54 protein-coding genes, 1 other RNA gene, 1 pseudogene and 1 riboswitch (2 of these 57 cut by a window edge) are annotated in these 54,995 nt (G+C 65.0%); of the genes and pseudogenes, 41 read left to right on the top strand and 15 right to left on the bottom strand.

The features are described 5' to 3' along the window. Both HZS63_RS07660 and dut read left to right on the top strand, forming a co-directional pair. Positions 1–1,229, top strand: partial view of a TRAP transporter large permease gene (locus tag HZS63_RS07660; protein ID WP_180683459.1) — the 3' portion only. Its footprint begins 481 nt before the window's first position; 1,229 of the gene's 1,710 nt are visible here — the last part of the coding sequence; the start codon falls outside the window, past its left edge; its stop codon occupies positions 1,227–1,229. 2 nt (positions 1,230–1,231) lie between these two features. Beyond that, positions 1,232–1,681 carry a dUTP diphosphatase gene (dut, locus tag HZS63_RS07655; protein WP_180683458.1) on the top strand — a complete coding sequence of 150 codons (450 nt, stop codon included), beginning with the start codon at positions 1,232–1,234 and terminating at the stop codon, positions 1,679–1,681. A gap of 24 nt (positions 1,682–1,705) precedes the next feature. On the opposite strand, the gene HZS63_RS07650 is transcribed toward dut, so the two are convergent. Beyond that, positions 1,706–2,197 (bottom strand): FKBP-type peptidyl-prolyl cis-trans isomerase, encoded by a 492-nt coding sequence (locus HZS63_RS07650; RefSeq protein ID WP_180683517.1) that lies wholly within the window; start codon positions 2,195–2,197, stop codon positions 1,706–1,708. Positions 2,198–2,333: 136 nt separating this feature from the next. Here HZS63_RS07650 and HZS63_RS07645 point away from each other — a divergent pair, with 136 nt between their 5' ends. From HZS63_RS07645 to HZS63_RS07635, 3 genes are all read left to right on the top strand, one after another. Further along, positions 2,334–3,497 carry a cupin domain-containing protein gene (locus tag HZS63_RS07645; RefSeq protein WP_180683457.1) on the top strand — a complete coding sequence of 388 codons (1,164 nt, stop codon included), beginning with the start codon at positions 2,334–2,336 and terminating at the stop codon, positions 3,495–3,497. Then, positions 3,490–3,984 (top strand): hypothetical protein, encoded by a 495-nt coding sequence (locus HZS63_RS07640; RefSeq protein ID WP_180683456.1) that lies wholly within the window; start codon positions 3,490–3,492, stop codon positions 3,982–3,984. Before HZS63_RS07645 ends, HZS63_RS07640 begins: the two co-directional genes overlap by 8 nt. A gap of 208 nt (positions 3,985–4,192) precedes the next feature. Next, positions 4,193–4,417, top strand: coding sequence for a hypothetical protein (locus HZS63_RS07635; RefSeq protein WP_180683455.1), 225 nt, complete (start codon positions 4,193–4,195; stop codon positions 4,415–4,417). Positions 4,418–4,714: 297 nt separating this feature from the next. Here HZS63_RS07635 and argA read toward each other — a convergent pair whose 3' ends face one another. Further along, the gene (gene argA / locus HZS63_RS07630) at positions 4,715–6,064 is read right to left on the bottom strand and encodes an amino-acid N-acetyltransferase (protein ID WP_180683454.1); all 1,350 of its coding nucleotides are present in this window, start codon (positions 6,062–6,064) and stop codon (positions 4,715–4,717) included. A gap of 86 nt (positions 6,065–6,150) precedes the next feature. On the opposite strand from argA, the gene hrpA reads away from it, so the two are divergent. Then, positions 6,151–10,128, top strand: a complete 3,978-nt coding sequence (hrpA, locus tag HZS63_RS07625) for an ATP-dependent RNA helicase HrpA (protein WP_180683453.1) — start codon at positions 6,151–6,153, stop codon at positions 10,126–10,128. 15 nt (positions 10,129–10,143) lie between these two features. Here hrpA and HZS63_RS07620 read toward each other — a convergent pair whose 3' ends face one another. The 5 genes from HZS63_RS07620 to lptF are packed head-to-tail and all read right to left on the bottom strand — an operon-like array spanning position 10,144 to position 14,887. Next, the gene (locus HZS63_RS07620; RefSeq protein WP_180683452.1) at positions 10,144–11,334 is read right to left on the bottom strand and encodes a pyridoxal phosphate-dependent aminotransferase; all 1,191 of its coding nucleotides are present in this window, start codon (positions 11,332–11,334) and stop codon (positions 10,144–10,146) included. Positions 11,335–11,350: 16 nt separating this feature from the next. Beyond that, positions 11,351–12,295 carry a CysB family HTH-type transcriptional regulator gene (locus HZS63_RS07615; protein ID WP_180683451.1) on the bottom strand — a complete coding sequence of 315 codons (945 nt, stop codon included), beginning with the start codon at positions 12,293–12,295 and terminating at the stop codon, positions 11,351–11,353. Continuing rightward, on the bottom strand, positions 12,292–12,660 hold the full coding sequence (locus tag HZS63_RS07610; RefSeq protein ID WP_180683450.1) for a sirohydrochlorin chelatase: 369 nt from the start codon (positions 12,658–12,660) through the stop codon (positions 12,292–12,294). The genes HZS63_RS07615 and HZS63_RS07610 overlap by 4 nt, the downstream gene beginning before the upstream one ends. An 8-nt stretch (positions 12,661–12,668) precedes the next feature. Next, a complete protein-coding gene (gene lptG / locus HZS63_RS07605; protein ID WP_180683449.1) occupies positions 12,669–13,787 on the bottom strand; it encodes an LPS export ABC transporter permease LptG in 1,119 nt (372 codons plus the stop codon). Then, positions 13,784–14,887, bottom strand: coding sequence for an LPS export ABC transporter permease LptF (lptF, locus tag HZS63_RS07600; protein WP_180683448.1), 1,104 nt, complete (start codon positions 14,885–14,887; stop codon positions 13,784–13,786). The genes lptG and lptF overlap by 4 nt, the downstream gene beginning before the upstream one ends. 27 nt (positions 14,888–14,914) lie before the next feature. Here lptF and HZS63_RS07595 point away from each other — a divergent pair, with 27 nt between their 5' ends. Then, positions 14,915–16,426, top strand: coding sequence for a leucyl aminopeptidase (locus HZS63_RS07595; RefSeq protein WP_180683447.1), 1,512 nt, complete (start codon positions 14,915–14,917; stop codon positions 16,424–16,426). A gap of 5 nt (positions 16,427–16,431) precedes the next feature. Next, a complete protein-coding gene (locus HZS63_RS07590) occupies positions 16,432–16,890 on the top strand; it encodes a DNA polymerase III subunit chi (RefSeq protein WP_180683446.1) in 459 nt (152 codons plus the stop codon). A 64-nt stretch (positions 16,891–16,954) separates the two neighbouring features. Here the strand turns inward: HZS63_RS07590 and HZS63_RS07585 are convergent, their stop codons facing one another. Further along, positions 16,955–17,284: an SWIB/MDM2 domain-containing protein gene (locus HZS63_RS07585; protein WP_425505938.1), complete on the bottom strand. Its 330-nt coding sequence runs from the start codon at positions 17,282–17,284 to the stop codon at positions 16,955–16,957. A 235-nt stretch (positions 17,285–17,519) separates the two neighbouring features. Here HZS63_RS07585 and rraA point away from each other — a divergent pair, with 235 nt between their 5' ends. Beyond that, positions 17,520–18,014: a ribonuclease E activity regulator RraA gene (rraA, locus tag HZS63_RS07580; protein ID WP_246316238.1), complete on the top strand. Its 495-nt coding sequence runs from the start codon at positions 17,520–17,522 to the stop codon at positions 18,012–18,014. Positions 18,015–18,044: 30 nt separating this feature from the next. Here the strand turns inward: rraA and HZS63_RS07575 are convergent, their stop codons facing one another. From HZS63_RS07575 to HZS63_RS07565, 4 genes are all read right to left on the bottom strand, one after another. After that, entirely contained in the window at positions 18,045–18,857 is an 813-nt protein-coding gene (locus HZS63_RS07575; RefSeq protein ID WP_180683444.1) for a sulfite exporter TauE/SafE family protein, read from the bottom strand. Between the two features lie 20 nt (positions 18,858–18,877). Further along, a non-coding RNA gene (ssrS, locus tag HZS63_RS14240) (6S RNA) lies at positions 18,878–19,057 on the bottom strand. 34 nt (positions 19,058–19,091) lie between these two features. After that, the gene (locus HZS63_RS07570) at positions 19,092–19,439 is read right to left on the bottom strand and encodes a cell division protein ZapA (protein ID WP_180683515.1); all 348 of its coding nucleotides are present in this window, start codon (positions 19,437–19,439) and stop codon (positions 19,092–19,094) included. Between the two features lie 11 nt (positions 19,440–19,450). Beyond that, a complete protein-coding gene (locus tag HZS63_RS07565) occupies positions 19,451–19,669 on the bottom strand; it encodes a DUF904 domain-containing protein (protein ID WP_180683443.1) in 219 nt (72 codons plus the stop codon). Between the two features lie 42 nt (positions 19,670–19,711). Continuing rightward, positions 19,712–19,954: riboswitch (cobalamin riboswitch) on the top strand. 71 nt (positions 19,955–20,025) lie between these two features. Between HZS63_RS07565 and HZS63_RS07560 the strand changes: the two genes are divergently transcribed. The 16 genes from HZS63_RS07560 to HZS63_RS07485 all read left to right on the top strand — a co-directional run bounded on the left by HZS63_RS07560 (position 20,026) and on the right by HZS63_RS07485 (position 36,246). Then, positions 20,026–21,891 (top strand): TonB-dependent receptor plug domain-containing protein, encoded by a 1,866-nt coding sequence (locus tag HZS63_RS07560; protein ID WP_180683442.1) that lies wholly within the window; start codon positions 20,026–20,028, stop codon positions 21,889–21,891. Positions 21,892–21,899: 8 nt separating this feature from the next. Further along, positions 21,900–23,252: a cobyrinic acid a,c-diamide synthase CobB gene (locus HZS63_RS07555; RefSeq protein WP_343039967.1), complete on the top strand. Its 1,353-nt coding sequence runs from the start codon at positions 21,900–21,902 to the stop codon at positions 23,250–23,252. Then, the gene (locus HZS63_RS07550) at positions 23,249–24,064 is read left to right on the top strand and encodes an ABC transporter substrate-binding protein (protein WP_343039966.1); all 816 of its coding nucleotides are present in this window, start codon (positions 23,249–23,251) and stop codon (positions 24,062–24,064) included. Before HZS63_RS07555 ends, HZS63_RS07550 begins: the two co-directional genes overlap by 4 nt. Further along, entirely contained in the window at positions 24,057–24,629 is a 573-nt protein-coding gene (locus HZS63_RS07545; RefSeq protein ID WP_180683441.1) for a bifunctional adenosylcobinamide kinase/adenosylcobinamide-phosphate guanylyltransferase, read from the top strand. The genes HZS63_RS07550 and HZS63_RS07545 overlap by 8 nt, the downstream gene beginning before the upstream one ends. Continuing rightward, positions 24,626–25,522 carry an ABC transporter substrate-binding protein gene (locus tag HZS63_RS07540; RefSeq protein WP_180683440.1) on the top strand — a complete coding sequence of 299 codons (897 nt, stop codon included), beginning with the start codon at positions 24,626–24,628 and terminating at the stop codon, positions 25,520–25,522. The genes HZS63_RS07545 and HZS63_RS07540 overlap by 4 nt, the downstream gene beginning before the upstream one ends. Before the next feature lie 50 nt (positions 25,523–25,572). Beyond that, positions 25,573–26,556 carry a FecCD family ABC transporter permease gene (locus HZS63_RS07535; protein ID WP_180683512.1) on the top strand — a complete coding sequence of 328 codons (984 nt, stop codon included), beginning with the start codon at positions 25,573–25,575 and terminating at the stop codon, positions 26,554–26,556. Next, positions 26,553–27,347: an ABC transporter ATP-binding protein gene (locus HZS63_RS07530; RefSeq protein ID WP_180683439.1), complete on the top strand. Its 795-nt coding sequence runs from the start codon at positions 26,553–26,555 to the stop codon at positions 27,345–27,347. The genes HZS63_RS07535 and HZS63_RS07530 overlap by 4 nt, the downstream gene beginning before the upstream one ends. 13 nt (positions 27,348–27,360) lie before the next feature. Beyond that, entirely contained in the window at positions 27,361–27,942 is a 582-nt protein-coding gene (gene cobO / locus HZS63_RS07525) for a cob(I)yrinic acid a,c-diamide adenosyltransferase (RefSeq protein WP_180683438.1), read from the top strand. A gap of 13 nt (positions 27,943–27,955) precedes the next feature. After that, positions 27,956–28,951, top strand: coding sequence for an adenosylcobinamide-phosphate synthase CbiB (gene cbiB, locus HZS63_RS07520; protein WP_246316236.1), 996 nt, complete (start codon positions 27,956–27,958; stop codon positions 28,949–28,951). Continuing rightward, the gene (locus HZS63_RS07515) at positions 28,948–29,955 is read left to right on the top strand and encodes an aminotransferase class I/II-fold pyridoxal phosphate-dependent enzyme (RefSeq protein WP_180683437.1); all 1,008 of its coding nucleotides are present in this window, start codon (positions 28,948–28,950) and stop codon (positions 29,953–29,955) included. Before cbiB ends, HZS63_RS07515 begins: the two co-directional genes overlap by 4 nt. Further along, positions 29,952–31,436: a cobyric acid synthase gene (locus tag HZS63_RS07510; RefSeq protein ID WP_180683436.1), complete on the top strand. Its 1,485-nt coding sequence runs from the start codon at positions 29,952–29,954 to the stop codon at positions 31,434–31,436. The genes HZS63_RS07515 and HZS63_RS07510 overlap by 4 nt, the downstream gene beginning before the upstream one ends. 11 nt (positions 31,437–31,447) lie before the next feature. After that, a complete protein-coding gene (gene cobT / locus HZS63_RS07505; protein WP_180683435.1) occupies positions 31,448–32,509 on the top strand; it encodes a nicotinate-nucleotide--dimethylbenzimidazole phosphoribosyltransferase in 1,062 nt (353 codons plus the stop codon). 159 nt (positions 32,510–32,668) lie between these two features. Beyond that, positions 32,669–32,932, top strand: a complete 264-nt coding sequence (locus HZS63_RS07500; protein WP_180683434.1) for a DUF4212 domain-containing protein — start codon at positions 32,669–32,671, stop codon at positions 32,930–32,932. A 16-nt stretch (positions 32,933–32,948) separates the two neighbouring features. Beyond that, complete coding sequence (locus HZS63_RS07495; RefSeq protein ID WP_180683433.1) at positions 32,949–34,802, top strand: sodium:solute symporter family protein; 1,854 nt, start codon at positions 32,949–32,951, stop codon at positions 34,800–34,802. Positions 34,803–34,981: 179 nt separating this feature from the next. Continuing rightward, complete coding sequence (locus tag HZS63_RS07490; RefSeq protein ID WP_180683432.1) at positions 34,982–35,356, top strand: hypothetical protein; 375 nt, start codon at positions 34,982–34,984, stop codon at positions 35,354–35,356. Next, positions 35,353–36,246, top strand: a complete 894-nt coding sequence (locus HZS63_RS07485) for a lytic transglycosylase domain-containing protein (RefSeq protein WP_246316234.1) — start codon at positions 35,353–35,355, stop codon at positions 36,244–36,246. Before HZS63_RS07490 ends, HZS63_RS07485 begins: the two co-directional genes overlap by 4 nt. Positions 36,247–36,264: 18 nt before the next feature. On the opposite strand, the gene ppsR is transcribed toward HZS63_RS07485, so the two are convergent. Continuing rightward, positions 36,265–37,074, bottom strand: a complete 810-nt coding sequence (ppsR, locus tag HZS63_RS07480) for a posphoenolpyruvate synthetase regulatory kinase/phosphorylase PpsR (RefSeq protein WP_180683431.1) — start codon at positions 37,072–37,074, stop codon at positions 36,265–36,267. A gap of 158 nt (positions 37,075–37,232) precedes the next feature. Here ppsR and ppsA point away from each other — a divergent pair, with 158 nt between their 5' ends. From ppsA to HZS63_RS07455, 5 genes are all read left to right on the top strand, one after another. Continuing rightward, entirely contained in the window at positions 37,233–39,626 is a 2,394-nt protein-coding gene (gene ppsA / locus HZS63_RS07475; protein WP_180683430.1) for a phosphoenolpyruvate synthase, read from the top strand. Positions 39,627–39,796: 170 nt separating this feature from the next. Then, positions 39,797–39,994, top strand: a complete 198-nt coding sequence (locus tag HZS63_RS07470) for a hypothetical protein (protein ID WP_180683429.1) — start codon at positions 39,797–39,799, stop codon at positions 39,992–39,994. A 24-nt stretch (positions 39,995–40,018) separates the two neighbouring features. Continuing rightward, the gene (locus HZS63_RS07465; protein WP_180683428.1) at positions 40,019–42,781 is read left to right on the top strand and encodes a sensor histidine kinase; all 2,763 of its coding nucleotides are present in this window, start codon (positions 40,019–40,021) and stop codon (positions 42,779–42,781) included. Continuing rightward, positions 42,778–43,146, top strand: coding sequence for a response regulator transcription factor (locus HZS63_RS07460; protein ID WP_180683427.1), 369 nt, complete (start codon positions 42,778–42,780; stop codon positions 43,144–43,146). Before HZS63_RS07465 ends, HZS63_RS07460 begins: the two co-directional genes overlap by 4 nt. A gap of 1 nt (position 43,147) precedes the next feature. Then, positions 43,148–45,343 carry a 3'-5' exonuclease gene (locus tag HZS63_RS07455; protein ID WP_180683426.1) on the top strand — a complete coding sequence of 732 codons (2,196 nt, stop codon included), beginning with the start codon at positions 43,148–43,150 and terminating at the stop codon, positions 45,341–45,343. Between the two features lie 17 nt (positions 45,344–45,360). Here HZS63_RS07455 and HZS63_RS07450 read toward each other — a convergent pair whose 3' ends face one another. Continuing rightward, complete coding sequence (locus HZS63_RS07450) at positions 45,361–46,848, bottom strand: putative nucleotidyltransferase substrate binding domain-containing protein (protein ID WP_246316232.1); 1,488 nt, start codon at positions 46,846–46,848, stop codon at positions 45,361–45,363. Positions 46,849–46,905: 57 nt separating this feature from the next. On the opposite strand from HZS63_RS07450, the gene HZS63_RS07445 reads away from it, so the two are divergent. The 8 genes from HZS63_RS07445 (at position 46,906) to rplI (ending at position 51,741) form a co-directional block, all read left to right on the top strand. Continuing rightward, positions 46,906–47,214 (top strand): hypothetical protein, encoded by a 309-nt coding sequence (locus HZS63_RS07445; RefSeq protein WP_180683424.1) that lies wholly within the window; start codon positions 46,906–46,908, stop codon positions 47,212–47,214. After that, entirely contained in the window at positions 47,211–47,804 is a 594-nt protein-coding gene (locus tag HZS63_RS07440) for a tetratricopeptide repeat protein (protein WP_180683423.1), read from the top strand. The genes HZS63_RS07445 and HZS63_RS07440 overlap by 4 nt, the downstream gene beginning before the upstream one ends. Continuing rightward, positions 47,801–48,076, top strand: a complete 276-nt coding sequence (locus HZS63_RS07435) for a DUF4212 domain-containing protein (protein WP_180683422.1) — start codon at positions 47,801–47,803, stop codon at positions 48,074–48,076. The genes HZS63_RS07440 and HZS63_RS07435 overlap by 4 nt, the downstream gene beginning before the upstream one ends. Further along, complete coding sequence (locus tag HZS63_RS07430) at positions 48,066–50,204, top strand: sodium:solute symporter family protein (RefSeq protein ID WP_219339126.1); 2,139 nt, start codon at positions 48,066–48,068, stop codon at positions 50,202–50,204. Before HZS63_RS07435 ends, HZS63_RS07430 begins: the two co-directional genes overlap by 11 nt. Before the next feature lie 90 nt (positions 50,205–50,294). After that, complete coding sequence (rpsF, locus tag HZS63_RS07425; RefSeq protein WP_180683421.1) at positions 50,295–50,660, top strand: 30S ribosomal protein S6; 366 nt, start codon at positions 50,295–50,297, stop codon at positions 50,658–50,660. A gap of 8 nt (positions 50,661–50,668) precedes the next feature. Continuing rightward, entirely contained in the window at positions 50,669–50,977 is a 309-nt protein-coding gene (priB, locus tag HZS63_RS07420; protein ID WP_343039965.1) for a primosomal replication protein N, read from the top strand. 12 nt (positions 50,978–50,989) lie between these two features. Further along, positions 50,990–51,271: a 30S ribosomal protein S18 gene (rpsR, locus tag HZS63_RS07415; protein ID WP_180683420.1), complete on the top strand. Its 282-nt coding sequence runs from the start codon at positions 50,990–50,992 to the stop codon at positions 51,269–51,271. Positions 51,272–51,288: 17 nt separating this feature from the next. Continuing rightward, complete coding sequence (rplI, locus tag HZS63_RS07410) at positions 51,289–51,741, top strand: 50S ribosomal protein L9 (protein WP_180683419.1); 453 nt, start codon at positions 51,289–51,291, stop codon at positions 51,739–51,741. Positions 51,742–51,857: 116 nt separating this feature from the next. Here the strand turns inward: rplI and HZS63_RS07405 are convergent, their stop codons facing one another. Then, positions 51,858–52,679 (bottom strand): outer membrane protein assembly factor BamD, encoded by an 822-nt coding sequence (locus HZS63_RS07405; protein ID WP_180683418.1) that lies wholly within the window; start codon positions 52,677–52,679, stop codon positions 51,858–51,860. Positions 52,680–52,740: 61 nt separating this feature from the next. Between HZS63_RS07405 and HZS63_RS07400 the strand changes: the two genes are divergently transcribed. From HZS63_RS07400 to HZS63_RS07390, 3 genes and pseudogenes are all read left to right on the top strand, one after another. After that, complete coding sequence (locus tag HZS63_RS07400) at positions 52,741–53,802, top strand: RluA family pseudouridine synthase (protein WP_425505937.1); 1,062 nt, start codon at positions 52,741–52,743, stop codon at positions 53,800–53,802. 87 nt (positions 53,803–53,889) lie between these two features. Next, positions 53,890–54,453: pseudogene (gene scpB, locus HZS63_RS07395) on the top strand (SMC-Scp complex subunit ScpB); the annotation flags it as partial. A 32-nt stretch (positions 54,454–54,485) separates the two neighbouring features. Continuing rightward, positions 54,486–54,995 carry the 5' portion of a pseudouridine synthase gene (locus tag HZS63_RS07390; protein ID WP_180683416.1) on the top strand. It continues 684 nt past the right edge of the window, so only the first 510 of its 1,194 coding nucleotides appear in the window; it begins with the start codon at positions 54,486–54,488; its stop codon lies beyond the right edge, outside the window.

Here is a 54,995-nt window from a genome sequence, read left to right as displayed (position 1 = left end):
AGGCGTTGCCACCCTCCCTGGTGCTGATCGTTTTGGCTGACCAGTTGGGCCGTTCCGTGGGCGACATGTACGCTGGGGCGCTGATTCCCGGCCTGATGCTGGTGGCCCTATACCTGCTGTTCATTTTCGGCGTCGCCATCATCAAGCCCCATTGGGTGCCCGCGTTGCCGCCCGAGGCCCGCATTTACAACGAGCCCAACGGGGCCAGTGGTCACAAGTCGCTGATCGTCCTGATGGGTTTGTCTGCGGTGGTCGGGTATCTCTGGTCGCTGGTGCACAACGACCTCATGAAGCAGTGGCTGGGGCGTACCCTGGACGCGCCTCGTGACGAGACGTTCATCCTCTCGCTGATGGTGGCCGCGCTCTTTGCTCTGGTCCTGTCGCTGGCCAACAAGCTGCTCCGGCTGAACCTGCTTTCCCGCCTGGCGCAACAGGTCACGTTCGTGCTGATCCCGCCGCTGTTGCTGATCTTTCTGGTGCTGGGCACGATTTTTCTTGGCATCGCCACGCCCACCGAGGGCGGTGCGATGGGGGCAGTCGGCGCGCTGGTCATGGCCTTCGTGCGTCGCCGTTTGACCCTGCAAGTGCTCAAGCAGGCGCTGGAAAACAGCACCAAGCTCTCGATCTTCGTGATGTTCATTCTGATCGGCTCGACGGTGTTCAGCTTCACCTTCAATGCCGCCGACGGCCACATCTGGGTGGAGCACCTGTTCGACCAGTTGCCCGGAGGTCAGATCGGCTTCCTGATCTTCGTGAACCTGTTGGTGTTCGCGCTCGGCTTCTTCATCGACTTCTTCGAGATCGCGTTCATCGTGGTGCCGCTGCTGGCCCCTGTGGCCGAGAAGCTCGACATCAACCTGATCTGGTTCGGCATCATCATCGCCATGAACCTGCAGACGTCGTTCCTCACGCCGCCGTTCGGCTTTGCGCTGTTCTATCTGCGCAGCGTGGCGGCCCGCAACGACTATGTCGATCAGGTCACGAAGCAGCCCATCAAGCGCGTGACTACCGAGCAGATTTACAAGGGGTCGATCGCTTTCATCATCCTCCAAGTGATGATGGTGGCGTTGCTGATTTGGCAGCCTACCTTGGTCACGGGGCAACTGGAGCCGCCGGTTGAGGTCGATGTGGATGCGGTGCGTGAGCAACTGCTCAACATGCCGGGTCTGGATTCCGGTTGGGGTGAGTCCAGCGATCCCTGGGGCGATCCGCCAGAGGAGCAGGAGTGAGGATGCGGGTGGAATGCCGTATCCTCGACCAGCGTCTGCGTGACGCCATGCCGGCTTATGCCACGGCCGGCAGTGCGGGCCTGGACCTGCGGGCCTGCCTGGACGAACCGTTGACGTTGGCGCCCAACGCCTGGCAGCTGGTGCCGACGGGCATGGCCATCCATCTGGCCGATCCGGGCTATGCGGCGCTGATCCTGCCGCGCTCGGGCCTGGGGCACAAGCATGGCATCGTCTTGGGCAACCTGGTGGGCCTGATCGACAGCGACTACCAGGGTCAGCTCATGGTGAGCGCCTGGAACCGCAGTGGCGTGGCCTTCACCATCGAACCCATGGAGCGGATCGCGCAACTCGTGATCGTTCCGGTGGTGCGGGCACAGTTCCAGCTGGTGGACGAGTTTGCCGCCTGCACCGAGCGCGGTGCCGGTGGTTACGGTTCCACCGGACGCGGCTGACCGCTCCCGCGCCAGCCGTTCTGCTCATGTGGCGAGCCGGAAAAAGCCGGTGCCCAGTGTTCCTTGTCCCACCTCGTCCACCGTGGCTTCGCGCACACGGTGGATTTTCAGGTGTAGCCGCAGCGCCATGCCAGCCAGGGGATGGTTGGCATCGAGCACGACATGCTCGGGATAGATCTCGCTGACAAAGAAGATCTTGTCTGATGGGGCCTGTGGGCTGCAACCCTCCGGGAGTCCTTCGAAGGCCATGCCTTCTTCCAGGTCTTGAGGAAAGGCCGAACGGGGCTCCAGAAACAGCAGCTGATCGTCGTAGTCGCCGAAGGCGTGTTCGGGTTCGAGATGGAGCTCCATCTCGTCACCAGCGACATGGCCCTGCAGGGCCTCATCGATCTTGTCGAGCAGGTCGTGTCCACCCACCAGAAATTCGACCGGCTCGTCGAGCTGGTCCAGGATGTCGCCGAGGGTGTCCTTGAGTGTCCATGTGAGGGCAACCACGCATTGGGGGGTGACACGCATCGGCTCGGAAGTCGGGGTGCATGTCTTGGTCACAGACGAAGAGGTTTCCATTGTTGTGCTTTCCTGGGGCGAAACCGGTCGCCCGATGGCTGGCGGATGGCCAAGGCCGTGGCGGCTTTTGCACGACAATTGTCCCATGACTTCTTCCTTGCCTGGGGTCGTCTTGGCTCCACCCATCGATGAACCCTCCACGTTACTGGGAGGCCTCACGCCCCGTCAGTTCATGCGCCGTCACTGGCAACGCAAGCCGTTGCTGATACGCCAGGCCATACCGGGTTTTCAGCCGTTGCTCAGCCGAGCCGAATTGTTTGCGCTGGCCGCTCGTGAGGAAGTGGAGTCCAGGCTCATCGTTCATGAGCCGGAGGGTGGATGGCGTTTGCGCCACGGGCCCTTCGGTCGCACTGCCTTGCCCGCATTGAAGCGTCCGGGTTGGACCCTGCTGGTGCAAGGGGTGGACTTGCATGTGGACGCCATACACCGATTGATGCAGCGCTTTCGCTTCGTGCCCGATGCACGGCTCGACGATCTCATGATCTCCTGGGCGAGTGAAGGTGGCGGGGTGGGGCCGCATGTGGACAGTTATGACGTTTTTCTGCTGCAGGCACATGGGCGGCGGCGCTGGCGCATTGGACGCCAGAAAGACTTGCGGCTTCAGGAGGGCGTGCCGCTGAAAATCCTGCAACGGTTCGAGCCTCAAGAGGAGTGGGTGCTGGACCCCGGAGACATGCTGTACCTGCCGCCTTTGTGGTGCCATGACGGCATTGCCGAAGCGGGCGAGTGCATGACCTACTCGATCGGCTTTCGCGTGCCACAGCGCGGAGGCCTGGCGGCCGAGCTGGTGCAGCGGCTCGCCGACGAGCATGAGGATGAGACTCTCTACCGCGACCCGTCGCAAGCGGCCACCGATACCCCCGCACGCCTACCGGAAGCGATGGTCGAATTCGCCCATACCAGTCTGGCGCGTCTCGTGGCCGACGAGGAGGGGGTGCGAATTGCCTTAGGGGAAATCATGACGGAGCCCAAGCCCCGCGTCTGGTTCGAGGCGCCCGCGCAGCCGTGGCAGCCTGCCGCGGTGGTGCTGGACCGCCGTACCCGCATGCTCTACGATGACCGCCATGTGTTCATCAACGGGGAGGCGCTGCACGCCGGTGGTCGCGACGCTCGCTTGATGCGGCAATTGGCCGACCAGCGCTACCTGCCAGCACAGGCCGTGCGATGCGCCAGTGCCGATGCTCAGGCCGTGCTTGCTCAGTGGCATGAGGCGGGCTGGCTGCATCTGAAAGGAGATACTCTTGAATGAGGACCATCCCTTGCCCCAAGGCCGTTTCACTGGGCCGGCTGATTTTCAGCGCCTCGTGCGGCAGGCTTTCGAACTGGCGCCGATGCGGGGTTGGCCCGAGATGCGGCTGGCCGACCCCGACTTCCTCCACTGGCCTCTGGGCGAGCGGGAGGTGATAGACAGCCTGACCCGATGGATGCAGTTCGGCGGGACCCTGCACATGATGGCGGCCGATTTCAAGGGACTGGCGGCGTACGCGCCGCGTTTCGTGCCCCGGCGCCAGGTTTTCGATCACCGATTCGAGGCACGAACTTGGCCGCCCACAGGGCTGGGTGAGGCGGCGCTGCTGCTTTGGACGCCGGAGTGGGTGCTCGTAGGGTTGGATGCAGCCTCTTGCACCGTGGTGGCCACGGCGGACCCTGCGCGCCGTGCGCAGTTGCGTCAGGCCTGGGATTCCGTTTGGCAGGCTGCCACCGTGGCCTTTCCCGCAACGGTTCTCGGGTTGTGAGTGTTGCGTTTTGACAACGAATGAGGGGGTGTACAAAAATTTTTTCTTGGGGTTAACCCGGAATTTCGAGATAGATTATCATTGTTGCTGTGTTGGTGCAGACGCGGTCATGCCGGATGCATCGATGCCGCGTGTTTCCGACCGATTGAGAAGGCGGAAACAGCGAGGAATGACGTCCCTAAACCCTACCTTAACCCAATTCACCCATATGAACAAGTCCGTTGTGCTGGCCGCGTTGTTGGCCGCTGTTGCTCTGGCTGCCTGTGGCAAAAAAGAAGAAGCCCCTGCGCCCGCCCCCGCTCCCGTAGTCGAGCAGGCTGCTCCTGCTGCTGAGCCAGCCCAGGAAGCGGCTGCCGAAGAAAAAGCCGAAGGCGAGGCCGCTGCTGAAGGCCAAGCCCAGGAAGAGCAGAAGACCGAAGAGAAAGCCCAGTAAGCTTCTCGTCAGTTGTATGTGTGCGCCTATCCTGGTCGGATAGGCGTTTTCGTTTCAGCGGGGCCTTGCATTCAGGTGTGCCCGGCAACGCGGTCAGCAGCCGTGGCTTTCGCCCATGAGCCTTTGGCCGTTGGGTGGCTGCGCTGCTGACTGAGCGTCTGGGCGGGCACGGGTAGGCCCATGCAAGTCAAGTCGGCTTGCAACGCCACTTGGCCGCGCAGGCCAGCGCCGGGCTGCGTTGACCTGCTCCCGACCGGGAAGGGTCCATGAGTGAACGGCGTGTCATGGTGGCCGAACTCAAACCAGTTTCTTGACCAGCACTTTGCTGCGGCGGTCCCAGTTGTATTTGCGCTTGCGGGCCTCCGGCAGCCAGTCTGCATCAACCGGCACGAAGCCTCGTTTGATGAACCAGTGCATGGTGCGGGTGGTGAGCACGAAGATGCTCTCCAGCCCCATGTAGCGGGCACGTTGCTCGATGCGTTTCAGGATTTTTTCACCGTCGCCTTGGCCCTGGGCCTGAGGCGAGACCGTGAGGGCGGCCATCTCGGCCGTCTTGGCCTCAGGGTAGGGGTAGAGCGCCGCACAGGCAAAGATGACGCCGTCGTGTTCGATGATGGTGTAGTTGGCGATGTCGCGCTCGATTTCGGTGCGGCTGCGTTTGACCAGCGTGCCGTCCTTCTCGAACGGTTCGATCAGCTGCAGGATGCCGCCGACGTCGTCCGGGGTGGCTTCGCGCAGGCTCTCGAGTTTTTCGTCCACCACCATGGTGCCGATGCCATCGTGCACATACACCTCTAGCAGCAGCGAGCCGTCCACAGCGAACGGAATGATGTGGCTGCGCTCGACGCCCCCTTTGCAGGCTTTGACACAGTGTTGCAGGTAAAAGCCCACGTCGGTGGGTTGGTGGCTGGGCGGGTTGCCGGCCAGAATGCGTTCGGCTTCGGCCAGGGGCAGCTCGGTGTCGATGGGGTTGTCGTCTCCGGCGGGCTCGCCAGGCCGTACCCGGATGCCGGGAATTTCGGTGAGGAACAGCAGTTTGTCCGCCTGCAAGGCAATGGCGACGCTGGTGGCGACCTCCTCCATGGTGAGATTGAAAGCCTCACCGGTCGGGGAGAAACCAAACGGTGAGAGCAGGACCATGGCGCCCATGTCGAGCGTGCGCATGAGGCCGGCCACATCGACCTTGCGCACCAGGCCCGAGTGCTGGAAGTCGATCCCGTCGACGATACCGACCGGCCGCGCGGTCAGGAAGTTGCCCGAAATGACACGCACCGTGGCCCCGGCCATGGGGGTGTTGGGCAGGCCCTGGCTGAAGGCGGCTTCGATCTCGTAGCGGAGTTGCCCGGCAGCTTCCTGCGCACAATCCAGCGCCACGCTGTCGGTGATGCGGATGCCGTTGTGGTAGCGTGCTTCGTGCCCCTTGGCGCGCAGCTGATCGTTCACCTGGGGGCGAAAGCCGTGCACCAGCACAATGCGCACGCCCATGCTCTGAATGAGTGCAAGGTCTTGCGCCAGGTTGGGCAGTTTGCCGGCCGCAATGGCCTCGCCCGGCAGGCCCACGACGAAGGTCTGGTTGCGGAATTTGTGGATGTACGGAGCCACAGACCGGAACCAGGGAACGAAGGTGAAGTTGAAAACCGTGGACATGGGGCGTGAACGTGAAGGTTGGCCATCGGGTGACCAGACCCCAAGGATAATCGGAAGTTTGCCCCCCGCTGTGTTTTCGCCTGTTCATGGCCGCACCTTTGAAGATCGAATTCCCCGAATCCCTGCCCGTTAGCGGCAAGCGCCACGAGATCGAGGCCGCCTTGCGCGAGCATCAGGTCATCATCGTCTGCGGTGAAACCGGCTCCGGCAAAACCACCCAGTTGCCCAAGATTGCGCTGGCCATGGGCCGGGGGCGTCTGAACGCCCAGCCGGGGGAGCGTGGCCGGCTCATTGGGCATACCCAGCCGCGCCGCATCGCCGCCAGTTCCGTGGCCAGCCGCATTGCCGAGGAACTGCACACCCCGCTGGGCGAGGTGGTGGGCTACAAGGTGCGCTTTCACGACCGGCTGAGCCAGAGCGCCTCGATCAAGCTGATGACCGACGGCATTCTCCTGGCCGAGACGCAAACCGACCCGCTGCTGCAGGCCTACGACACGCTGATCATCGACGAGGCGCACGAGCGCAGCCTCAACATCGACTTTCTGCTGGGCTACATCAAGCAAATCCTGCCGCGGCGGCCGGACTTGAAGGTCATCGTCACCTCGGCCACCATCGACGCCGATCGCTTCGCGCAGCACTTTGCTTCACGCCAGGGAGCAGCCCCGGTGGTGATGGTCTCGGGCCGTACCTACCCGGTGGAGGTGCGCTATCGGCCGTTCGAGGAAAGCCGCGAATACGATCTGAACGACGCCATCGCCGACGCCGTGGATGAGTTGTGGCGGGGTGGGGCACACAGTGGTGATATTTTGGTGTTCCTTCCCGGCGAGCGTGAAATCCGCGAGGCGGCCGATCGCCTGCGCAAGCACTTGAGCCATCAGCCCGTGTTGCGTAACACCGAGGTGCTGCCGCTGTTTGCGCGTTTGAGCCAGGCCGAGCAGGACCGCATCTTCCACCCCGGGGGCGAGAGGCGCATCGTGCTGGCCACCAACGTGGCCGAGACGTCGCTCACGGTGCCTGGTATTCGTTACGTGATTGACGCCGGCACGGCGCGCGTCAAGCGCTACAGCCTGCGCAGCAAGGTGGAACAGTTGCTGGTGGAGCCCATCAGCCAGGCGGCGGCCAACCAGCGTGCCGGCCGTTGCGGTCGCGTGGCCGACGGTATCTGCATCCGCCTGTATGACGAGGCCGACTTCCATGCGCGCCCTCGTTTCACCGACCCCGAAATCCTGCGCTCATCGCTCGCGGCGGTGATTCTGCGCATGAAGGCGCTGCGCCTGGGAGCGGTGGAAGACTTTCCTTTCCTGCAAGCCCCGAGCCGCCGCGCCATCACCGACGGCTACCAGTTGCTGCAGGAACTGGGCGCCATGGACGAGGCCAACGAGCTCACGAAGCTCGGCGCCGAGCTGGCCAAACTGCCGCTTGACCCCCGTGTGGGCCGCATGATTCTGGAGGCGCGCGAGCGCCAGGCGCTGCACGAGGTGCTTATCATCGCCAGCGCCCTGAGCGTGCAGGACGTGCGCGAGCGCCCCCTGGAGGCCCAAGCCCAGGCCGACCAGGCGCACGCCAAGTTCGACGACGAGAAAAGCGAGTTCACCAGCACGCTCAAGCTGTGGAAGTGGCTGGACGAGGCCCGTGGCGGCAAGGCACCCAAAAGCCACACCGCCCAAGCCGCTGTGCACGCCGCAGATGCCACGCCGACGCACAAACTGTCCAACCGCCAGTACGAGGCTTTGCTGCGGCAGCACTTCATCAGCGCGCGCCGGGTGCGTGAATGGCGCGATATTCACAGCCAGTTGCACACCGTGGTGGCCGAACACGGCTGGAAGCTCAACACCACACCAGCCAGTTATGAGCAGTTGCACCTCTGCATGCTGGCGGGGCTGCTGGGCAATATCGGCTGCAAGCACGACACCGAAGACGTGTATCTGGGTGCGCGCGGTATCAAATTCCACCGTCACCCGGGTGCGCACCTCAGCAAGCGTCCGGGGCGCTGGATCGTGTGTGCAGAGCTGGTGGAAACCACACGCTTGTTCGGGCGTGGCATCGCTGCCATCGAGCCGCAGTGGCTGGAGCAGGTGGGTGCACACCTGTTGAAAAAACAGCTGCTGGACCCGCACTGGGAGAAAAAGGCGGCCGAAGTCGTGGCCTACGAGCGAGCCACCCTGTATGGGCTCGTGGTGTATAGCCAACGCCGGGTGCACTACGGCCGGGTGGACCCGAGCGGTGCGCGCGAGATCTTCATTCGAGAGGCCTTGGTGGGGGCCTTGTATGAAGACACTTGGCCTGCGGAATGGCTGCGGCGGTTGCCGTTCCTGGCGGCGAATCGCAAGCTCATCGAGAAGGTGCAGGAGCTGGAGCACAAGTCGCGCCGGCAAGACGTGTTGGTGGACGACGAACTGATCTTCGCTTTTTACGACGCCCAACTGCCCGAGACGGTCAGCAGCGGGCGTGAGCTGGAGCGCTGGTGGCGAGAGGCGTCCCGGTCGCAGCCCAAGTTGCTGCACCTCACCCGAGAGGAGCTGATGCGCCACGAGGCGGCGGGGGTGACGAGTCATGCCTTCCCCAAAACCGTGAAGCTGGGTGGCGTGGATTGCAGCGCCACCTACCTGCATGAACCTGGCGACCCGAAAGACGGCCTGACCGTGACCTTACCGCTGTTCGTGCTCAACCAGGTGAGCGACGAACGTTGCGAATGGCTGGTGCCGGGCATGCTGAAGGACAAAATCCTCGCCTTGCTCAAGAGCCTGCCCCAGAAGCCCCGTGCCCGACTCGTACCGCTGCCTGAAAGTGCCGAGCAACTCGCCGCCAAGCTGGGCGCACCGGACCGTTACGCCCAGGGCAGCCTGATCGATGCCCTGCTGCTGGAAGTGCGGCAAATCACCGGGTTGGACGTGAAGCGCACCGACTTCAAGCTCGACATGCTGCAGCCCCACCACTTCATGAACCTGCGGGTGGTGGACGAGCATGGCCGGCAATTGGGGCAAAGCCGGCAGCTGTCGGCGCTGAAAGCCGAGTGGGGGGCCAAGGCGCGTGGGGCGTTCCAGGCCCTCGCGCAGCTCAAACTGGCCGACCAGGTGGGCCCAAGTGATGGCGTGCAGGTGCCCGCCGCGAAAGCGGCTGCATCGGCCCAGGCGGCCGCCGTGGATAACGTGGCCCGTGTTGCCAAGGCGCCAGCGGGCGCCACTCAGGTGTCCAACTCGGTCCCCGCCGATGGGGCCCAGCTCCACACCACCTGGGCCTTCGGCGACTGGCCGGAGATCATGGAAATCCGCAAGGGCGGGCAGACGCTGCTGGGCTTCCCTGCGCTCATCGACGCAGGCGATGCCGTCACGGTCGAGGTGTTCGATGAGCCCGAGGCGGCGGCCCGCAAGCACCATGCCGGGCTGCGCCGCCTGTTCGCCCTGCAGATGCGCGACGCGCTCAAGTACCTGGAAAAAAACATTCCAGACCTGCAGAAAATGGCCGTGGCCTACATGGCCCTGGGCACGCAGGAGGAATTGCGTGACCAGATCATTGCCGTGGCCATGGACCGGGCGTTCATGCAGGAGCCGTTGCCCGCGAACGAGGCCGATTTCAAGCGCCGGCTGGAAGAAGGCCGCGGCCGGCTGACCCTGATCTGCCACGAGGTGGCTCGCCTCTGCGGCGCCGTGCTGGCGGAGTACGCCGTTGCCCAGCGCAAGCTCAAGGACACCAAGGGCGCGACCGAGGCCGTGGCCGACGCGACCCAGCAGTTGCAGCGGCTGGTGGGCAAGCGGTTTCTGTTGGAAACACCCTGGTCGGCGTTGCAGCATGTGCCGCGCTATCTCAAAGCCATCGTCATGCGGCTCGACAAGCTGCGGGCCGATCCGGCACGCGATGCCGCCCGTATGGCCGATGTGAAGCTGCAGGAGCAGCGCTATTGGCGCCTCGTGGCCGAGCGCAAGGGTGTGACCGATGAACGTATGAACGAGTTGCGCTGGCTGTTGGAGGAGCTGCGCGTGAGCCTCTTCGCCCAGGAGCTGCGCACGCCGCAGCCCGTGAGCGTGAAACGGCTGGACAAGGTGTGGGCCCAACTGGCTCAGTGAGGCCTGTTGCCCGATCTAGAGTCTTGCCAGCCGGGCCAATGCCGCCCTCAGCGTCTCGTCCCGCTTGGCGTAGCAGAAGCGGATCACCTGTTGCTCGAAGCCGTTGCCGTAGAAGGCCGACAGCGGGATGGCGGCCACGCCCACCTCGCGCGTGAGCCACTGGCAGAAATCGCCTTCGGGAAGGTCTTTTTCCGGCACGGCCAGCCCCGAGATGTCCACACACTGGAAGTAGGTGCCTTCGCTGGGCAGCAGGCGGAAGCGGGTCTGCGCCAGGCCCTGGCGGAACAGGTCGCGCTTGGCCGCGTAGAAGGTTGGCAGTTCCAGGTAGGGGGTCGGGTCTGCCATGTAGGCGGCGAGCCCGTGCTGCATGGGTGTGTTCACGGTGAACACGTTGAACTGATGCACCTTGCGGAATTCGGCCATCAGTGGGGCCGGCGCCACCACATAACCCACTTTCCAGCCGGTCACGTGGTAGGTCTTGCCGAAGCTGCTGACGATGAAGGCCCGTGCGGCCAGGCCGGGATAGCGGGCCGCGCTTTCGTGCGGCTGGCCGTCGTAGACCATGTGTTCGTACACCTCGTCGCTGATCAGCAGCACGTCGGTGGGTGCCAGCAGTTCCTGCAGGCGCAGCATGTCCTCGCGCGTCCACACGCGGCCGCTCGGGTTGTGCGGGCTGTTGATGATGAGGGCGCGGGTGCGCGGGGTGAGCGCCGCGGCGATGCGGTCGAAGTCCGGCCGGAAGGTACCGGGGGTGAGCGGCACCCGTACCACCACGCCGCCGGCCAGCTCGATGTTGGGCACGTAGCTGTCGTAGCAGGGCTCCAGCACGATCACCTCGTCGCCGGGGTGGACGACGGCCAGCACGGCCGTGAGGATGGCTTGCGTGGCGCCGGCCGTGACGGTCACTTCGGCCTGGGCGTCGCAGGTGTGGCCATACAGCGCTTGCACCTTGGCCGCAATCGCTTGGCGCAGCGCTGGGACGCCAGTCATGGGGGGGTACTGGTTGTGGCCGGCCCGCATGGCGGCATACACGGCGTCGATCAGTTGGGGGTCGCAGTCGAAGTCCGGAAAGCCCTGCCCGAGGTTGACCGCGCCGGTTTCGGCGGCCAGGGCCGACATGACCGTGAAGATGGTGGTGCCCACCTGGGGCAGGCGGCTGTGTACAACCGGTGTATGGGGTTCAATGGCAGGCGTGGCGGCGTTCATGGTCGGTGTGGATGGCTTACATATCGTAATCGTGGCCCTGGCCCTGCATGGCCTTCATGATGAGCTCACGCGAAAGCCGGTCGCCCAGCAGCTCGGCAAAGCGCAGCACGAACTGGCGCAGATAAACCCCACGCTTGAAGGCGACGCGGGCCACGTTCTGGCCAAATAGGTGGCCGGCGGGCCGGGCCACCAGATCGGGGTGACGCTCCTCGCCCTGCATGGCCATTTCGGCCACGATGCCCACGCCCATGCCCAGTTTCACGTAGGTCTTGATCACGTCGGAGTCGATGGCCTCGAGCACGATATGCGGTTTGAGCTGGCGCAAGCCAAAGGCCTGGTCGATGCGGGTGCGGCCGGTGAACGAGGGGTGGTAGGTGATGAGCGGCACCTGGGCCAGGTCTTCCAGGCTGATCCGCTCTTTGTCCAAGAGGGGGTGGGCAAACGGCAGCACCAGCACGTGTTGCCAGTCGTAGCAGGGCAGGGTGACCAATTCCTCGTATTGCGTCAGCGCTTCGGTGGCCATGCCGATGTCGGCGACCTCATCGAGCAGCATCTGCGCCACCTGGGCGGGGGAGCCCTGGTGCAGGCTCACGGACACCTTGGGGTAGATCTGTCGCAGCCGAGCCACCGGGCCAGGCAGCACGTAGCGCGCCTGGGTGTGGGTGGTGGCTATGCTCAGGTTGCCACTGTCCTGGGCCGAGAACTGTTCGCCGATGCGCTTGAGGTTGTTGACCTCGCGCATGATGATCTCGATGCTCTTGAGTACATGCTGGCCCGGTTCGGTGATGCGTTTGATGCGTTTGCCGTGGCGGGTGAAGATGTCCACCCCGAGCTCGTCCTCCAGTTCGAGGATGGCTTTGGAGACACCGGGTTGGGAGGTGTGCAGCGCCTTGGCGGCTTCGGTGAGGTTGAGGTTGCGGCGTACCGCTTCCTGAACGAAGCGGAACTGGTGCAGGTTCATGCGGGACGGTCCTCCAGGGCGATTTCGGCGAGCAGGCCGATCAGGCGCGGATGCTCGCCGGCCGGGGGCAGCAGATGCAAGCGCACCGTGGGGTATTGTTGCTGCAAGGCTGCCATGAGTGAGGGCAGGTCCTCGCGAGCGTGTTTGCCCATTCCGAAGAACAGGGGCAGCACGCGGATGTCGCTGGCGCCTGTGGCCACGAGCTCGGCCACGGCTGCTGGCAGGGATGGCTCGCACAGCTCCAGGTAGGCGCAACCCACGCGGCTGGAGGGGTCGAGGGCGGCGATGGCATCGGCCACGGCCTCGACCGGCCGGCGCCACAGCGGATCGCGGGAACCGTGGGCAAAGACGACGACGGCGCGCATGTGGTGTCCTATCGTTTAAGCACCAGCCAGCCAAACGCCCCGAGCGAGGCGAGCGAGTACAGCAGCGATGGCGCTGCCGAGGTGATCCAGGGCTCCCAGTCGCGCAGGTTGCCGATGTAGCCGAACACATTGTTCAGCAAGAAGAAGCTGATCCCGATCATGACGCCGGCGAATACGTAGGCAGCCAGCCCTTTCGAGCGGAAGTGGAGATAGGCGAAAGGCAGGGCCAGAACCACCATCACCAGGCAGCTCAGGGGGTAGAACACCTTGCGCCAGAACTCGATTTCATAGCGCTGCGCGGTTTGGTTGTTGGCCTGCAGGTGGCGGATGTAGCTGAACAGGTCGGCGGTGCGCATACGCTCCGGCTTGAGCAAGGCGACCGCGATCATGTCGGTGGTCAGCGTGGTCGGCCAGTCCAGCGCGTCGGATTCGACATGACGGATGTGCCCCGCCTCGGCGCCCAGATCGAACTCGCGCAGCCGGACTTCACGCAATCGCCACAACCCACTGGCGTTGTCCACGGTGGCGGCGCTGGCCCGCAGCGTCTGGCGCAATCGTCCGGCGTCGTCGAAAGTGAAGATGCGCACATCCTGCAATTCGCCGTGGGCGTCCATGGCCCGCACGTTCACCGAGGTCTGGGTGTCCTCGCCACGCTCTTTCAGCCAGGCCCCGGTTTGCCCGATGCTGATGCGGCCCTGGTAAGCGGCTTTTAGCAGTTGTCCTTGCCGATCGGTCCAAGGGGCCAGGTAGTCGCCGATCACGACCGTCAGCACCACGAAGCCAGCCCCGAGCCACAGCATGTTCTGCAAGGCCCTCCAGGGGCCCAGCCCGCTGGTGCGCAGGATGGTGAATTCCGAGCCTTGCGCCAGTCTCACGAGGCCATAGACCGATCCGATGAGCACCGCGATCGGCAACAGCTCATACAGGCGGCTGGGCATCAGCAGGGCCACGAACAACAGGGCTTGCGGCATGTCGTACCGCAGGGAAGCGTCCAGAGGCGACACCCTTCCCAGGGCGGGGAGTTCGTCCAGCAGGTCGAAGAACAAAAACAGCGACAAAAAAGCCAGTGTGACGAAGCCGATGGCGGCCAACAACTCGCCGAAGATGAGTTTGCGCACCGTCCTCATGCCGCCGCCCTCGGTATCCGGGGTATGGGCAGGCGCCAGTCCCAGTGGCGTTTGGCCAGCCACAGCAGGCTCAGCATGAACACGCTGCCGTGCAGGCCCAGCATCAGGGCTGGCGATGACACCAAGCCACGCGCCACCCAACCTTGGCCCAGATTGAGCAGGTTGTAATACACCACGAAGGCGAACAGCATGAACATCAGATTACCGCTTTTGCCCGCCCGCGGATTGTTGGCCGCTACCGCGACGCCCATCAGCGTGAAATTGAACGCGGTCAACGCCAAGCCCACGCGCCACGACAGCTCACCGGCATGAGCCGGGTGCGGTTGACCGATGAGTTCCCAGGTGGGGAGGGCCTTGAGGCCCGTACCTATACCCTCTGGCTCGGTGGCCTGGCCGATCTGAATGCCATAGGTGGCGAATTCGCTGATTCTGATCGGCCCAGGTGTGGCGGGAGCGGGCTGGTCCAGCTGCTGCCCTTGTTCCAGCAGCAGCATCTGCTGATCGCCGAGCCACTGCACCCGCCCGGTGCGTGCCGAGGTGATGGTCTCCCTGCCGTCATCGCTGGTATTCGAGATGAAGACGTTGCGGCCCTCGGTCCCATCGACGGTGTCTTTGTCAATGAAAAATACCCTTCTGCCGCCTGACGACTCCTGGAACTGGCCCGGCGCGACCCGCTCCAGATCGCCCCGCTGCTCGTAGCGGCCACGCAGTTCATCGATCTGCTGGTTGGTCCAGGGCCAAGCCAGTATCACCAGCAGAAAGATGGCGAGCAGGATCGGCCACGCGAAACGGAACACCGGTGGCAGGAACGAAGCGATGCCGCGCCCGCTGGTGAACCAGATCACCATTTCGCTGTCGCGGTACATGCGTGAGAGGGTGGAAACGACCGCGATGAACAGTGCCAGCGTCAGCACGGTGGGCAGACGACCGATGACGGTGTAGGTCAGCACCAGCAGGATTTCTTCCGGGTTGACGCTGCCTTTGTTGGCCAGACCCAGTGTGCGGATGAGCAGCATCGTGATCACGATGGTGAGCAATACCAGCAACGAAGCACCGAAGCTTCGCGCCATTTCACGGCGCAGAGAGGAATGGAATAACATCGTCTGAAACCAACAACAGCCGACATTATGGACTTCGAGCTCAAAACCCTTACCCTTCATCAGGCCGCCGGCCTGGCGGCCGACGCGCTGATCCTGTTGTGGTCCGACCGCGCCGGCCAGACTTCCGCTGGCCCGGGGGACCCGCTGACCCTGTGGGCCCGTGGCGCCGTCGCCGACAAAGACATCGAGTCTGCCGTGGGCAGTTGCCTGCTGGCCCATCGGTTGCCGGGTGTGCAGCCGCGGCGTCTGGCTCTGGTCCGCACCGGTGAAGGCTCTGGTGCCTCCATCCGCAAAGCCGTCACAGCCGCGATGAAAGCGCTCGCGGGGGATGCCGTGAAGCGGCTGGTGCTGGTGGCCGGCGATGCCGAGGCGGCGGCCGTCTCGGCGGCGGTGCAGGCGGTCGCCGAGACGAGTTACCGCTACGTTGCCACCAAGTCCCAGGCCAAGCCCCGCGTTCTGCAGAAGGTGGTCGTGGGCGTCGCGGATGCGGCTGCCGTGCGTCAGGCCTTTGACCAGGGGGTGGCGGTGGCGCACGGCGTGGAGCTGGCGCGGGAGTGGGCCAACCGGCCCGGCAATCACGCCACGCCCACGATGTTGGCGCAAGCCGCCCGCCAGCTCGGCAAGTTGCCCGGGATGTCGGTGGAGGTGCTGGGGCCGAAGGAGGTGGCCAAGCTCGGCATGGGGGCGTTCATGGCCGTGGCGCAGGGCTCCAGCGAGCCGTTGCGCTTCATCGTGCTGAAGTACCAGGGCGCGGCCAAGTCCAGTGCCCCGGTGGTGCTGGTGGGCAAGGGCATCACCTTCGACACCGGGGGCATCTCCCTCAAGCCGGCCCCCGAGATGGACGAGATGAAGTTCGACATGGGCGGGGCAGCCAGTGTGCTGGGGACTTTTGCCGCATTGGCCAAGCTCAGGCCCGCGCTCAACGTGGTGGGCCTCATCCCCACTTGCGAGAACATGCCGGATGGGCGTGCCGTCAAGCCTGGCGATGTGGTCACCAGCATGAGTGGACAGACGATTGAAGTCCTCAACACCGATGCCGAAGGGCGCCTGATTCTGTGTGACGCGCTGACCTACGCGCAGCGTTTCAAGCCGCGTGCGCTGATCGATGTGGCCACGCTCACCGGTGCCTGCGTGATCGCCCTGGGTGGCGTGCGCGCCGGCCTGTTCGCCAACCGGGATGACCTGGCCCAGCACCTGTTCGAGGCGGGTGAGGCGGCACTCGATCCCTGCTGGCGCATGCCGCTCGACGACGAATACGCCGAAGGCCTGAAGTCCCATTTCGCCGATATGGGGAATGTCGCCGGGCGTCAGGCTGGCGCGGTGACGGCGGCCAAGTTTCTGGAGAAATTCGTCGGTGACCATGCCTGGGCGCATCTCGACATCGCGGGCGTGGCATGGAAAGGCGGGGCGTCCAAGGGGGCCACCGGCAGGCCTGTGCCCTTGCTGCTGCGCTACTTGCTCGACGAGGCCGACCGGCTGGCCCTCCAGCTGCGCCCAACCCCGAAAGCCGTTGGCGCCAAACCCGTCCGGAAGCGCTGAGGCATATGGCCACGGCCATCGCGTTCCACTTCCATGTAGGTGCCCTGCAGGCGTACCTGTGCCGTTTGTTGCGCAAGGTCACGCTGGCGGGCCATCGTTCCTGGGTGCTGTTGCCTGAGGAGTACCTGCGCGCGACCGACGACGCGCTCTGGACGTTTTCCGCGCAGGAATTCGTCGCTCATGCCGTCTGGGGCCATGCGCCGGAGTCGGTGTTGCGCCGCTCGGCCGTGGTGCTGTCGAGCGCAGAATTGCCCGAGCCGTCGCTAGGCATCGGGGTATTGGTGAACCTGTTGCCTGCCGTTCCGGTGGGGTTCGAGCGGTTCGAGCGGCTGTTGGAAATCGTGCCTGAAGACGATGCGCTCAAAGCGGCGGCGCGTGAGCGCTGGCGCTACTATGTGGCTCAGGGCCTGAACATCGAGCGCCATGACGTGGCTCAGCTTGTCGGGCGCCGCCAGGGCCCATGAAAGCTGCGCCTGCAAACGACATGGCCCCATCGAGGGGCCATGTAAGCGGTGTCCGAGCGGCGGATCAGGACAGGTGAGCGCTGATCAGCTTGGTCATCTCGAACATCGAAACCTGCGGTTTCTTGAAGATTTCCTTGAGCTTGGCGTCGGCGTTGATCATGCGCTTGTTGGTGGCGTCCTGCAGCTTGTTCTTCTTGATGTATTCCCAGACCTTCTTAGTCACTTCTGTGCGCGGCATGGGCTTGCTGCCGATCACGGCCGCCAGGGTGGCGCTTGGGGTCATCGGTTTCATGAACGCGGCATTGGGTGTGCGCTTGGCTGGCGCAGCTTTAGCAGCAGGAGCTTTTTTCGCAGTTGCCATGGTCGAATCCTTGTGATGGTTGAGGCATGTCATGGAGGTGAAAACACCGGCCACGAACGGTGGTCATCCTAAACGCAAAGTTCCGGGTTTCATAGAGAGAAGGTGCGTTTTTTTCGGGTGGGATGGGTTTTTCCTAGGTTGGAGTGGCTTGCATGTGACAGTGTCTGTATGAGCTGTCAGCATGATGCAAGGTCCAGGGTGATTGCCTGGGTATCATCGCTGTGGGCTCCGGGTCTGGGGCCAGGGTGTTTCAGGAGTGAGAATGCGCATGAGATTTGCCACTTGTGACCTGTGCGACGCGCACAAAAACGACCTCAGTGGAGACTTTCGGGTGTTGCCGCCCGTGTTTCGGGATTTCGGCGGGCGCCCCGCGTTTGCAGGCCCAGTGGCCGTGGTCAAGTGCCATGAAGACAACTCCCTGGTGAAAGACGCCGTGGACTCGCCGGGGCAGGGGCGGGTGCTGGTGGTCGATGGCGGAGGCTCGCTGCGCCGGGCTTTGGTGGGCGGCAATCTGGCAGCTGCGGCCGCGCGCAATGGTTGGGCCGGTCTGGTCGTGGATGGCTGCGTTCGCGACGTGGCCGAACTGCGGGCTTGCGACGTGGGCATCCGAGCCCTGGCCGCCATGCCGCTGCCCACCGAGAAGCGCCAGCAAGGGCAGCGCGACGTACCCGTGTGGATACAGGGTGTGCTGGTCCAGCCCGGCGACTGGCTGTATGCGGATGAAGACGGCATCGTGCTCAGCCGTCGTCCCCTCCACGGTTGAAAGGGTGTGCTCAACCCGTGACGGCGCGGCTCAGGCCGTCAGGCCCTTGTAGAGCATGAAGCCGGCCAGCACGTACAGGATGAGCGCGAACACCCGCTTCAACGGCTTGACCGGCAGGGCGTGCGCAGCCCGTACGCCCAATGGAGCGGTGAGCACACTGGCCGTGGAGATCACCAGCAGGGCCGGCAGGTAGATGTAGCCGAGGGAGGCCGGGGGTAAACCCTCCACGCCGCTGCCCGAAACGATGTAGCCCACGGCATTGGCCAGCGCGATCGGAAAGCCCAGGGCGGCGCTGGTCGCCACCGCATGGTGGATGGTGACGTTGCACCATGTCAGGAACGGGACGCTGACGAAACCGCCTCCGGCGCCGACCAGTCCCGACAAGAATCCGATCACCCCGCCTGCTGCGAACTGGCCCGAGGTGCCGGGCAGGGTGCGGTTGGGTTGAGGTTTTTTGTCGAGCAACATCTGGGTGCCGGAAAAGGCCACGAAAGCGGCGAACACGAAGGCCAGCCACCGGCCGCCAAGCCACGCGAACACCCCGAGGCTGGCCAGGGCAGCGCCGGCCACGATGCCTGGGGCGAGTCGAGAGACGATGTCCCACCGGACGGCCCCGCGTCGATGGTGGGCGCGCACGCTGGAGAGCGAGGTGAAGATGATGGTGGCCATGGACGTGGCGATCGCCACCTTGACGGCCAGATCGGCCGATACCCCCTGAGCCGTCACGATGACGGTGATGAACGGCACCATCAGCATGCCGCCACCAATGCCCAGCAGCCCGGCGAGAAAGCCCGTGAACACACCCAGGGCCAGCAACTGGGCCACCAGCAGAAGATCAAACATGCAACAGGGAGAAAAATGAAGGGTGTCTGCCGTGGTGCCGGACCGTCATCCTGAACGTGGGGGTTCAGGTGGGCGAGGGCAGCGCAGCTTCGGGTTCATCTGACGCGAGACGCTCACACCCACTGCGCAATGTACCAAGCCCGGGCTCGAAGAGCATTGGTTCAAGGAAATATAAAGCCCAACGCCCACGGCAGACACCCCGATTGTAGTACGGGCCAGGGGTGCCGAGTCGGCTCAGAACAGCCGTCCGTCTGGTGCCAGAGCGGCGTCGAGGCGCTCCAGCAAGGCCTGGAGTTGCGCTTCCTGCGCAGACAGGTGGGCCGGGTCCTCGAGATCACCCGATTCCGGGCTGCCGAAGGAGGAGTTGCGAAACCCGCTGCCATCTTTCTGAAACAGCTCGAAAGCGATGTTCAGGGCCGCCAGCACTGCGATGCGATCCCGCGCCTTGACCTTGCCGGCGTCGCGGATGCGGCACATGGCGCCGTCTACCTTGGCCACCGCTTCGCGCAAGGCCTCCTCGCCATCGACGGGGCAGGCCAGCATGTAGCTCTGGCTCATGATCTGGACTTCGACCTGCTTGATGCCTGGCTTGTTCATGCCTCGGGTTCCTGAGGTTCGGTGGGCAGTTGCGCAATCAGTGCATCCAGCCGCTGGCGCGCGACGAGGCACTGTTGGCGCAGCTGGTCGCGTTCCTGGCGTAAGGACTCCAGTTGCTGTTGCAGCAGCTCGTTGACGCGCTGCAGTTCCTCATGGCGAAGCAGCAGCCGATCCACACGCTCGGATATCTGGTCGATGTAAGGCTGGAGAGGCATTTGTTCGCCATTGTAGGGCCGTGGGGCTCCAGGCGTGGACGAGCTAGAATGTGAGATGTTGGTGCTCGCTGCCCGGTTCCTGGGCAGCGGTTAAACGGGAAGCTGGAGGTGCGTGGTTGTGACCAGACACGCGCTAACCAGCGCTGCCCCCGCAACGGTAAGTGGACGGGTCGCTTGTGCGGCCCCGCTTTCGTCCCCCACGCCACTGGCGGCCTTCGGGCCTCCGGGAAGGCGACGAAGGTTGTTTCCACCAGCCCGGATACCGGCCAGCGAGGTGGCCTTGCGCGTCGCGCACGGCTGTGATGCCCATGCACTGTCGGGGAAGGCGGTGAGGGCGATCTGCTTTTGTTTCTGCCATGTGTGTTTCTTTGAATCGCGCCCGAGTGGCGTGCGTGCCTGCGGCCATCACGGTCTTCTTGGGGGGGGTGTCCGTGGACGCTTCGGCTCAAGCGGGGGAGTTGGAGCCGGTGGTGGTGACCGCCACGCGCACCCCCGTGCCTTTGACCGATTCGCTGGCCGATGTGACGATCATTGGCCGCGACCAGCTCGACCAGGCGGGCCTACAGTCCTTGATCGATGTGTTGGCGTTGGTGCCCGGTGTCCAGATCACGACGAATGGCAGCTACCGCTCCAATTCAGGGGTGTTGCTGCGCGGCGCCACGACGTCGCAGACCATTTTGCTGGTCAACGGGGTGCGCGTGGGGTCGGCCACATCGGGGGGGTATTCCCTGGAAAACCTGCCCCTGGACCGGATCGAGCGGGTGGAGGTGCTGCGCGGTGCAGCGGCGGCCCTGTATGGCCCGGATGCCGTGGGCGGGGTCATTCAGGTGTTCACACGTGAGCCGGAAGATGGCTTGCAACGCTCTGCCACCGTCGGGGTGGGTGGCGACGGTCAGCGCAAACTTGGGGCGTCCTTGCAAGGACAATCTGGCGCATGGGGATACACCTTGGGTGCCAGCCATGAGCGGGCCCAGGGCATCAATGTGAAGATTCCCGGTGCGTCTGGGTTCAATCCAGACGAGGACGGTTTCGAGTTCACCAGCATGGACGCCAGCCTCCGCTACCAGATCAACCGTCAGCACAGCGTTTCCGCCCAGCTCTTGCTCAGTGACGGCGAGTACGACTTCGATGGTGCGCCTTCACCGAATCCGTTGTCGCTCGATGCCGCCACGGCCCGGGCCGTGGCGTATCCCAGGCTGGAACAGCAAATCCTGCGATGGTTGGCGCAATGGACGGACGACTGGTCCTCGACCTTCACGGCGGGGCGCTCGAAAGACGTGTCCGTCAACCGTTACTGGCGGATATCGGACGGCGCACCGGCCGGGCAGAGCCGCTTCAACACCACCCGCACCCAGTTCATCTGGCAGAACGACATCCGTTTCGACCAAGACACCTTGAGTGTGGTCGCTGAGCAGCGCGAGGACCAGGTGGACAGCACCACCGCGTACACGGTTTCGCAACGCACGGTGCGCGGCCTGGCGGCTTCCTATGCCATGAAGCAGGAGTCGTGGGACGCCCTGGCCACGGTGCGGCATGACCGCAATTCCCAGTTCGGCAGTTTCAACACCTGGGCGTTGTCTGCAGGCTACCGGCTCAATGAGCAGTTCCGTCTCGTTGGCAGCGTGGGCACCACGTTTCAGGCACCCAGCTTCAACCAGTTGTACTTTCCTGGTTTCGGCAATCCGGATTTGAAGCCCCAAAAGGGCAAGGCTCACGAGATCGGGCTGCGTTATCGGCAGGGCAACACCCGTGCCAGCGCGGTGCTGTATCACAACGAGGTCCAGGGTTTCATCACCCCTTCCACCAACGTGCAGTCCAACCTGGCTGTGCTCAAGGGCATGACCCTGTCGCTGGATCAGTCGTGGGGGGACACGGCCTGGTCGGTTTCGTATGACTACGCCGATCCGCGTCTCAAGCCCAGCGATGAGCGCGTGCTTCGGGTGGCCCGACATGTGCTGCGCACCCGCCTCAACCACCAGCACGGGGACTGGTTGTCTTTCGCGGAGCTGCGCCTTTCCAGTGACCGGGAAGACGCCCAGTTTCCCGGCCGCGTCACCCTGCCTGGCTACGGGTTGCTCAATCTGGGGACCACCTACCGGCTGAACCGAAACATGAGTATCCAGGCGCGGCTGAACAACGTGACGGACACCACGTATTCGCTGGCCAATGGCTTTACCTCGCCGGGACGCAACCTCTTCGTCTCGCTAAACTGGAACGACTGAGGGTTGCCGTGCAGCCTATTGCTCATTGCCCCGCCGTGCTGATCGCTGCTCCGGCTTCCGGCCAGGGCAAGACCACCGTGACCGCTGCGTTGGCGCGCTTGCATGCACGGCAGGGCAAGCGGGTGCGGGTTTTCAAGTGCGGGCCGGATTTTCTGGATCCGCACTGGCATGAACTGGCCAGCGGCCAGCCCGTGCACAACCTGGACCTATGGCTCAACGGCGAGGATGATATCCGCGCCCGGCTGCATGAGGCTGCGTTGCACAGCGACCTGATCCTCGTGGAAGGGGTGATGGGCCTGTTCGATGGCGAGCCGAGTGCGGCCGATCTGGCGGTGCGTTGGGGCATTCCCGTGCTCGCGGTGATCGACGCCTCGGCCATGGCGGGTACCTTCGGCGCGCTCGTGCATGGCCTGCGGCACTACCGACCCGAGTTGCCTTGGGCCGGGGTTCTGGCCAACCGGGTGGCCAGCGAAGGGCATGCACAGATGTTGCAGGCATCGATTCGCACCGGCCATACGGGAGGAGAATCGGCTGACCTGGATGCCGGCTGGCTGGGGGCCTTGCGGCGGCAGGCCGGTTTCACGTTGCCACAGCGCCACCTGGGCCTGATCGCAGCGGCTGAACTGCCCGACGCCTTGGCACGGCTGGATGCCATCGCCGATGCGCTGGCGGACACCCCTCTTGGGCGCCTCGACGCGCAGGGTTGGCAGCGCTGGGCCGTGGCTTTCGAGCCGTCTCCCGTCCGACCACTGCCCCTGCTGCTGCAGGGGCGTACGATTGCGATTGCGCGGGATGCGGCCTTTGCGTTCATCTACCCCGCCAATCTGGACACGTTGCGCGCGCTGGGTGCCGAGCTGAGGTTTTTTTCCCCGCTGGCCAACGAGGCTTTGCCGCCGTGCGATGCAGTCTGGCTGCCGGGCGGCTATCCAGAGCTCCATGCCGACACCTTGAGCCGCAGCCAGCGCACGCGCGACCATCTGGAGGCCCATGTGCATGCGGGCAAGCCGGTATGGGCAGAATGCGGAGGCATGATGGTGTTGTTCGACGGAATCACCCAGACCGATGGGCGGCGCATGCCCGGCTGGCGCATCTTGCGCGGAGAAGTGCGCATGCACCCCCGCTTGGCTGCCTTGGGGCCCCAGCAGTGGACGACCCCGCTGGGTGGCTTGCGTGGCCACACGTTCCACCATTCCACGGTGGAGACCGATGAGCCCCTGGCGGGCTGGACCGAACCGGTGAGCGCGTGGGGCCGGCCAGAGGCGGTGTATCGCCGCGCTTCGCTCCAGGCAAGCTATTTCCATGCCTGGTTCGCCTCTTGTCCCGAAGCTGCGGCCACACTCTTCCTGACGGAGAAGCCGTGAGCCTGCCAGGTCCCCAACGCATCGTCTGCCTGACCGAAGAAACCACCGAGTGGATTTATCTGCTCGGGCAGGAGGCGCGCATCGTGGGCATCAGCGGCTACACGGTGCGCCCGCGCCGGGCGCGCGCGGAAAAGCCGAAGGTCAGTGCGTTTCTCCATGCCAAGATCGACCAAATCCTGGCGCTGCAACCGGACTGCGTGTTTGGCTTCTCCGATTTGCAAGCCGATATCGCCGCTGCGCTCATCCGGGCCGGGGTGCAGGTGACGGTGTTCAACCAGCGCAGCGTGGAAGAGATCTTCGGCATGCTCTACCAGGTGGCCGCCATGCTGGGGTGCGCCCAGGAAGGGCAGGCACGCATACGCGCCATGCGCGAGCGGCTGGAGGCGATCGCACACCAAGCGTCTTTGCTCGACGAGGCCGGCCGGCGGCGGCCTCGTGTGTTTTTCGAGGAGTGGGATGAACCTCTCATCAGTGGCATCCGTTGGGTGTCGGAGCTGGTGGGCGTGGCCGGTGGGACGGACATTTTTCCCGAGCTGGCCCGGCAGCCCTTGGGCAAAGACCGTATCGTGGCCGATGGGGCCGAGATCGTGCGGCGCGCTCCGGACATGGTGATCGGCTCATGGTGTGGCAAGAAGTTCCGGCCCGAGAAGGTGGCGGCGCGCTCCGGTTGGGATCAGGTGCCCGCGGTACGCCATGGGCAGCTGTTCGAAATCAAGTCGGCCGACATTTTGCAGCCCGGGCCTGCAGCGCTGACCGACGGCGTGGAGCAGTTGCATCGATTGATTCAGCAATGGCGGAGGCAGTATGGTTGAGGCGCCACGCTGCGAGTTCATTCTCGGCGGCCAAAAAAGCGGCAAGTCGCGGCTGGCCGAAGCGCGGGCGCGCGACTGGTTGAGCGCACATGCCTTGCACCGAGCCGTGTTGTTGGCCACCGGATGGCCTGGCGACGACGAGATGCGTGAACGCATCCAGCGGCATCGGCGCGAACGGGCTGCCCGCGTGCCCGGGCTGGTCACGGTGGAGGAACCCCGCGCCTTGGCCGACGCGCTGCGGCGTGAAAGCACGCCCAGCACGATGGTCGTGGTGGACTGCCTGACGATGTGGCTGACGCAGGCGGTGATGCCGCCGCCGGGTGTTCCCGCCGTGGACGATGTGCCGGCTGTTTGCGAGGATCTGTGTCGGGTTCTGACGGAGCTGCCGGGGCCGGTGGTGCTCGTGGGCAACGAGATCGGCCTGGGCGTGATCCCGCTGGGCGCGGAGGTGCGGCGTTTCGTGGATGCCTTGGGCTGGCTGAACCAGCAGGTCGCCCGCATGGCGCAACGGGTCACGCTGATGGTGGCGGGCTGTCCGCTGGTGATCAAGGAGGGGCGGTCATGAAATGCGGGGCATGGCCGGGCTGGCTGGCGGCGCTGACCGCTTGCGTGGGGTTGACGCTGTTGGCTGCCCAGGCGGTGGCCCAGCCTGTGTCCGTGACCGACGATCGGGGCCGCACGGTGCAGCTGCCCGCACCGCCGCAGCGGGTGGTGTCCATCCTGCCGTCGCTCACGGAAACCGTGTGCGAGCTCCAGCAGTGCCATCGGCTGGTCGGGGTGGACCGGTATTCCAATTGGCCGGCGGCGATCCAATCCTTGCCTAGGGTGGGGGGCGGAATCGATCCGAACATCGAGGCCATCGTCGCGCTGCGGCCAGACGTGGTGCTGGTGGCCCTGTCGAGCCGAGGCAACGAGCGCCTGGAGGCTTTGGGCCTGAAGGTGGTGGCGCTGGAACCCAAAACCCATGCCGACATGCGGCGCGTGATGGGCAAGGTGGCTCAGGTGTTGGGTGTGCCTGCAGAGGAGGCCGGGCGTATTTGGCGGCACATCGATGCGGCCGTCTCGGCGGCAGCCCAGTCGCTGCCACCAGAGGTGCGGCAGACTCGGGTGTATTTCGAAGTCAACCGCGCGCCCTACGCGGCGGGGGCTTCCTCGTTCATCGGTGAGACCCTGGCCCGGCTCGGGGCGCAGAACATCGTCCCGGAGGAACTGGGGCCGTTTCCCAAGCTGAACCCGGAGTTCGTGGTGCGGGCCAACCCGGATGTGATCATGGTGGGCGAGCGCAACGCCGCCGGCATGACCGACCGGCCCGGCTGGGGGCGTATTCGCGCCGTCAGCGAGCGGCGGGTGTGCGTGTTCAGCAACGACGAGGCCGACACCATCATTCGTCCGGGGCCGCGCATGGCCGAGGGGGCGCGGCTGTTGGCGGATTGCCTGAACAAGCACCTGCAGCCATGAGCGCTCCCTCCTTCCCCACGGTTTCGGCGCGTCCTGCGACCGTTGTAACCATGCCCTCGCGCTGGCGGTGGCTGGCCGTGGCCCTGGTGGGGGTGGCAGCGGTGCTGGTGGTGCTGGGCCTGGGGGTAGGCAGCACTGGGGTGGAGCCGGTGTGGGCCATGCTGGCCGATCCGGTGGCCGCGCAGATCGTGTGGGACATCCGGGCCCCCCGGACCTTGGGCGCATGGGCAGCGGGCGCCTTGCTGGGGCTGGCGGGGGCGGTGGCTCAGGGGTTGTTCCGCAATCCGCTGGCCGACCCGTTTTTGCTCGGCAGCGCCTCGGGGGCGTCGCTGGCCGTGGCGGTGACGCTCGCTGCCCTGGGCGTGTCGCCTTTCGCCGCCGCCTGGGTGGTGCGCCTGGGGTTGACAGGCGCGGCCTTCGTCGGGGCGGTGGCTGCGGTCATGCTCACGCTGGTGTTGGCGCGCGGCGTGCAGCATACTTTGCGCCTGCTGCTCGCGGGCGTGGTGGTGGGCATGGTCCTGGGGGCGCTGACCTCGCTCGTCACGCTGATGGCGCCGGACGTGCTCCAGGCCATGCAGGCGTTCATGCTTGGCTCCACCGGCTTTGTCGGCTGGTCCTCCTGGGCCATCATGATGGCGGTGGGTGCAATCTGTATCTGCGCTGCCTGGGCACTGGCCAAGGTGCTCGACGGACTGAGCCTGGGCGAGTCCACGGCGCAAAGCCTGGGCCTGCCGCTGGCCCCACTGCGGGCGGCGCTGGTGGCCGTCATCGCCCTGGCCACGGGTACCGCCGTGGCGCAGACCGGCCTGATCGCCTTCGTGGGGCTGGCGGCGCCGCATCTGGTGCGCTCGGTGGTCAAGACCACCCATGCACGGCTCGTGGGGTTGGCCAGCCTCATGGGCGGGCTGTTGTTGCTGGCGGCCGACCTGTTGGCGCGTGGGCTGTTGGCCCCACAGGAAATACCGGTGGGTGTCTTGACGGCCGTGCTGGGCGGGGGGTATCTGTTGTGGCTGATGCATCGGCGCACGGGATGAAGGACGTGACGATATCGGCGTTGTCGGCGCAGCGGCTCACGGTTCATCTGGGCACCGCGCGCGCATCCCGACAGGTGCTCGGCGGCCTGGATGTCGCCATTCGCGCAGGCCGCTGGACCAGCATCGTCGGCCCGAACGGCGCGGGCAAATCCACCTTGCTGCGGGCCCTGGCCGGTCTGGTGCCGGTGGAAGGACGCGTGTATCTGCTGGGGCGGCCCCTGCCGGCATGGCCCCACCGCGAACGCGCCCGTGCGCTGGCCTGGCTGGCACAGGGTGGGGCTTCTGACATGGGCGCGGACGACCTCACCGTGCGCGACGTGGCCATGCTGGGGCGTCTGCCGCATCAGGGCTGGATCGCCCCGCCAAGCCCGGCCGACCATGCCGCCGTGGAGGCGGCCCTGCGCCAGACCCATGCCTGGGATTGGCGCGACCGGGCCTTTGGGGCCCTTTCGGGCGGCGAGCGCCAGCGCGTGCTCCTGGCCCGATTGCTGGCGGTGCAGGCACAGGTGCTGCTCATGGACGAGCCGCTGGCCAATCTGGACCCTCCGCACCAGGCGGACTGGCTGGCGCTGGTGCGCCAACTCGTGAGGCAGGGCCGCACCGTGGTCAGCGTCCTGCATGAAATCTCCATGGCCCTCATGGCCGACGATCTGCTGGTGATGCGCGAAGGCGGCATCACCTATGCCGGTCCGGTGGACGATACCCAGGCCCATGCGGCGCTGTCCGCCGTGTTCGATCATCGCCTGCGCATCCACGCCATCGATGGCCGCTGGGTGGCCCTGCCACAGTGAAAGGACGCACACCATGCAACTCGAATCCCCGCCCACCGACAAGCGCTATGACAAGCCCGAAGGCGAGCGCCGTGGACTGCTCATCGTGCACACCGGTGATGGCAAGGGCAAGAGTACAGCGGCCTTCGGATTGGCGCTGCGGGCTTTGGGCCGTACGCACGTACATGGCCGGCAGGTGCGCATCTTCCAGTTCATGAAGGTGCCCACGGCCCGGTTTGGTGAACACCGCATGTTCGAGCAGATCGGCCTGCCCATCGAGGGACTGGGTGATGGCTTCAGTTGGAAGAGCCGCGATCTGGATCATTCGGCCCAACTCGCCCGGGAGGGCTGGCAGCGAGCCAAGGCCGCCATCCTGGACGGCAGTCACTTTCTGGTGGTGCTCGACGAAATCACCTATCCGCTCATCTACGGCTGGCTGCCGCTGGACGATGTACTGCAGACCCTGCGCGAACGCCCGCGCGACGTGCACGTGTGCCTGACCGGGCGGCGCTGCCCGCCGGAGCTGATCGAACTGGCCGACACCGTGACCGAGATGACACTGGTCAAGCACGCCTTCCAGGCCGGGGTGCCGGCGCAGCGGGGCATCGAGGATTGAAAGCACCCGCCCCATGCCGATGCTCGAGTCCGCCCTGATGGTCATCTTGCCCGCCGCGGTCATGGTCGTGGCCATGGCGGTGGATCGCTGGTGGGGGGAGCCGCCGACATGGCTCCATCCGGTGGTGGGTATGGGCGTGATGCTGGACAGGCTGGGCCGCTGGGCGGCTCCTTGGGCGAGCACCCCCGATGCGGGGCGATGGGGGCCGTGGTGGCGCGGCGCCCTGGGCTGGTGTGCCGGGGCTGTGGCGGTGGCGGGTCTGGCCGCGCTGCTGACGGCGTGGATCGCATCGTGGCCTGGTTGGGCGCAGATGCTGGTGATGGGGTTGTTGCTGAAATCCCTGTTGGCGTGGCGCATGCTGCGTGAGGAGGTGTTGGCCGTGGAGCACAGTCTGAACGTGTCTTTGGACGCGGGGCGAGCACAACTGGCTCGGCTCGTCAGCCGTGACGTGAGCGGGCTGGATGAGGCTGGCGTGCGTGAGGCTGCCCTGTCCACCCTGGCGGAAAACCTCAACGATTCGGTGGTGGCCCCGCTGTTCTGGTTTGCCGTGGCCGGTCTGCCCGCAGCGGCGCTATACCGATGGGCCAACACGGCCGATGCCATGTGGGGCTACCGAGGCGCCCGCCACGGCCGGGTGTGGACCTGGGCTGGCCAATGGGCCGCCCGTGCCGACGATGTGCTCTCCTGGCTACCGGCTCGGATCACGGCGGCGCTGATGTGGATGGTCGCACGCGGCTGGCGCACGTCACGCTGGTCGGTGCTCCAGGCAGAGGCGGCGCACACCCCATCACCCAATGGCGGGTGGCCCATGGGGGCGCTGGCCCTTTTGCTGCCGGTGCGGTTGGGCAAGGCCGGGGTCTATGTGCTCAACGCCGGTGCCGCCCGGCCGCAGCCCATGCACGTGCAGGCCGCCGTGACCATGTGCGGCCGCGCCGCCGCCTGCGGGTTGTGGCTGCTGGCCGGATGGGCCACGGCCTGGCAAGCGTGGCAACTGTGGGGGCTGACATGACGTCCATCGCCGCACGTACGCATGGTGGCACCGACGCGCACGGCCCCGTCCGCTGGGATTTTTCCTCGAACGCGAACGCCTGCGGGCCGTGCCCGATCGTGGTCGAAGCGCTCCGGGCTGTGGATGCCATCCGCTACCCCGACCCTTCGTATGGCGCGCTGCGCCGCATCCTCGCGCAATGGCATGGCGTGGAGCCGGGCCGCATCCTGATCGGGGGCAGCGCCAGTGAGTGGATCCAACGCCTGACGGCTTGTGCCTGGCGGCATGGGATTCGTTCCGTCTGGTGGCCCACTCACGCTTACGGAGACTATGCACATGCCGCGGCCGCCTGGGGCATGAGGCGGGCGCTGGAGCCCGGTACGGCCGGCCTTGCCTGGCTGTGCGAGCCCAGTAGCCCGCTCGGTGACAACGAATCCAGCACCGCTGTGGCTGTCGTGGTGGATTCCGGTTCGGCATGGACGGTGTTGGACTGTGCCTACCAGCCTTTGCGTCTGAGCGGCCAGCCGACCCTGACGCCGGCGCAGCAGGCCCGCTGCTGGCAACTCTGGTCGCCGAACAAGGCGTTGGGTCTGACCGGCGTGCGGGCCGCTTATCTCATCGTTCCCGAAGGCGAACAGGGGATGGTGCAGGCCCTGGAAGCGCTGGCCCCTTCCTGGCCGGTGGGCAGCCACGGCGTGGCGCTGCTGCAGCACTGGACCATGCCCGAGGTGCAGCAATGGCTGCGAGACAGTCTGCCCACCCTGCAACGCTGGAAGGACGAACTGGTGCGCTCCCTCGTTGCCCACGGCTGGGACTGCCGGCCCAGTCACACCCCCTATTTCTGTGCCCGACCGCCCGCGCCGCTGTCGGCCCAGGCCCTGCGGCGGCACGACATCAAGCTGCGCGACGCGACCTCCTTCGGCCTGCCCGGTCGATGGCGCCTGAGCGCCCAGCCCGACGCTGCCCGCCATGCCCTCTTGCGGGCACTGGAGGCCAGCGTCCCCAACACGCAGGAGCAGGCATGAGTGCCGTTTGCATCATGGTGCTGGGCACCACCAGCGGAGCTGGCAAGAGCTGGCTTGCCACCGCGCTGTGTCGTCATTACGCTCATCGAGGGCTGAGGGTGGCTCCGTTCAAGGCACAGAACATGAGCAACAACGCCCGTGTCGTGCCCACCCCAGACGGCCGCTGGGGCGAGATCGGCAGTGCGCAGTATTTCCAGGCGCTGGCCGCCCGGGTGCGGCCCGAAGTCCGCATGAACCCGGTGCTGCTCAAGCCCGAGGCCGACACCCGCAGCCAGGTCTTGTTGCTCGGGCAGGTGGATCGCGCTTTGAGTGACATGCCTTGGCGCGGCCGCAGCGAGCGTGTCTGGCCATCCATCCGCGCGGCGCTCGACGGGTTGCGGGCCGAATACGATCTCGTGGTCATCGAGGGGGCGGGCTCGCCTGCCGAGATCAACCTGCACGCCAGCGACATCGTCAACATGCGGGTGGCGCGGCATGTCGGCGCACGCTGCCTGCTCGTGACCGACATCGACCGCGGCGGAGCCTTTGCTCACCTTTACGGGACTTGGGCCCTGTTGCCGCCGGAAGAACAGCGGTTGATCCGGGGCTTCGTGCTCAACAAATTCCGGGGCGACGCCGCCTTGCTGGCCCCCGGCCCTGAGAAACTGGCCGAGTACACCGGCGTGCCCACCGTGGCCACCCTGCCCATGCTGTGGCAGCACGGCCTGCCCGAGGAAGACGGCGTGTTCGACGACCGTTCGCACCCGGCCGCTGCCGTGGACACCACGATCGCGGTGATCGCCTACCCGCGGATCAGCAACCTCGACGAGTTCCAGCCCTTGAAAAACGTGCCCAGCGTGCGGCTGGTGTGGGCGCGATCGCCCGCGCAACTGGTCGATGCCGACTGGGTGATCCTGCCCGGCAGCAAGCACACCAGCGCCGATCTGGCCTGGTTGCGCCAGCAGGGGCTGGACCGGGCCGTGGAGCGTCACGCCGCCGGTGGTGGCCTGGTGCTGGGGATCTGCGGCGGCTTGCAAATGCTGGGTGAAGCCCTGGTGGACTCGCATGGCATCGACGGCAATGCCCCCGGCCTGGGGCTGTTGCCTGTGGTCACCCGTTTCGAGGCAGACAAGACCGTCACCCCCACCTCGGCGAGGTTTGCGGCCGATCTACCAGGTCCTTGGCAGGCGCTGGCCGGCCAGGGCGTGGATGGCTACGAAATCCACCACGGCCAGACCGTCCCGCATCCCGCGATGGTGGCGGCGGGCCAACATCCCTATCCTCTGATCACCTCCGACGCCGGCGGGCAGCCGCTGGGCTGGCGCAACGCCAGCGGACGTGTGCTGGGGCTGTACCTGCATGGCCTGTTCGAACACCCGGGGGTTCTGCAAGCCCTGTTTGGCAGCGGCACGCCCTCGCTGGACCACGTGTTCGACCGGCTGGCTGATCATGTCACCGCTTGTTTCCCCTCCGGCTGGCTCGATGCGCTGGCCCAACCCTGAAAGGACGTTTCATGCCCCCCCTGCGCTTTCCCCAGGTTGCCGACATCACCGACGATGCGCTGGCCCAGCGTGTGCAGCACCAGCTGGACCAGAAAACCAAGCCCTTGGGCTCGCTCGGCCAGATCGAGGTGTTGGCGCTGCGCCTGGCCTGCATCCTCGGCACCGAGACGCCCCGCTTGCAGCACCCCCAGCTGCTGGTGTGCGCTGGCGACCACGGATTGGCCGCGCGCGGCGTGTCCGCCTTCCCGAGTGACGTGACCTGGCAGATGGTGGAAAACTTTCTGGCTGGTGGGGCTGCCGTCAGCGTCCTGGCCCGGCAGCACGGTCTGGCCCTGACCGTGGTGGACTGCGGTGTGGCACACGATTTCCTGCCCCGCCCCGGTCTGTGGATCCGCAAGGTCGCACCGGGCACCGCCGATGCGGCTGACGGCCCGGCCATGACGCCAGCGCAATGCCAGCAGGCGCTGGACAACGGGGCCGAGATCGTGCGCCAACTGCCCGGCAACGTGCTGCTGCTTGGGGAAATGGGCATTGGCAACACCTCGGCCGCCTCGCTCCTGTTGTCGCGCTTGTGCGGGCTCGACATCGAAGACTGCACCGGCGCGGGCACCGGCCTCGACGCGCCCGGCGTGCAACGCAAGATCGCGGTGTTGCGTGAAGTGCTGCAGCGCCATCCCGCTGCCGTGGAGCCATGGGATGCATTGGCGGCCTTCGGCGGTTTCGAGATCGCGACGCTCGTGGGGGCGGTGCTCGAAGCCGCCGCCCAGCGCCGTGTGGTGCTGGTGGACGGTTTCATCACCTCCGCCGCCGTGCTCGTCGCGGCGCGGCTGCAGCCTGCTGTGTTGCAACGCTGTGTGTTTGCCCACCGTTCCGGCGAACGGGGGCATGCCCTCATGCTGGCCGCGCTGAAGGTGGCGCCGCTGCTGGACCTCGGCTTACGTCTGGGCGAGGGCAGCGGAGCCGCGATGGCCTGGCCACTGCTGGTGTCGGCCACCGCCATTTTGGAACAGATGGCCTGTTTCGAAGGGGCCGGTGTCAGCCGTGCCAGCAGTGTCTTCGAAAAAAGCGCCTAAGGACTTTCCCTAGGTCGGGGTTGAAACCCGGTTTGCTTAAGTTCGCTGTAAGCATCGGACTCGACAGTCACCTCCGCAATATCGCGAATTCCCTTTTGCGGTGTTCGAGCGCGGTGGTTCGCCACCGTATCAAGCCATCACTCCGAGGAGATGACGTTCATGTCTAACGAAGAAAGCAATGCCAAGGCCTACTGGTCGGCGACGCTACGCCTGCTGACCATCGTGTTGGTGATCTGGGCGCTGGTGTCGTACGGCGCCGGAATCCTGTTTGCCCCTGTGCTCAACAACATCCATCTCGGCGGTTATCCGCTCGGGTTCTGGTTTGCACAGCAGGGTTCCATCTACATCTTCATTGCGTTGATCTTCTGGTACGCGAAAAAGATGAGCGATATCGACCGCAAGTTCGGCATGTCGGAAGACTGATCGGAAGGAACACCAAATGGAACTTCAAACCCTGACCTACCTGGTGGTGGGCTTCACCTTCGCGATCTACATCGGCATCGCCGTGTGGGCCCGCGCAGGCTCCACCTCGGACTTCTACGTCGCTGGCAGTGGCGTGCACCCCGTCACCAACGGCATGGCCACGGCCGCCGACTGGATGTCGGCTGCCTCCTTCATCTCGATGGCCGGCCTGATCTCCAACATGGGCTACGGTGGCGCCGTGTTCCTGATGGGCTGGACCGGCGGCTACGTGCTGCTGGCCTGCCTGCTGGCGCCGTACCTGCGCAAGTTCGGCAAGTTCACCGTGCCCGAGTTCATCGGTGACCGCTACTACTCCCAGTTCGCCCGCAACGTCGCCGTGATCTGCCTGCTGGTGGCATCCATCGTGTACATCATCGGCCAGATGACCGGCGTGGGCGTGACCTTCGCCCGCTTCCTGGGCGTCTCCAGCGACACCGGTATTTACCTCGGCATGGCCATTGTGTTCGCCTACGCCGTGTTCGGTGGCATGAAGGGCATCACCTACACCCAGGTGGCCCAGTACATCGTGCTGATCCTGGCGTATCTGGTGCCGGCCTTCTTCATCTCGCTGAACCTGACCGGCAATTTCCTGCCGCAGCTGGGCCTGGGCTCCAACCTCGCCGGCACGGACGTGGCGCTGCTGGCCAAGCTCGACCAGGTGGTGACCGACCTCGGTTTCAGCCAGTACACCACGACGGCCGCCGGTTCGACCATCAACATGCTGTTCTTCACGATCTCCCTGATGATCGGTACCGCCGGTTTGCCTCATGTGATCGTGCGCTTCTTCACCGTGCCCAAGGTGGCCGACGCCCGTTCTTCCGCTGGCTGGGCCCTGGTGTTCATCGCCCTGCTGTACACGACCGCTCCGGCCGTCGGCGCCATGGCTCGCCTGAACCTGATCGGTACCACCAACACCGCTGTGGGCATCACCCAGGACGCATCCGGGCAATTGATCATCAATGCCGACGTGGCCAAGCAGCGCGGTGACCTGTTCGCCCCCGAAGCCAGCCTGTTGTACGAAGATCGCCCCGAATGGATGAAGCGCTGGGAGCGCACCGGTCTCCTCAAGTGGGAAGACAAGAACGGCGACGGCCGCATCCAGTTCTACAACAGCGCCACCAACAACCCCGAGATCCTGGCCAAGGCCGAAGCCGCCGGCTGGAAAGGCAACGAGCTGACCGTGAACGCCGACATCATCGTGCTGGCGAACCCGGAAATCGCGCAATTGCCGAACTGGGTGATTGCCCTGGTCGCTGCCGGTGGTCTGGCTGCCGCGCTCTCCACTGCCGCCGGTCTGCTGCTGGCCATCTCCTCCGCCATCTCCCATGACCTGATCAAAGGCGCCATCAAACCGGACATCAGCGAAAAAGGCGAACTGCTGGCTGGCAAGATCTCCATGGCCGCAGCGATCTTCGTGGCAGGCTACCTGGGCCTGAATCCGCCGGGCTTCGCGGCCGGTACCGTGGCCCTGGCCTTCGGTATCGCGGCGTCCACGATCTTCCCGGCACTGATGATGGGTATCTTCAGCAAGACCATCACCGACAAAGGTGCCTCTGCTGGCATGATCGCTGGCCTGGCGGTCACGCTGTTCTATGTGTTTGCCCATAAAGGCATCTTCTTCATCAAGGGAACCGAATACCTGGATCTGATCGGTGGGGCCAACAGCTTCTTCACCATCAGTCCCGAGGGCTTCGGCACCGTGGGTGCGATCGTGAACTTCGTGGTCGCCTTCCTGGTCAGCAAGATGGGCGCCCCCGTGCCGTCGCACATCGCTGCCATGGTCGACTCCGTCCGTACCCCCAAGGGTGCCGGTGCTGCCGTCGGTCACTGATGGTGGTGTCCAGTCCGCACGGTAAACCCGTGTGGACCCTGGCCTGGCCCCGTCGGCCCCCGCGGCCGATGGGGCTTTTTCATGGCGATTCCGGATGACCCTGAGCCCAGCACCCTTGGCCGCTCAAGCGCTTTGGGGGAGAATCCATCGCGAGACCTTTGCAACGAAAGACGAACGACATGAACTGGGGCGTGAGCATTCCCATCCTGGACTGGCTGTTTCTGCTGGTCCTCTTTCCCGTGGCCTTTTTCTGGTTGCGCCGGACGTGGCGTATCCTGGTCCAACGTGATTTTTCCGAGGTGGCGCTCAAGAAAGGCATGCCCCCTCCCGATGCGGCGCGCTATGCGCCCTACGAGATGGCGATCAACTTGGTGGGTGGCATTGTGCTGGTCGGGGTGTTGGTGGCCGTGCTCGGCTTCCAGGCTTTGGCCCGTGAGGACTGGATGGCGGTGGCCGGCGTGACGCTCTGGATGAAGATCTTCGCGTCCTTTGCGCTCAGCCGCCATGCCCACGGCATCGACCTCAAAAAGAAGGGGCGCGAGAAAAAGGCATGAACCAGTGGCGGTCATGGTGGGGGCTTGCAGGCGGCTTCGGGCTGTCGTGCATGGCCTTGGCCATGACACTGCCCACAGACGGCCCGCCTGAATGGACGGATGAGCCGCCCCGACTGTCACGCTGGATCGAGGAGGGCTACGAGGCCCAACTGCGCAACGAACCGTTGTTCGCTGCCGACCGCTACTGTGCGGCTGCACGCTTTGGCAGCGTCGAGGCTCAGTACCGACTGGGCCGCTTGTATCTGGATCGGGTCGATGCCCAGGGACACCTGGAAGCGCGCGCTTTGCTGGCGCTGGCGGCGCAGCGTGGCCACGAGCGGGCGGCAGCGGTGGTGGCTCAGACCGGCTTTGCCGATGCGCTGCCCGACTGCCTGCTCACCGGGCGCGCACCGGTGTTCGATGTGTCCCGCCCCTTGGAGCCGCCGGTTGAGCCGGCCGTGCCCGAGGAGGTGGTGGAGCGCTACATCCTGGCGTTGCCGCTACACAAGCAGCGCCATGCTCGGCTGATACGCCATCTCGCTCCCCGTTTCGAGGTCGACTACCGTCTCGCGCTGGCCATCGCCCGCGCCGAGTCGAACTTCGACCCCCATGCCGTCTCGCCCCAAAACGCCCAGGGCCTGATGCAGCTCATTCCTGATACGGCGGCACGGTTTGGCGTGCGCAATGCGTTCGATCCCGAGCAGAATGTGCGTGGCGGCCTGGCCTATCTGCGCTGGTTGCTGGAGCGCTTCCATGGGGACGTGGCGCTGGCTTCTGCCGCCTACAACGCCGGGGAGGGGGCGGTGGATCGCCACGGAGGGGTGCCCCCTTACCAGGAAACCCGGCAATATGTGCAGCGCATCCTGCACTTCTACCGTTCACCGGTACATGCGCGGCCCCGCCCGATGTGATGGTTGGATGCCGCCGCTTCACTCCAGATGCAGGTCCTGGCGGATGATGGTGGCGATTTCCTCGATCGATTTGGTGGTCGTCGACAGCGTGCGGATGCCCGCGCGCCGCATCATGGCTTCGGCTTCTGCTACCTCGTAGCGGCAGTTCTGCAGGCTCGCATAGCGTGAATTGGGACGCCGCTCGTTGCGGATTTCGCTCAGGCGTACCGGGTCGATGGTCAGCCCAAACAGCTTCTTCTTGAACGGCACCAGTGCCGGAGGCAGGGCGCGGCGCTCGAAATCTTCCGGGATCAGCGGGTAGTTCGATGCCTTCAGGCCGAACTGCATCGCCAGGTAGAGCGAGGTCGGCGTCTTGCCGCTGCGGCTCACTCCCACCAGAATCACGTCCGACTTTTCCAGATCTTCGTTCGTCTGGCCGTCATCGTGGTCGAGCGTGAAGTTGATGGCCTCGATCCGGTCGTGGTACTCCTGACTTTTGGACACGTCGGAAAACCGGCCCACCCGGTGGTTCGACTTCATGCCCAACTCCTGTTCGAGCGGGGAGATGAAGGTGCCGAACATGTCGATCAGCATGCCCTTGCATTCGGCCCGCAGCACGGCCAGCACGTCCATGTTCACCACGGTGGTGAACACCAGCGGGCGCCGCCCGTCCACTTCGGCCGCATGGTTGATCTGGCGCACGGCCTGCCAGGCTTTGTCCGGGTCGTCGATGAAGGGCAGCCGCACGCGCTTGGGGTCGATCTCGAATTGCGCCAAGATGGCCTTGGCAAAGGTTTCGGCCGTGATGCCGGTGCCGTCAGAGATGAAGAAAGCGGTGCGATGGGGCATGGTGGAAGCTGCCGGGGGCGGGGTTGAGGAGGCCAGGACCTACAATCACGCCCATTATCCAGATTTGTCGCCTGGCTTCCGGCACCTCCCACAACAGAACAACGATCGGGGTGACGGCGCGGGGTGGCTTGCAGGTTTTTCAACTTTGGAGTCCAACCATGTCTCAACGCTTCAGCCCGACCGCGCTGGTCGTGCCCTTCGAGCAACTTCGCATGAGCGATGTCGAAGCCGTCGGCGGCAAAAATGCCAGCCTGGGCGAGATGATCTCTCAACTGCCCCAGGGGGTGCGCGTGCCCACAGGGTTTGCCACCACGGCGTATGCGTTTCGCCAGTTCCTCAAAGCCGGCGGGCTGGATGAGCGCATCCACGCCAAGCTCGCAGCGCTGGATACCGAGGACGTGCGCGCCTTGGCGGAATGCGGCGCCGAAATCCGTGCCATGGTGCAGGCGCAGCCCTTTCCGCCCGAGCTGGAGCAGGCCATCCGCGAAGCCTATGAGCGGCTCAACGCCGGCAGCACCACCGCCACTTACGCGGTGCGTTCCTCCGCCACGGCCGAAGATTTGCCCGACGCTTCCTTCGCCGGGCAGCAGGAAACTTTCCTGAACGTGCACGGCATCGACGAGGTGCTGCACAAAATCAAGGAGGTGTTTGCCAGCCTCTACAACGACCGCGCCATCAGCTACCGCGTGCACAAGGGCTTCACCCACGCCGAGGTGGCCTTGGCGGCGGGGGTGCAGCGCATGGTGCGCTCTGACCTGGGCGCCGCCGGCGTCATGTTCACCATCGACACCGAAAGCGGCTTCGAGGACGTGGTCTTCATCACCTCCAGCTATGGCCTGGGCGAAACCGTGGTGCAGGGCGCCGTCAACCCAGACGAGTTTTACGTCCACAAGCCCATGCTCAGGGCCGGCAAGCAAGCCGTCATCCGGCGCAATCTGGGCAGCAAGCTCATCCAGATGGTGTTTGCCTCCCCCGAAGAAAAAGCCGCCACCGGCAAGCTCGTCAAGACGGTGGATGTGCCGGTGGAGCAGCGCAACCGCTACAGCCTGACCGACGCCGAAGTGTTGCAGCTGGCGCATTACGCCCTCGTCATCGAGCAGCACTACGGCCGCCCGATGGACATCGAGTGGGGCAAGGACGGCAACGACGGTCAGCTCTACATCCTGCAGGCCCGCCCCGAGACGGTCAAAAGCCAGGCTGCCGGCCAGGTGGAGATGCGCTACAAGCTCAAGGGCAAAGGCGCGGTGCTGGCCTCGGGCCGCGCCATCGGCCAGAAAATCGGCACGGGCCCGGTGCGGCTGGTCCACAACATTTCCGAGATGGACAAGGTCCAGCCCGGCGATGTGCTTGTCACCGACATGACCGACCCCAACTGGGAACCCGTGATGAAGCGTGCCAGCGCCATCGTCACCAACCGCGGTGGCCGCACCTGCCACGCCGCCATCATCGCGCGTGAGCTGGGCATCCCTGCCGTGGTGGGGTGTGGCAACGCCACCGACACGCTCAAAGACGGCACGCTGGTGACCGTGAGCTGCGCCGAGGGCGATACCGGCCACATCTACGACGGCCTGCTGGAAACCGAAGTGACCGAAGTCAAGCGCGGCGAGATGCCGCCGCTGGACGTCAAGATCATGATGAACGTCGGCAACCCGCAGCTGGCCTTCGACTTCGCCCAAATTCCCAACGGCGGCGTCGGCCTGGCGCGGCTGGAGTTCATCATCAACAACAACATCGGCGTCCACCCCAAGGCCATTCTGGACTATCCCCAGGTCGATGCCGACCTGAAGAAGGCCGTGGAATCCGTGGCCCGTGGCCACGCCAGCCCGCGCGCCTTCTATGTGGACAAGGTGGCCGAGGGCGTGGCCACCATCGCGGCGGCCTTCTGGCCCAAGCCGGTCATCGTGCGCCTCTCGGACTTCAAGAGCAACGAATACCGCAAGCTGGTCGGCGGCAGCCGCTACGAGCCGGACGAGGAAAACCCCATGCTCGGCTTCCGTGGCGCGGCGCGCTATATCAGCGACGAGTTCGGCGAAGCCTTTGCCATGGAGTGCGAGGCCTTGAAGCGCGTGCGCGAGGACATGGGCCTGACCAACGTGCAGGTGATGGTGCCCTTCGTGCGCACGCTCAAGCAGGCCGAGCGCGTGGTGGACCTGCTGGCCAAGTTTGGTCTGAAGCGTGGCGAAAACGATCTCAAGCTCATCATGATGTGCGAGATCCCCAGCAACGCCATTCTGGCCGAGCAGTACCTGCAGTATTTCGACGGCTTCTCCATCGGCTCCAACGACCTGACCCAGCTCACCCTGGGCCTGGACCGCGACTCCGGCCTGGAACTGCTGGCCCACGACTTCGACGAGCGCGACCCTGCCGTCACGGCGCTCATCAGCCAAGCCATCAAGGCCTGCCGGGCGCAGGGCAAGTACATCGGCATTTGCGGCCAGGGCCCCAGCGACCACCCCGACTTCGCCCAGTGGCTCAAGAACGAGGGCATCAGCTCCATCTCTTTGAACCCGGACAGCGTGGTGGACACCTGGCAGAAGTTGGCGGGTGCCTGAGGCGGCGCGTCTGAGATGCCTGTCCAGGGGCCCTCGTGGCCCCTTTTTTGCCTGCGCACGTCGCCGCCCCCGCAGGGGCGCGGTAAGTGGAGGGTAAGCCCGTTCGGTGCACAATAGCTGCAGACGTGGCGTGGAGCCGACCGGCTCGCTTCGTGATCGAGGAGACAACCATGCACGAAACCCTGGTGTCCCAGCGCCTGGTGGCCCTGTTCTTTGCGGCGGGCGTGGTGTTCAACTTTCCATTGATCGCCCTGTGGGATCAGGAGGTGACCTGGCAGGGCATTGCGCTGTTTCCTCTGGCCCTGTTCGTGCTCTGGGCAGCCCTGATCGGCGCCTTGGCCTGGATCATGGAACGGGCCCCCGACTGACTGGGCGCAGGGAACGGAGCCTGTATGTCGCCCCTGCTCGTCGTCGCGGCTTCCTTTGCTTACCTGCTGCTGCTGTTTGCCATCGCGTACTACGGTGACTGGCGGGCCGCCCAGGGCCGATCCATCATCGGCAGCCCCTGGGTCTATGCCTTGTCCATGGCGGTGTATTGCACGGCCTGGACCTATTTCGGCAGTGTGGGGCGGGCGGCCAGCTCCGGGGTCTGGTTCCTGCCGATCTACCTGGGGCCGATGCTGGCCATGATTCTGGCATGGCTGGTGCTGCGCAAGATGATCCGCATCGCCAAAACGTACCGCATCACCTCCATTGCCGACTTCATCTCCAGCCGGTACGGCAAAAGCCCCCTGCTGGCCGGGCTGGTCACGCTGATCACGGTCGTCGGCATCGTGCCCTACATCGCATTGCAGCTCAAGGGCATTTCGGTGGGTTTTGCCGTGCTCACCACCCCGCTGGGCGAGCCGCTGGCTTCCGTGCGGCCGTGGTGGCAGGAGAGCACGTTCTATCTGGCCCTTGCTCTGGCGGGTTTCACCATGATTTTCGGTGCCCGTCACCTCGACAGCACCGAACGCCATGAGGGCATGGTGGCGGCGATCGCCTTCGAGTCGCTGGTCAAGCTGGTGGCCTTTCTCGCGGTGGGGCTGTTCGTGTCTTATGTGCTGTTCAACGGCGTGGGCGACATTTTCCAGCGGGCAGCACAGGTGCCGGAACTGGCCAACCTGCTCAAGCTGGGTGAGGGGCGCACTTTCGCCTACGCCCAATGGTTTACCCTGACCGTGCTGGCCATGTTCTCGGTGATTCTGCTGCCGCGCCAGTTCCAGGTGATGGTGGTGGAGAACGTGGACGAGCGCCACCTCAAGCGCGCCGCCTGGGTGTTCCCGCTCTACCTGCTGCTGATCAACCTGTTCGTGTTGCCGATCGCCCTCGGCGGCGTGCTCTATTTCGGCGACTGGCAGATGAACCCCGAAACCTTCGTGCTGTCGCTGCCCCTGGCCGAGGGCTGGTACGGACTGGCCCTGCTCGCCTTCATCGGCGGACTGTCCGCGTCCACGGGCATGGTCATCGTGGAGGCGATCGCCGTCTCGACCATGGTGTGCAACGATCTGGTCATGCCCGTGTTGCTGCGCACGCAGCGCTGGATGCATGCGCAGGGACGGGACCTGACGCGGTGGCTGCTCAACATCCGGCGTGCCGCCATCGTGCTGATCCTGCTGCTCGGCTATGCCTACTACCACCTGGCTGGTGAGGCCTACGCACTGGTCAGCATCGGGCTCATCAGTTTCGCGGCGGTGGCGCAGTTCGCCCCGGCGCTGTTTGGCGGCATGTACTGGAAAGGTGGTACCCGCCAAGGCGCGATGGCCGGGCTGGTGTTGGGTTTTGCCATGTGGGCCTACACCCTCATACTGCCTTCGCTGGCCAAGTCGGGATGGATGTCCGACGCCTTTCTGGTGGACGGCCTGTTCGGCAATCCCTGGCTACGGCCCGAAGCCTTTCTCGGTCTGAGCGGGCTCGACAACCTCACCCACTCGCTGTTCTGGAGCATGCTGTTGAACGTCGGGGCCTATGTGGCGGTGTCGTTGTGGCGCACCCCATCGGCGCGTGAAACCAGTCAGGCGCTGCTGTTCGTGGATGTCTTTGGCCGCACCAGCACGGCGCGCCCGGTGTTCTGGCGTGGTCAGGCGCACCTGACCGATCTGCTGCCTCTGGCCGAGCGTTTTCTCGGCCCCGAGAGGGCGCGTTCCGAACTCGAAGCCTATGCCCGACGGCAAGGTCTGGAGCGTGTGGAGCAGTTGCAGGCCGATGCCCAACTGGTGCAGTTCATCGAGACGCAATTGGCCGGTGCCATCGGCAGCGCGTCGGCGCGTGTCATGGTGGCTTCGGTGGTGAAGGAGGAGTCCCTCGGCATCGATGACGTGATGGGCATTCTGGAAGAGGCCACCCGGTTGCGCATCCATTCCCAGGAGTTGGAGGAGAAGTCGCGTTCGCTCGAACTGGCCACGGCTGAGCTGCGTGCCGCCAACGAGCAGCTCAAGAGTCTGGACAAGCTGAAGGACGATTTCATGTCCTCCGTGACACACGAATTGCGAACACCATTGACGGCGATTCGCGCCCTGTCGGAAATGATGCTCGAAGACCCGAAGATTCGGCTGGAGGATCGCAAACACTTCCTGGGCATCATCGTGTCGGAATCGGAGCGGCTCAGCCGGTTGGTCAATCAGGTGCTCGACATGGCCAAGATCGAGTCTGGTCATGCGGAGTGGCACAACGCCGAATTCGACCTCGTGGCGCTGGTGCGCCAATCGGCGCAGACGGCGGCGGAACTGTTGCGTGAGAAGGAGGCCACACTGCAACTGGACCTGCCTGCAGACCCGGTGCCCATCCTGGCCGATGCCGACCGTCTGACCCAGGTGATGCTGAACCTGATCTCCAATGCCGCCAAGTTCGTGCCCCGGCAGACCGGGCAGGTGCAGGTTCGAATCTACGTGCAGGCGGGCCGGGCGGTGGTGGAAGTGCGGGACAATGGTCCCGGGGTGCCCAAGGAAGAACAGGGCTTGGTGTTCGAGAAGTTCCGCCAGGGGGGCGACGGCCTGAGCCGCCCGCAGGGGACGGGCCTGGGCCTGCCCATCAGCCGCCAGATCGTCGAGCATTTCGGCGGTCGCATGTGGCTGCGCAGCACCGATGGAGAAGGAGCCTGTTTTGGCTTTGATCTGCCTTTGCATCATGAGCCGGCCGACGGGCCGGTCGAACACGACATGGGAGACCGCGCATGAGCGCCACGATACTGATTGCCGACGATGAGCCCAACATCCTCATTTCGCTTGAATTCCTCATGAAGCGCGAAGGCTATGAGGTGAAGCTGGCCCGGGATGGCCAGGAGGCCGTCGAGGCCATTCTGACCCATCGCCCCGATCTGGTGCTGCTCGACGTGATGATGCCGCGCAAGACCGGCTTCGATGTGTGCCAGGAAATCCGTGCCCACGAGCAGGTGAAGGACACCCGCATCCTCATGCTCACCGCCAAAGGCCGGGATACCGACGTGGCCAAGGGGCTGGCCCTGGGTGCCAATGCTTACATGACCAAGCCCTTTTCCACCCGTGAGCTGGTGGAAAAAGTGCGCGAGATGCTGGGAAGCTGAGATGGCAGGCCCCCGTCGCACAGACCGGCGCCTGTGGTGGCTGCTCGGGGTGGCGGCCGCCGTCTCGGTGGTCTGGTTGTTGCTGACCTTTTGGCTGATCGGCTCGACCCTCGATCCGCAGGCCCGCGAGGTCGCCTGGAGCCTGCTCGGGGATCGCCTGGTGCTGGTGTCCCTGACCTGGGGCATGGGCATGGGCGCGATCGCCTGGGGGCTGAAGCGCTGGTTCGACCACTGGGTCACGCCCTCGGTCCAGTTGGCCGAGGAGGCGCGCGTCTTGTTGCGGACCGATGTGGTGCGGGAGCTGCGGCCCAAGGGCAACGTCGAGACCCGTGAACTCGCCAAGCTGTTCAACCAGCTCGTGGGTCAGCGCGAGGAGTTGCGTCGGCAGATGGATGCCAAGGTCCGTGAGGCGGCCCAGAGCATCGAGCAGGAAAAATCGCGTCTCGCGGCGCTGATGTCGGAGCTGACGCAAAGCGTGGTGGTTTGCAACCTCGACGGGCGGATTCTCCTGTACAACAACCGCGCCCGCATGCAGTTTCGCGCCATGTCCCAGGCCCCGCGGCTGGCCGATGGCGCCGAACTGATCGGCTTGGGTCGATCCATCTACACCGTGTTCGAACGCCGGCTCGTGGCCCATGCGCTGGAAAGCGTGCAGCAGCGCCTGCAGCGGGGCGCCGCTCACCCCACGGCGCAGTTCGTCACCACCACACGGTCCGGACAGCTGCTGCGGGTGCAAATGGCGCCCGTGCGAGCGGTCGCAGGCGCCGAGGAGGGCGACGCCGCCACCCGTCTCGCCGGTTTCGTGTTGATGCTGGAGAACATCACTCGGGAGTTCGAGGACGAATCCGCCCGGGAACGGCTGCTGCTCGGGTTGACGGAAGGCAGCCGCTCCGCGCTGGCCAACATCAAGGCCGCGCTGGAAATGCTCGACTATCCCGATCTGGACCCCAGCATGCGCGAGCGTTTCCTGGCCGTGGTGCGGGAAGAGGTGGATGGCATGTCGGAGCGCATGCAACGGCTGCTGCGCGAGTCGGCCGACGCGCTCAAGACGCGCTGGCCCATGGAGGATATGCTCGGCGCCGACCTGATCGCGGCGGCGAGCCGGCGCATCGAGGAAGCCCTGGGCATTCCCGTCTCCGAGATGGGCGTGGATGGCCATTTGTGGTTGCGCATCGAGAGCTTTTCCATCCTGCAGGTGCTGGTCTATCTCAGTGCCCGCCTGCGTGAGGCGTTCGACATCCGTTTCGTGGGGTTGCGCCTGCATGCGTCGTCACAGGGGCGGCAGAAGGTCGAACTCGACCTGCTCTGGAGCGGCCCGGCCGTCAGCACGGAAACCGTCATGGGTTGGGAGATCGACCCGATGCGGATGGGGCAGGAGGCATCGGCGCTGTCGGTGCGTGACGTGGTGGAGCGGCACGGCGGTGCCTTTTGGTTCGAACGTGACCGGGCCAGCCACCAGGCCTTCTTCCGTTTCCTGCTGCCCTCGGCGACACCACAGGATCAGCTCGACAGCGCCGCCTTCGTGCGCAGCGAAAGCCGCCCCGAGTATTACGATTTCGACCTGTTCCGCACCACGGCCCGCAGCCGAGCCCTGGAAGACATGCCGCTGACCGAGCTGTCGTACACCGTGTTCGACACCGAGACCACCGGGTTGAACCCCGCCCAAGGCGATGAGATCATCCAGATCGGGGCCACCCGCATCGTCAACGGCAAGTTGTTGCGACAAGAGTGCTTCGAGCAATTGGTCGATCCGCAGCGCCCGATTCCGCCCGCGTCCATTCCCATCCACGGCATCACCCCCGAAATGGTCGCGGGTCAGCCCCGCATCACCGAGGTGCTGCAGGCATTTCACGCCTTTGCGCAAGACACCGTGCTGGTGGCCCACAACGCCGCGTTCGACATGCGCTTTTTGCAACTCAAGGAAAAGCGCTCCGGTGTCGTTTTCGACCAGCCCGTGCTCGATACGCTCCTGCTGTCCGCCTTGGTCCATCCGAACCAGGACTCGCACCGCCTCGAAGCGATCGCCGAACGCTTCAACGTCGCGGTCATCGGGCGCCACACGGCCATGGGGGACGCCATGGTCACCGCCGAGGTGTTTCTGAAGCTGATCCCTCTGCTGGCGGAAAAAGGCATCCACACCCTGGGCCAAGCCCTGCACGCCGCCCAGCAGACCTATTACGCCCGCATCAAGTACTGATGGCCGTGTCTGCCGATTCAGCGACTCATGGGGTAACGGTGGGCCAGAACCCCTTGCAGGCTCTTGACCACCGCGAATGCCTCCTTGAGGTGCCCGCGCTCGAAATTCGACAGCTCGCTGGGCCGCAGGTAATTGTCGGCGGCGTGCCCGTCCGACATCCGCCGCGCCTGGTGCTGGATGCGCAGCGTGCTCAGGTATTCCAGCGCGTCGAGCAGGTCGCGCACGCGCTGCTCGGTGATTTCCCCGCTGGCGGCGGCGTTTTCCAGTCGTTCCCGCGTGTTGACCGCCGCACAGCCCCCGGCCAGTGCGTACACCCTGGCCAGATCGATGATGGGCACGATCCCGGTGTGTTTCAGGTCGATCGTGCCGGCGTGCTCACCGTCGCGGATCAGCGAGAGGTTGCCCCACCAGTTCAGTGGCGGCTGATGGGTCAGGGCATTGCCCACCATGAAGGCGAGGAACAGCCGCTGCGTGCGGGTGCGCTGCAGCACCTCGGCGCGCAGGCTGTCGAGCAGATCCTGTTTGCCGTACACGAAGCGCTGATCGAAAAACACGCAGGTCAGCATCAGCGACTTGGGCTCCGGCTGATCGATCCAGTGGTGAAAGTACTGGCGCCATTTGCGCAGCGGCTGGCGCCACGCGTCGGTCATGGCCATCATCTCGCCGGGGCAGTACACATAGCCGCATTCGTTGAGTCCGTCGCAAACGAAGCGCGAGAGCTGCCGGAAGTATTCGCCATGGGCCCGCTCGTCGTAAGCGTCGTCGAGGATCATGCAGTTGTCCTGGTCGGACTTCGCGGTCTGCTCATTGCGCCCTTGCGAGCCGGCAGCCACCCAGGCGTAGTCCACCGGCGGCGGGCCGAATGCCAGCTCCCCGAGCTGCAGCAGCCTCGAGGTCAGGGCGTCGGTGATCGCCGATACGATATGCCCCGTGCTGTAGGCGCTGGCCTCGGCCGCGGCGAGGTTTTGCTGCAATCGCTTGATGCGGGAGCTGACCTCGACCAGCCCGGCCACCGACGTCTGCTTGTAGATCGCACCGGCCAGGTACACCGCCGAGTTGCTTTGCTGCTCGGTCAGATCGGTGCTGGTGATCATCCCGACCACATGGGTGCCCTCCATCACGGGCACATGGTGGATGTTGTGCCGGGCCATCATCAGCAAGGCATCGAAGGCGTGGCGGTGGATGTCGATGGTCATCGGCGCGAGCGTGGCGATTTCCATGATTGGGCGCTGCGTATCCATGCCTGCGGCCACCACCCGGTTGCGCAGGTCGCGGTCGGTGATGAGCCCGAACAGCACCCCATCTTGCACGATGAGCACCGAGGAGACGCGCTGGTCTCGCATGGTCTGTGCCGCTTCGATGATCGGTGTGTTGGGGGGCAGAGACACCACCGGTCGCTTGAGCAAGGCCTTCACGGGGGTCGTGATCAGGTTGACGTAGTTGTCGGTGCTGCGGGGTTGCGGCTGTTCGGGCATGGTCGTGGTGGGGGCCTCGGATGCGGACATGGTACACCCACGCGGCGCCGTTTCCGGGCTTGGTAAGCTACGGGTACACATCCCACCATGCTGTTGTTCGTCACCGCCACCAAACTGATCGCCGAAATCGCACTGCTCGCCCTGCTGGGCCGCTGGGTGCTGTCCGTCTGGTTGCGGCGCGTCGCACCGAATGCCGGGCAGGGCAATCCCTTTGGGTGGCTGCTGGATACGTTGGCGCGCCCGTTCATCGTGATGGCTTCATGGATCACGCCGCGCTGGGTGCCTCGCGAGCACTGGCCAGTGGTTGCGTTCTGCCTGTTGCTGCTGGTGTGGCTGGTCGCCCTGTTCGGCAAGATCGGTCTGTGCCTCGAGGCCGGCATGGAGCTGTGCCGATGACGGCTTGGCCGTTGAACGCCAAGCGCTTGGGCTGGCTCCTGCTGGCCCAGGCGTCCATGTTGTTGGGCATGACCGCGTCCAGTGTGGGGTGCTGGTGGCGATTGGTGCGTCTGTCCTCCCACGATGTCCGTGCCCTGGGTGCCTTGGCGTTTCTGCGCGCCCAGGCGGGCCGGCAACGCGCCGCGCTGGCCTGGCAGCGCCGGCTCGTCGCCCTGACGCCGCAGCGGGCCGACGCGCTCTACAACCTCGGTTTTTTGCTGGAATCTTCACAGCGTCACGAAGAAGCCTTGCGGGCGTTCCAGGCCGCCGTGGCCAGATCGCCGGGTTTAGACCTGGCTTGGTATGGCATGGGGCGCTGCCTGTGGCGGCTGGGTCGCCCCGATGAGGCCCTGGAGGCCCTGAAGCGCAACGCCGAACTCCAACCCTGGAGCCCCGCGGCCTACGAGGACATGGCGCACATCCATGCCGCCCTCGGCCAAACGGACCGGCTGCATGAACTGGTGCGGCATCTGCAGGGGTTCGAACCCCGCGTGGCAGCCCGGCTGGCCGCCGCCTACCTGGGCACCCACGCCCCAGAGGAGCGCGCATGAAGGGCGACCCACGCCGGTACTGGCGCCGGGTCCAGGCGATCACGGCGGCTTTGCTGCTGGTCTGGTTCGTCGTGTCCTTCGTGGTCAGCTATTTCGCCCGCGACCTCGATTTCGTGTTCTTCGGCTGGCCCTTCAGCTACTGGATGGCGGCACAGGGCGGCCTGATCGTGTATGGGCTCATCATCGCGCTCTATGCCTGGTACATGAACCGGCTGGACAGGCGTTACGGCGTGGTCGATCCCCCGAACACCGAGGAGCCCCATGGCTCATGACATGACGCCGCAAGCCCAACAGGTCTTCCGGCGCCAGCTGGACCGGGTGTATTTGTGGTTCACCGGTGCTTTTTTTCTGTTCGTTGGTGTCTTGGCCGTGCTGGAACAGCTTGGCCTGCCCCGCGAGTGGATCGGGATGATCTTCCTGCTCGCCACCATCGGGGTCTATGCCGCCATCGGCATCATGAGCCGCACCATCGACCCGGTCGAGTACTACGTGGCGGGGCGGCGGGTGCCCGCGGTCTACAACGGCATGGCCACCGGGGCCGACTGGATGTCGGCCGCCTCATTCATCGGCTTGGCGGGCACGCTCTATGTGCACGGTTACAGCGGGCTGGCTTATGTGCTGGGCTGGACGGGGGGGTACTGCCTGGTAGCGCTGCTGCTCGCGCCGTACCTCCGGCGTTTCGGCCAGTTCACCATCCCTGACTTTCTGGGGGAACGCTACGGTGGGCACTGGCCACGGCTGCTGGGCATAGGCGCGGCCATCCTGTGCTCGTTCATCTACGTGGTTGCCCAGATCTACGGGGTGGGGCTGATCACCTCCCGTCTCACGGGCGTGGCGTTCGAAGTCGGCGTGTTCCTGGGCTTGGGCGGTATTCTGGTGTGCTCCTTCCTCGGAGGCATGCGCGCCGTGACGTGGACCCAGGTGGCGCAGTACATCGTCCTCATCATCGCCTACATGCTGCCGGTGGTGTGGTTGTCGATCAAGCAGACCGGCTTTCCCATTCCGCAACTGATCTACGGCCAGCAGCTCCAGAAAATCACCGAGCGCGAGCGTGAACTGACCGAGGACGAGGCCGAAATCCAGGTGCGCATGATCTACCAACACCAAGCGGGCATTCTGGAGGACAAGTTGCAGGACCCCGGCGCTGCGTTGCTGCACGATCGTCAAATGGCCGAGCGGCATTTGGATGCCTTGCGCGACTTCAACGGCATGGCCTCCGAGATCGCCGAAGCCGAAAAGGCGCTCTCGCGCATGCCCCGCGACGAAGCCAGTGCGCGCGAACTGTGGACGCGTCAGCTGGCGGAGGCACAGGCGAAATCGAAGCCGCTCAACGGGATGCAGCCGCACGCCCAGCCCTTCGCGGGAGATCCCCATGGCAGTCCGGAGGAGCGCCAAATCTTCACCGAATCGCGGCGCAACTTCCTGGCACTGGTGTTCTGCCTCATGCTGGGCACGGCGGCACTGCCCCACATCCTGATGCGGTACTACACCGTGCCCGATGTGCGTCAGGCGAGGCAGTCCGTCACCTGGTCGCTCTTGTTCATCGGCCTGCTCTACTTCACTGCGCCGGCTCTGGCGGTGCTGGTCAAGTTCGAGGTGTTCAACGTGCTCGTCGGCACCCCCTTCGACCAGTTGCCGGCCTGGGTGGCCGCCTGGAGCCGTGTCGATGCCGACCTGTTGCGCGTGCAGGATGTCAATCTGGACGGCATCTTGCAGCTCAACGAAATCTCCATCGGCGCGGACATCATCGTCTTGGCCACCGCCGAGATCGCCGGGCTGCCTTACGTGATCGCCGGGCTGGTCGCGGCAGGCGGGCTGGCGGCAGCCTTGTCCACGGCTGACGGGCTGCTGTTGACGATCGCCAACGCGCTCAGCCATGACCTCTACTACAAAATGATCGACCCGAACGCTGCCACCGCGCGACGGGTCACGATCTCCAAGGTGCTGTTGCTGATGGTGGCGCTGGCCGCCGCCTACGTGGCCGCGCAGAAGCCTGCGGATATCCTGTTCCTGGTGTCATCGGCATTTTCCATTGCGGCGGCTGCATTCTTCCCGGCTCTGGTCTTGGGCATTTTCTGGAAACGCACCACCGCCGTGGCGGCCGTCGCCGGCATGATCAGTGGCCTCGGCGTCACGTTCTACTACATGGTGCTCAACCAGCCCTGGTTGCGTTCGGCCTTCGGGGTCACGGCTCCAATCGATCTGTGGTGGGGCATACAGCCGGTTTCGGCCGGCGTGTTCGGCGTGCCCGTGGGGTTTGCCGTCATGGTGCTGGTCAGTTTGCTCACGCCCCGTCCACCTGCCCACGTGCAAGCGCTGGTCGAATACGTTCGGGGTGGCAGCCGGCTCCCGCCCCGCTGGGAGGAGCCGTCCAGCGGGGGAGAGCGGCATCGATCTTGACCGGCAATTCAATGCAGGCTTATAATGTTTGGCTAACCTTGCTGCACCCCTGTTGACGCCGGGGGCGGCTTTCATCCACAAGGAGTCTGCATGCGTCATTACGAAATCGTGATGCTGATCCATCCGGATCAGAGTGAACAGGTTCCAGCCATGCTGGAACGCTACAAAGGCATGATCACGGCCGGCAACGGTCAGATCCATCGTGTCGAAGACTGGGGTCGCCGTCCTCTGGCCTACCAGATCAACAAGCTGTCCAAGGCTCACTACCTGTGCCTGAACATCGAGGCCGATCAGGCCGTGATGTCTGAGTTGGAGCACGCCTTCCGCTTCAATGATGCGGTGCTGCGCCATCTGGTCATCCAGAAGAAGAAGGCCGAAACCGCTCCTTCCGCGATGATGAAGGCCGTCGAGCGTGAAGAGGCTCGCAAGAACCAACAGCAGGAGGCCGCGGCGTAAGCGTTTCCGTGGGTGTGACATCCGCTTCGGCCAACCATCTGACCATCACCGCGATGCTGCTCGAGAGGGCGACCTTGCGCTATACCCCAGCGGGGGTGCCTGTGGTCGATGTGCTATTGGAGCATCGCTCCGAGCAACTAGAAGCCGGTCAGGCTCGTCAGGTCACCTTGCAGCTCAAGGCCATCGTGTTCGGTGCCATTGCCGAATCTCTGAGTCTTCAGCCGCTTGGCATCGATCTCGATGCCCGAGGATTTCTCACCAACGCCCGCAACGGAAAAGGCGTCGTGTTCCACATACAAGATTTCAAACCGATTTAAGGAAGCACCACCATGGCTGCCCCCAAGCGTACCAACAAAGACAAGCGCCCCAAGCGCAACACCCAGTCCCTGCTATTCAAGCGCAAGAAGTTTTGCCGCTTCACCGTGGCAGGCGTTGAAGAAGTGGACTACAAGGACGTGGACGTCCTGCGTGACTTCATCGCCGAGAACGGCAAGATCATCCCCGCCCGCCTGACTGGCACCCGCGCCATCTACCAGCGCCAAGTGACCACCGCCATCAAGCGTGCCCGCTTCCTGGCCCTGTTGCCTTACACCGACCAGCACCGCGTCTGATCGGAAGGAGCCACATCATGCAAATCATCCTGCTCGACAAAGTCGTCAACCTCGGTAACCTCGGCGATATCGTCAAGGTCAAGGACGGCTACGCCCGCAACTTCCTGATCCCCACCGGTCGCGCCCGCCGTGCCACCCAGGCCGCCGTGGCCGAGTTCGAGGCTCGCCGCGCCGAACTCGAAAAAGCCGCCGCCGCCAAACTGGCCGAAGCCCGGGCTCTGGCCGAAAAGCTCCAAGGCTACACCATCAAGATCAGCCAGAAGGCCGGTGTGGACGGGCGCCTGTTCGGCTCCGTGACCAATCACGACATTGCCGATGAACTGGTGAAGCAGGGCTTTGCCGTGACCAAGGCCCAGATCCGTATGCCCAATGGTCTGCTCAAGAACGTGGGTGACTACACCGTCCAGGTCAGCCTGCACACCGACGTGCTGGTGGATGTCAACGTCTCGGTGCTCGGCGAGACTGCCTGATCGACCGTGAATCCCGCCGGCCGGCCCTGTGCCCGGCTGGTGACGTCGATGAAAAAACCGGCCTCGTGCCGGTTTTTGTTTGGGGTGTGCTGTGGGTTTGGCGTTTCAGTGCCGAGTCACCACAGTTTCCACCAGGGGCCACGGTCGCGCTGAAAGCCCTGGGTGAGGAAAGGGCTCTGCGGGAAATTGCTTTCCAGAATGCGGCGGGTGTCTGCAGCCAGATCGTTCATGCCCAGAGCCTCGTAGGAGCGCAGCATGATATAGAGCGCCTCCTCGGCGGCCGGAACCCCCTGATACTCGGTCACGGCCGTTTGGGCGCGATTGAGCGCGGCCACATAGGCCCCCCGGTTGAAGTAGTACCGGGCCACATGCACCTCGGATTGGGCCAGCGAGTTGATGATGTAGGTCATCCGCAGCCGGGCGTCGGGTGCATAGCGCGAATCCGGAAAGCGTTCCACGAGTTCGCGGAAAGCCTCGAAAGACACTCTGGCCGCTTTTTGATCGCGTTCCGAGAGATCCTGTCGTGAAATGGAGCCGAACAACCCGAGGTTGTCATTGAAGTTCACGATCCCTTTGAGGTACAGGGCATAGTCCAGGGCCGGACTGGCCGGGTGCAGGCGGATGAAGCGGTCCAGCGTGGCGATGGCCTGGGCCTGTTCCCCGGCTTTGTAGTGGGCGTAGGCTTTTTCGAGTTGGGCCTGCTGTGCCAGAGGGGTTCCCGCAGCGCGCCCCTCCAGCTTTTCGAACAACGTGACCGCGCGTTCGAAGTTGCCACTGTTGCGTTCGTCGATGGCTTCGGCGTAGATCCGGTTGGGGCTCCAGTTGGCCGTCGGGTCATCGGGGGTCTTGCTCGCGCATGCACTGAGCAACACAGCCACGCTGACCACCGCCCACCATCGAGGCGCAGGAGTGACAACGGATAATCGACGCAGAAACATCAAGTGCACACCTTTGCGACAGCGGGATCAGGAATTGACGAAACCCATTATATCGATGGCCATGGAGCCGGTGGCCGACGAAGACGCCTTGGCGGACGAGGATCTCGCGACGGAGGTTGGCGGCGCCGAAGACGAATCCGGGCATCCGGTCGAGATCCGGCGTTTCAGCGCCGAGGTCGATCACCATGGGGTGCGGCTGGACAAGGTGTTGACGGCCCTGTTGCCCGAGTTTTCGCGTTCGTGGCTGCAGCAGTTGCTGGCCCAGGGGGCGGTGCGTGTCAATGGGCGGCCCGCCACCAAGCCCGCTGCCAAGGTCCGTGCCGGTGAGGAGCTCCAGGTTGAGCTGCGGCCGACTGCGCAGGCCAGCGCCTTCGTGGCGGAGCCCATGGCGTTGGCCGTGGTGTACGAGGACGAACACTTGCTGGTGCTGGACAAACCGGCGGGGCTGGTGGTCCATCCCGCCGCCGGCCATTGGCGCGGAACCTTGCTCAACGGCCTGCTGGCCCATCACGAGGGAGCGGCCCGGCTCCCTCGGGCGGGGATCGTCCATCGTCTCGACAAGGACACCAGCGGCCTGATGGTGGTGGCCAAAACCGTCGCCTGCTGTGACGCTTTGGTGCGCATGATCGCTGAGCGCCGGATGCATCGCGTGTACGTGGCACTGGCTCACGGGTCTTGGTCGGGACAAACCGATCGGGAGGTGCGGGGGGCGATCGGTCGCGATCCCCGGCAGCGTTTGCGGATGGCGGTGCTGCCGGTCGATGCGGCGGGCGCGAAGCCGGCGCTGACTCGCGTGCGCCTGCTGGATGCCCAGCCTGCCGTGTGCTGGGTCGGCTGTAAGCTGCACACGGGTCGCACCCACCAGATCCGCGCACACATGGCCTGGCTCGGTCACCCGCTGGTGGGCGACACGCTGTACGGCGGCCGGCTGCAATGGGGGTTGGAGCGGCAGGCGCTGCACGCTCACGTGCTCGCGTTCCGGCACCCCATGACGGGTGAGGCGCTCCAGTGCGTCAGCCCGGTACCGTCCGACATCGCGGCCGCGGTGGATTCGGCGGGCCTGCGCTACAATCTGGAGCATCTGTGGCAGGTCGACGTGGACGAACCTGCCTCCCTTTTCTGATCGACCCTGGCGCCGGTGCATCGGTGTGGGGTGGCGCCCAGCACGGGCATCGGGATCATCATCCCTCTTGGCACGGACCCTCGGAACATGAACACGGCGGATGCCCGGCGCATCCTCGAAACCGCGCTCATTTGCGCGCCTGAGCCGCTTTCGCTGCGCGACATGGCGGCCCTGTTCGACGGTGCGTTGTCGCCAGACACCCTGCGTCGTCTACTGGCCGACCTGCAACTGGCCTGGTCGGGCAGGGGCGTGGAGCTGGTTTGCCTGGCCAGTGGCTGGCGCTTCCAGAGCCGTCCCGAGATGCGCCCGTTCCTGGACCGGCTGCACCCCGAAAAACCGCCCAAATACAGCCGGGCCGTTCTCGAAACATTGGCCATCATCGCCTACCGGCAGCCCGTGACCCGGGGTGATATGGAAGATATCCGTGGCGTCACCATCAACTCGGCCATCCTCAAGCAGTTGGAAGATCGGGGCTGGATCGAGGTGATCGGTCACAAAGAAACCGTCGGCCGCCCAGCCCTGTATGCCACCACCCGGCAATTCCTGGACGACTTGGGCCTGGCCTCCCTGGACGCCTTGCCACCGCTCGAAGACCGGTCTGCTGGCGACGATTTCCTGCCTGGGCTCGACCCGGCTGATCCCGATGCCCCGCCTTGCCACCCCAACGAGACCATTGCCCCGACATGACCACGCCAGAAACCCCCGCTTCTCGACCTGTAACGCCGCTCGCACAGCAGACGCAGGATGACGTCCGCTTCGAGACGGTGGTGTCGGGCGATTTCGACGAGGCCCAGACCTTGGATGTGCCGGCACCCGGCAAGCGGGTGCTGCGTCCCCAGGCCGATGCCCCCAAGCTGCACAAGGTGTTGGCTCAGGCGGGCCTGGGCTCGCGCCTCGAAATGGAGCAGATGATCCTGGAGGGACGCATTTCGGTCAACGGTGAGCCGGCGCACGTGGGGCAGCGCATCCAGTATGGCGACTCGATCAAGATCAATGGCAAGCCGATCAAGGTCCGGATTGCGCCGCCCCCGCCCAGGGTCTTGGCGTATCACAAACCGGCGGGTGAAGTGGTCACGCATGACGACCCGCAGAACCGACCCACCGTGTTTCGGCGCTTGCCGCGTCTGCACACGGGCAAGTGGCAGTCGGTGGGGCGGCTGGATTTGAACACCGAAGGCCTGCTGCTGTTCACC

This window comes from Tepidicella baoligensis (assembly GCF_013432195.1).
GTDB lineage: Bacteria > Pseudomonadota > Gammaproteobacteria > Burkholderiales > Burkholderiaceae_C > Tepidicella > Tepidicella baoligensis.
This window is presented reverse-complemented; position numbering and strand designations above follow the sequence as displayed.

Bases quoted from the DNA above. Each gene is read 5' to 3' on its own strand.
- dut (WP_180683458.1), top strand. From the start codon at position 1,232: ATGCGGGTGGAATGCCGTATCCTCGACCAGCGTCTGCGTGACGCCATG.
- HZS63_RS07650 (WP_180683517.1), bottom strand. From the start codon at position 2,197: ATGCGTGTCACCCCCCAATGCGTGGTTGCCCTCACATGGACACTCAAG.
- HZS63_RS07645 (WP_180683457.1), top strand. From the start codon at position 2,334: ATGACTTCTTCCTTGCCTGGGGTCGTCTTGGCTCCACCCATCGATGAA.
- HZS63_RS07635 (WP_180683455.1), top strand. From the start codon at position 4,193: ATGAACAAGTCCGTTGTGCTGGCCGCGTTGTTGGCCGCTGTTGCTCTG.
- argA (WP_180683454.1), bottom strand. From the start codon at position 6,064: ATGTCCACGGTTTTCAACTTCACCTTCGTTCCCTGGTTCCGGTCTGTG.
- hrpA (WP_180683453.1), top strand. From the start codon at position 6,151: ATGGCCGCACCTTTGAAGATCGAATTCCCCGAATCCCTGCCCGTTAGC.
- HZS63_RS07620 (WP_180683452.1), bottom strand. From the start codon at position 11,334: ATGAACGCCGCCACGCCTGCCATTGAACCCCATACACCGGTTGTACAC.
- HZS63_RS07615 (WP_180683451.1), bottom strand. From the start codon at position 12,295: ATGAACCTGCACCAGTTCCGCTTCGTTCAGGAAGCGGTACGCCGCAAC.
- HZS63_RS07610 (WP_180683450.1), bottom strand. From the start codon at position 12,660: ATGCGCGCCGTCGTCGTCTTTGCCCACGGTTCCCGCGATCCGCTGTGG.
- lptG (WP_180683449.1), bottom strand. From the start codon at position 13,787: ATGAGGACGGTGCGCAAACTCATCTTCGGCGAGTTGTTGGCCGCCATC.
- lptF (WP_180683448.1), bottom strand. From the start codon at position 14,887: ATGTTATTCCATTCCTCTCTGCGCCGTGAAATGGCGCGAAGCTTCGGT.
- HZS63_RS07595 (WP_180683447.1), top strand. From the start codon at position 14,915: ATGGACTTCGAGCTCAAAACCCTTACCCTTCATCAGGCCGCCGGCCTG.
- HZS63_RS07590 (WP_180683446.1), top strand. From the start codon at position 16,432: ATGGCCACGGCCATCGCGTTCCACTTCCATGTAGGTGCCCTGCAGGCG.
- HZS63_RS07585 (WP_425505938.1), bottom strand. From the start codon at position 17,284: ATGACATGCCTCAACCATCACAAGGATTCGACCATGGCAACTGCGAAA.
- rraA (WP_246316238.1), top strand. From the start codon at position 17,520: ATGAGATTTGCCACTTGTGACCTGTGCGACGCGCACAAAAACGACCTC.
- HZS63_RS07575 (WP_180683444.1), bottom strand. From the start codon at position 18,857: ATGTTTGATCTTCTGCTGGTGGCCCAGTTGCTGGCCCTGGGTGTGTTC.
- HZS63_RS07565 (WP_180683443.1), bottom strand. From the start codon at position 19,669: ATGCCTCTCCAGCCTTACATCGACCAGATATCCGAGCGTGTGGATCGG.
- HZS63_RS07560 (WP_180683442.1), top strand. From the start codon at position 20,026: ATGTGTGTTTCTTTGAATCGCGCCCGAGTGGCGTGCGTGCCTGCGGCC.
- HZS63_RS07545 (WP_180683441.1), top strand. From the start codon at position 24,057: ATGGTTGAGGCGCCACGCTGCGAGTTCATTCTCGGCGGCCAAAAAAGC.
- HZS63_RS07540 (WP_180683440.1), top strand. From the start codon at position 24,626: ATGAAATGCGGGGCATGGCCGGGCTGGCTGGCGGCGCTGACCGCTTGC.
- HZS63_RS07535 (WP_180683512.1), top strand. From the start codon at position 25,573: ATGCCCTCGCGCTGGCGGTGGCTGGCCGTGGCCCTGGTGGGGGTGGCA.
- HZS63_RS07530 (WP_180683439.1), top strand. From the start codon at position 26,553: ATGAAGGACGTGACGATATCGGCGTTGTCGGCGCAGCGGCTCACGGTT.
- cobO (WP_180683438.1), top strand. From the start codon at position 27,361: ATGCAACTCGAATCCCCGCCCACCGACAAGCGCTATGACAAGCCCGAA.
- cbiB (WP_246316236.1), top strand. From the start codon at position 27,956: ATGCCGATGCTCGAGTCCGCCCTGATGGTCATCTTGCCCGCCGCGGTC.
- HZS63_RS07515 (WP_180683437.1), top strand. From the start codon at position 28,948: ATGACGTCCATCGCCGCACGTACGCATGGTGGCACCGACGCGCACGGC.
- HZS63_RS07510 (WP_180683436.1), top strand. From the start codon at position 29,952: ATGAGTGCCGTTTGCATCATGGTGCTGGGCACCACCAGCGGAGCTGGC.
- cobT (WP_180683435.1), top strand. From the start codon at position 31,448: ATGCCCCCCCTGCGCTTTCCCCAGGTTGCCGACATCACCGACGATGCG.
- HZS63_RS07500 (WP_180683434.1), top strand. From the start codon at position 32,669: ATGTCTAACGAAGAAAGCAATGCCAAGGCCTACTGGTCGGCGACGCTA.
- HZS63_RS07495 (WP_180683433.1), top strand. From the start codon at position 32,949: ATGGAACTTCAAACCCTGACCTACCTGGTGGTGGGCTTCACCTTCGCG.
- HZS63_RS07490 (WP_180683432.1), top strand. From the start codon at position 34,982: ATGAACTGGGGCGTGAGCATTCCCATCCTGGACTGGCTGTTTCTGCTG.
- HZS63_RS07485 (WP_246316234.1), top strand. From the start codon at position 35,353: ATGAACCAGTGGCGGTCATGGTGGGGGCTTGCAGGCGGCTTCGGGCTG.
- ppsR (WP_180683431.1), bottom strand. From the start codon at position 37,074: ATGCCCCATCGCACCGCTTTCTTCATCTCTGACGGCACCGGCATCACG.
- ppsA (WP_180683430.1), top strand. From the start codon at position 37,233: ATGTCTCAACGCTTCAGCCCGACCGCGCTGGTCGTGCCCTTCGAGCAA.
- HZS63_RS07470 (WP_180683429.1), top strand. From the start codon at position 39,797: ATGCACGAAACCCTGGTGTCCCAGCGCCTGGTGGCCCTGTTCTTTGCG.
- HZS63_RS07465 (WP_180683428.1), top strand. From the start codon at position 40,019: ATGTCGCCCCTGCTCGTCGTCGCGGCTTCCTTTGCTTACCTGCTGCTG.
- HZS63_RS07460 (WP_180683427.1), top strand. From the start codon at position 42,778: ATGAGCGCCACGATACTGATTGCCGACGATGAGCCCAACATCCTCATT.
- HZS63_RS07455 (WP_180683426.1), top strand. From the start codon at position 43,148: ATGGCAGGCCCCCGTCGCACAGACCGGCGCCTGTGGTGGCTGCTCGGG.
- HZS63_RS07450 (WP_246316232.1), bottom strand. From the start codon at position 46,848: ATGTCCGCATCCGAGGCCCCCACCACGACCATGCCCGAACAGCCGCAA.
- HZS63_RS07445 (WP_180683424.1), top strand. From the start codon at position 46,906: ATGCTGTTGTTCGTCACCGCCACCAAACTGATCGCCGAAATCGCACTG.
- HZS63_RS07440 (WP_180683423.1), top strand. From the start codon at position 47,211: ATGACGGCTTGGCCGTTGAACGCCAAGCGCTTGGGCTGGCTCCTGCTG.
- HZS63_RS07435 (WP_180683422.1), top strand. From the start codon at position 47,801: ATGAAGGGCGACCCACGCCGGTACTGGCGCCGGGTCCAGGCGATCACG.
- HZS63_RS07430 (WP_219339126.1), top strand. From the start codon at position 48,066: ATGGCTCATGACATGACGCCGCAAGCCCAACAGGTCTTCCGGCGCCAG.
- rpsF (WP_180683421.1), top strand. From the start codon at position 50,295: ATGCGTCATTACGAAATCGTGATGCTGATCCATCCGGATCAGAGTGAA.
- rpsR (WP_180683420.1), top strand. From the start codon at position 50,990: ATGGCTGCCCCCAAGCGTACCAACAAAGACAAGCGCCCCAAGCGCAAC.
- rplI (WP_180683419.1), top strand. From the start codon at position 51,289: ATGCAAATCATCCTGCTCGACAAAGTCGTCAACCTCGGTAACCTCGGC.
- HZS63_RS07405 (WP_180683418.1), bottom strand. From the start codon at position 52,679: ATGTTTCTGCGTCGATTATCCGTTGTCACTCCTGCGCCTCGATGGTGG.
- HZS63_RS07400 (WP_425505937.1), top strand. From the start codon at position 52,741: ATGGAGCCGGTGGCCGACGAAGACGCCTTGGCGGACGAGGATCTCGCG.